This window comes from Burkholderia sp. RF2-non_BP3 (genome assembly GCF_001522185.1).
In the GTDB taxonomy this organism is placed as follows: domain Bacteria; phylum Pseudomonadota; class Gammaproteobacteria; order Burkholderiales; family Burkholderiaceae; genus Burkholderia; species Burkholderia diffusa.
Genome location: NZ_LOSU01000036.1, coordinates 172,321 through 227,921, shown reverse-complemented (window position 1 = coordinate 227,921; position 55,601 = coordinate 172,321). Strand labels below are relative to the sequence as shown.

56 protein-coding genes, 4 tRNA genes and 1 pseudogene (2 of these 61 only partly in view) are annotated in these 55,601 nt (G+C 65.3%); 40 read left to right on the top strand and 21 right to left on the bottom strand.

Features of this window, described 5'->3' with window-relative positions; genetic code table 11:
• From WS45_RS20180 to WS45_RS20160, 5 genes are all read left to right on the top strand, one after another.
• On the top strand, positions 1-2,003 hold the 3' portion of the coding sequence (locus WS45_RS20180; RefSeq protein WP_156437242.1) for a hypothetical protein. It extends 73 nt beyond the left edge of the window; the window shows 2,003 of its 2,076 coding nt (coding positions 74-2,076); its start codon lies off the left edge, out of view; the stop codon is at positions 2,001-2,003.
• Between the two features lie 64 nt (positions 2,004-2,067).
• Positions 2,068-2,250, top strand: coding sequence for a hypothetical protein (locus WS45_RS20175; protein WP_006495243.1), 183 nt, complete (start codon positions 2,068-2,070; stop codon positions 2,248-2,250).
• Positions 2,243-2,740 (top strand): lysozyme, encoded by a 498-nt coding sequence (locus WS45_RS20170; protein WP_059701292.1) that lies wholly within the window; start codon positions 2,243-2,245, stop codon positions 2,738-2,740. Before WS45_RS20175 ends, WS45_RS20170 begins: the two co-directional genes overlap by 8 nt.
• Complete coding sequence (locus WS45_RS20165) at positions 2,737-3,285, top strand: hypothetical protein (protein WP_059701290.1); 549 nt, start codon at positions 2,737-2,739, stop codon at positions 3,283-3,285. The genes WS45_RS20170 and WS45_RS20165 overlap by 4 nt, the downstream gene beginning before the upstream one ends.
• On the top strand, positions 3,282-3,830 hold the full coding sequence (locus tag WS45_RS20160) for a lysis system i-spanin subunit Rz (protein WP_059701288.1): 549 nt from the start codon (positions 3,282-3,284) through the stop codon (positions 3,828-3,830). Before WS45_RS20165 ends, WS45_RS20160 begins: the two co-directional genes overlap by 4 nt.
• A 58-nt stretch (positions 3,831-3,888) precedes the next feature.
• On the opposite strand, the gene WS45_RS20155 is transcribed toward WS45_RS20160, so the two are convergent.
• The 4 genes from WS45_RS20155 to WS45_RS20140 all read right to left on the bottom strand — a co-directional run bounded on the left by WS45_RS20155 (position 3,889) and on the right by WS45_RS20140 (position 4,213).
• Positions 3,889-3,979: transfer RNA gene (locus tag WS45_RS20155), tRNA-Leu, on the bottom strand.
• A gap of 2 nt (positions 3,980-3,981) precedes the next feature.
• A tRNA-Ile gene (locus tag WS45_RS20150) sits at positions 3,982-4,057 on the bottom strand.
• Positions 4,058-4,060: 3 nt separating this feature from the next.
• Positions 4,061-4,134, bottom strand: a tRNA-Gly gene (locus WS45_RS20145).
• A gap of 2 nt (positions 4,135-4,136) precedes the next feature.
• Positions 4,137-4,213 (bottom strand) — tRNA-Pro (locus WS45_RS20140).
• Positions 4,214-4,278: 65 nt separating this feature from the next.
• Here WS45_RS20140 and WS45_RS20135 point away from each other — a divergent pair.
• Positions 4,279-4,479 (top strand): hypothetical protein, encoded by a 201-nt coding sequence (locus WS45_RS20135; RefSeq protein ID WP_059701511.1) that lies wholly within the window; start codon positions 4,279-4,281, stop codon positions 4,477-4,479.
• A gap of 18 nt (positions 4,480-4,497) precedes the next feature.
• Here the strand turns inward: WS45_RS20135 and WS45_RS20130 are convergent, their stop codons facing one another.
• Positions 4,498-4,839, bottom strand: coding sequence for a hypothetical protein (locus tag WS45_RS20130; protein WP_257140550.1), 342 nt, complete (start codon positions 4,837-4,839; stop codon positions 4,498-4,500).
• Positions 4,840-5,042: 203 nt separating this feature from the next.
• On the opposite strand from WS45_RS20130, the pseudogene WS45_RS20125 reads away from it, so the two are divergent.
• Positions 5,043-5,713 (top strand): annotated as a pseudogene (locus WS45_RS20125) (SOS response-associated peptidase).
• Here the strand turns inward: WS45_RS20125 and WS45_RS35155 are convergent.
• Both WS45_RS35155 and WS45_RS20115 read right to left on the bottom strand, forming a co-directional pair.
• A complete protein-coding gene (locus WS45_RS35155; protein WP_156437241.1) occupies positions 5,704-6,093 on the bottom strand; it encodes a hypothetical protein in 390 nt (129 codons plus the stop codon). The pseudogene WS45_RS20125 and the gene WS45_RS35155 sit on opposite strands and share 10 nt — an antisense overlap.
• Before the next feature lie 1,178 nt (positions 6,094-7,271).
• Positions 7,272-8,363: an FkbM family methyltransferase gene (locus tag WS45_RS20115; RefSeq protein ID WP_059701282.1), complete on the bottom strand. Its 1,092-nt coding sequence runs from the start codon at positions 8,361-8,363 to the stop codon at positions 7,272-7,274.
• 111 nt (positions 8,364-8,474) lie between these two features.
• On the opposite strand from WS45_RS20115, the gene WS45_RS20110 reads away from it, so the two are divergent.
• Positions 8,475-8,687 carry a hypothetical protein gene (locus tag WS45_RS20110; RefSeq protein WP_059701280.1) on the top strand — a complete coding sequence of 71 codons (213 nt, stop codon included), beginning with the start codon at positions 8,475-8,477 and terminating at the stop codon, positions 8,685-8,687.
• Between the two features lie 378 nt (positions 8,688-9,065).
• Here WS45_RS20110 and WS45_RS20105 read toward each other — a convergent pair whose 3' ends face one another.
• Positions 9,066-9,530 (bottom strand): plasmid fertility inhibition factor family protein, encoded by a 465-nt coding sequence (locus tag WS45_RS20105; protein WP_059524518.1) that lies wholly within the window; start codon positions 9,528-9,530, stop codon positions 9,066-9,068.
• A 222-nt stretch (positions 9,531-9,752) separates the two neighbouring features.
• Between WS45_RS20105 and WS45_RS33780 the strand changes: the two genes are divergently transcribed.
• Positions 9,753-10,004 carry a hypothetical protein gene (locus tag WS45_RS33780; protein ID WP_257140549.1) on the top strand — a complete coding sequence of 84 codons (252 nt, stop codon included), beginning with the start codon at positions 9,753-9,755 and terminating at the stop codon, positions 10,002-10,004.
• Positions 10,005-10,457: 453 nt separating this feature from the next.
• Here the strand turns inward: WS45_RS33780 and WS45_RS20095 are convergent, their stop codons facing one another.
• Positions 10,458-11,201 (bottom strand): DUF695 domain-containing protein, encoded by a 744-nt coding sequence (locus WS45_RS20095; protein ID WP_059691771.1) that lies wholly within the window; start codon positions 11,199-11,201, stop codon positions 10,458-10,460.
• 203 nt (positions 11,202-11,404) lie between these two features.
• Here WS45_RS20095 and WS45_RS20090 point away from each other — a divergent pair, with 203 nt between their 5' ends.
• Together WS45_RS20090 and WS45_RS20085 are read left to right on the top strand one after the other, a co-directional pair.
• Positions 11,405-11,713 carry a hypothetical protein gene (locus tag WS45_RS20090; protein WP_059701277.1) on the top strand — a complete coding sequence of 103 codons (309 nt, stop codon included), beginning with the start codon at positions 11,405-11,407 and terminating at the stop codon, positions 11,711-11,713.
• Positions 11,714-11,834: 121 nt separating this feature from the next.
• Positions 11,835-12,308 (top strand): VOC family protein, encoded by a 474-nt coding sequence (locus WS45_RS20085; protein WP_059701275.1) that lies wholly within the window; start codon positions 11,835-11,837, stop codon positions 12,306-12,308.
• Positions 12,309-12,384: 76 nt separating this feature from the next.
• On the opposite strand, the gene WS45_RS20080 is transcribed toward WS45_RS20085, so the two are convergent.
• Positions 12,385-13,356: a GGDEF domain-containing protein gene (locus WS45_RS20080; protein WP_059701273.1), complete on the bottom strand. Its 972-nt coding sequence runs from the start codon at positions 13,354-13,356 to the stop codon at positions 12,385-12,387.
• Positions 13,357-13,405: 49 nt separating this feature from the next.
• On the opposite strand from WS45_RS20080, the gene WS45_RS20075 reads away from it, so the two are divergent.
• Positions 13,406-13,615, top strand: a complete 210-nt coding sequence (locus tag WS45_RS20075; RefSeq protein ID WP_059691768.1) for a hypothetical protein — start codon at positions 13,406-13,408, stop codon at positions 13,613-13,615.
• A 33-nt stretch (positions 13,616-13,648) separates the two neighbouring features.
• On the top strand, positions 13,649-13,867 hold the full coding sequence (locus WS45_RS20070) for a hypothetical protein (protein ID WP_059524507.1): 219 nt from the start codon (positions 13,649-13,651) through the stop codon (positions 13,865-13,867).
• Positions 13,868-14,047: 180 nt separating this feature from the next.
• Here WS45_RS20070 and WS45_RS20065 read toward each other — a convergent pair whose 3' ends face one another.
• Both WS45_RS20065 and WS45_RS20060 read right to left on the bottom strand, forming a co-directional pair.
• Positions 14,048-14,671 (bottom strand): phospholipase D family nuclease, encoded by a 624-nt coding sequence (locus WS45_RS20065; protein ID WP_059691767.1) that lies wholly within the window; start codon positions 14,669-14,671, stop codon positions 14,048-14,050.
• Between the two features lie 176 nt (positions 14,672-14,847).
• Positions 14,848-15,318: a winged helix-turn-helix transcriptional regulator gene (locus WS45_RS20060; RefSeq protein ID WP_059701272.1), complete on the bottom strand. Its 471-nt coding sequence runs from the start codon at positions 15,316-15,318 to the stop codon at positions 14,848-14,850.
• 169 nt (positions 15,319-15,487) lie between these two features.
• Between WS45_RS20060 and WS45_RS20055 the strand changes: the two genes are divergently transcribed.
• The gene (locus WS45_RS20055) at positions 15,488-15,925 is read left to right on the top strand and encodes a PaaI family thioesterase (RefSeq protein WP_059606628.1); all 438 of its coding nucleotides are present in this window, start codon (positions 15,488-15,490) and stop codon (positions 15,923-15,925) included.
• Positions 15,926-16,120: 195 nt separating this feature from the next.
• Entirely contained in the window at positions 16,121-17,173 is a 1,053-nt protein-coding gene (locus WS45_RS20050) for an NADP(H)-dependent aldo-keto reductase (RefSeq protein ID WP_059701270.1), read from the top strand.
• 64 nt (positions 17,174-17,237) lie between these two features.
• Here the strand turns inward: WS45_RS20050 and WS45_RS20045 are convergent, their stop codons facing one another.
• Positions 17,238-18,524 (bottom strand): MFS transporter, encoded by a 1,287-nt coding sequence (locus tag WS45_RS20045; protein WP_059524497.1) that lies wholly within the window; start codon positions 18,522-18,524, stop codon positions 17,238-17,240.
• Positions 18,525-18,559: 35 nt separating this feature from the next.
• On the bottom strand, positions 18,560-19,981 hold the full coding sequence (locus tag WS45_RS20040) for a M20 family metallopeptidase (RefSeq protein ID WP_059701268.1): 1,422 nt from the start codon (positions 19,979-19,981) through the stop codon (positions 18,560-18,562).
• A gap of 165 nt (positions 19,982-20,146) precedes the next feature.
• Between WS45_RS20040 and WS45_RS20035 the strand changes: the two genes are divergently transcribed.
• The 4 genes from WS45_RS20035 (at position 20,147) to WS45_RS20020 (ending at position 23,993) form a co-directional block, all read left to right on the top strand.
• Complete coding sequence (locus WS45_RS20035; protein ID WP_059701266.1) at positions 20,147-21,100, top strand: LysR family transcriptional regulator; 954 nt, start codon at positions 20,147-20,149, stop codon at positions 21,098-21,100.
• Positions 21,101-21,164: 64 nt separating this feature from the next.
• The gene (mnmH, locus tag WS45_RS20030; RefSeq protein ID WP_059701264.1) at positions 21,165-22,292 is read left to right on the top strand and encodes a tRNA 2-selenouridine(34) synthase MnmH; all 1,128 of its coding nucleotides are present in this window, start codon (positions 21,165-21,167) and stop codon (positions 22,290-22,292) included.
• Positions 22,289-23,347, top strand: a complete 1,059-nt coding sequence (locus tag WS45_RS20025) for a permease (RefSeq protein ID WP_059701262.1) — start codon at positions 22,289-22,291, stop codon at positions 23,345-23,347. Before mnmH ends, WS45_RS20025 begins: the two co-directional genes overlap by 4 nt.
• Positions 23,348-23,570: 223 nt before the next feature.
• Positions 23,571-23,993: a hypothetical protein gene (locus tag WS45_RS20020; RefSeq protein WP_059691758.1), complete on the top strand. Its 423-nt coding sequence runs from the start codon at positions 23,571-23,573 to the stop codon at positions 23,991-23,993.
• Positions 23,994-24,044: 51 nt separating this feature from the next.
• On the opposite strand, the gene WS45_RS20015 is transcribed toward WS45_RS20020, so the two are convergent.
• Complete coding sequence (locus WS45_RS20015) at positions 24,045-24,878, bottom strand: ABC transporter permease (protein ID WP_059524486.1); 834 nt, start codon at positions 24,876-24,878, stop codon at positions 24,045-24,047.
• Between the two features lie 6 nt (positions 24,879-24,884).
• Positions 24,885-25,799 carry a nodulation factor ABC transporter ATP-binding protein NodI gene (nodI, locus tag WS45_RS20010; RefSeq protein ID WP_059524484.1) on the bottom strand — a complete coding sequence of 305 codons (915 nt, stop codon included), beginning with the start codon at positions 25,797-25,799 and terminating at the stop codon, positions 24,885-24,887.
• A 330-nt stretch (positions 25,800-26,129) separates the two neighbouring features.
• Between nodI and WS45_RS20005 the strand changes: the two genes are divergently transcribed.
• On the top strand, positions 26,130-26,627 hold the full coding sequence (locus WS45_RS20005) for a universal stress protein (protein WP_044843612.1): 498 nt from the start codon (positions 26,130-26,132) through the stop codon (positions 26,625-26,627).
• Positions 26,628-26,717: 90 nt separating this feature from the next.
• Here WS45_RS20005 and WS45_RS20000 read toward each other — a convergent pair whose 3' ends face one another.
• From WS45_RS20000 to lexA, 3 genes are read right to left on the bottom strand one after another with little or no spacing between them, the layout of a single operon-like run.
• Positions 26,718-27,416, bottom strand: coding sequence for a DUF2939 domain-containing protein (locus tag WS45_RS20000; RefSeq protein WP_059701260.1), 699 nt, complete (start codon positions 27,414-27,416; stop codon positions 26,718-26,720).
• Between the two features lie 29 nt (positions 27,417-27,445).
• Positions 27,446-27,784 (bottom strand): hypothetical protein, encoded by a 339-nt coding sequence (locus tag WS45_RS19995; RefSeq protein ID WP_040144136.1) that lies wholly within the window; start codon positions 27,782-27,784, stop codon positions 27,446-27,448.
• 26 nt (positions 27,785-27,810) lie between these two features.
• Positions 27,811-28,458 carry a transcriptional repressor LexA gene (gene lexA, locus WS45_RS19990; protein WP_006754655.1) on the bottom strand — a complete coding sequence of 216 codons (648 nt, stop codon included), beginning with the start codon at positions 28,456-28,458 and terminating at the stop codon, positions 27,811-27,813.
• 264 nt (positions 28,459-28,722) lie between these two features.
• Here lexA and WS45_RS19985 point away from each other — a divergent pair, with 264 nt between their 5' ends.
• The 18 genes from WS45_RS19985 to WS45_RS19900 all read left to right on the top strand — a co-directional run bounded on the left by WS45_RS19985 (position 28,723) and on the right by WS45_RS19900 (position 51,825).
• Positions 28,723-29,760 (top strand): sulfate ABC transporter substrate-binding protein, encoded by a 1,038-nt coding sequence (locus WS45_RS19985; RefSeq protein ID WP_059524480.1) that lies wholly within the window; start codon positions 28,723-28,725, stop codon positions 29,758-29,760.
• A gap of 137 nt (positions 29,761-29,897) precedes the next feature.
• Positions 29,898-30,794 carry a sulfate ABC transporter permease subunit CysT gene (gene cysT, locus WS45_RS19980; RefSeq protein ID WP_059524478.1) on the top strand — a complete coding sequence of 299 codons (897 nt, stop codon included), beginning with the start codon at positions 29,898-29,900 and terminating at the stop codon, positions 30,792-30,794.
• A complete protein-coding gene (gene cysW, locus WS45_RS19975; RefSeq protein ID WP_059691754.1) occupies positions 30,791-31,738 on the top strand; it encodes a sulfate ABC transporter permease subunit CysW in 948 nt (315 codons plus the stop codon). The genes cysT and cysW overlap by 4 nt, the downstream gene beginning before the upstream one ends.
• A gap of 13 nt (positions 31,739-31,751) precedes the next feature.
• A complete protein-coding gene (locus WS45_RS19970) occupies positions 31,752-32,810 on the top strand; it encodes a sulfate/molybdate ABC transporter ATP-binding protein (RefSeq protein ID WP_059524474.1) in 1,059 nt (352 codons plus the stop codon).
• Between the two features lie 80 nt (positions 32,811-32,890).
• Entirely contained in the window at positions 32,891-33,817 is a 927-nt protein-coding gene (locus tag WS45_RS19965; RefSeq protein ID WP_059524472.1) for a CysB family HTH-type transcriptional regulator, read from the top strand.
• Positions 33,818-34,192: 375 nt separating this feature from the next.
• Positions 34,193-35,143 (top strand): sugar ABC transporter substrate-binding protein, encoded by a 951-nt coding sequence (locus WS45_RS19960; protein ID WP_059524470.1) that lies wholly within the window; start codon positions 34,193-34,195, stop codon positions 35,141-35,143.
• Positions 35,144-35,282: 139 nt separating this feature from the next.
• Positions 35,283-36,896, top strand: a complete 1,614-nt coding sequence (locus tag WS45_RS19955) for a sugar ABC transporter ATP-binding protein (protein ID WP_059524468.1) — start codon at positions 35,283-35,285, stop codon at positions 36,894-36,896.
• A complete protein-coding gene (locus tag WS45_RS19950; RefSeq protein WP_059524466.1) occupies positions 36,893-37,912 on the top strand; it encodes an ABC transporter permease in 1,020 nt (339 codons plus the stop codon). The genes WS45_RS19955 and WS45_RS19950 overlap by 4 nt, the downstream gene beginning before the upstream one ends.
• 38 nt (positions 37,913-37,950) lie before the next feature.
• On the top strand, positions 37,951-38,982 hold the full coding sequence (locus WS45_RS19945; RefSeq protein WP_059524464.1) for a LacI family DNA-binding transcriptional regulator: 1,032 nt from the start codon (positions 37,951-37,953) through the stop codon (positions 38,980-38,982).
• Positions 38,979-39,908, top strand: coding sequence for a ribokinase (gene rbsK / locus WS45_RS19940; protein ID WP_059701258.1), 930 nt, complete (start codon positions 38,979-38,981; stop codon positions 39,906-39,908). The genes WS45_RS19945 and rbsK overlap by 4 nt, the downstream gene beginning before the upstream one ends.
• Positions 39,909-40,185: 277 nt before the next feature.
• Positions 40,186-41,952: a methyl-accepting chemotaxis protein gene (locus tag WS45_RS19935; protein WP_059701509.1), complete on the top strand. Its 1,767-nt coding sequence runs from the start codon at positions 40,186-40,188 to the stop codon at positions 41,950-41,952.
• 508 nt (positions 41,953-42,460) lie between these two features.
• A complete protein-coding gene (locus WS45_RS19930; RefSeq protein WP_059524460.1) occupies positions 42,461-44,383 on the top strand; it encodes a PrkA family serine protein kinase in 1,923 nt (640 codons plus the stop codon).
• A 125-nt stretch (positions 44,384-44,508) separates the two neighbouring features.
• The gene (locus WS45_RS19925; RefSeq protein ID WP_059524458.1) at positions 44,509-45,777 is read left to right on the top strand and encodes a YeaH/YhbH family protein; all 1,269 of its coding nucleotides are present in this window, start codon (positions 44,509-44,511) and stop codon (positions 45,775-45,777) included.
• Positions 45,774-47,453 (top strand): SpoVR family protein, encoded by a 1,680-nt coding sequence (locus tag WS45_RS19920; protein ID WP_059691750.1) that lies wholly within the window; start codon positions 45,774-45,776, stop codon positions 47,451-47,453. The genes WS45_RS19925 and WS45_RS19920 overlap by 4 nt, the downstream gene beginning before the upstream one ends.
• Positions 47,454-47,689: 236 nt before the next feature.
• Complete coding sequence (locus WS45_RS19915; protein WP_059701257.1) at positions 47,690-48,994, top strand: MFS family transporter; 1,305 nt, start codon at positions 47,690-47,692, stop codon at positions 48,992-48,994.
• A 463-nt stretch (positions 48,995-49,457) separates the two neighbouring features.
• Positions 49,458-50,273: an ABC transporter substrate-binding protein gene (locus WS45_RS19910; RefSeq protein WP_059701255.1), complete on the top strand. Its 816-nt coding sequence runs from the start codon at positions 49,458-49,460 to the stop codon at positions 50,271-50,273.
• Between the two features lie 104 nt (positions 50,274-50,377).
• Entirely contained in the window at positions 50,378-51,100 is a 723-nt protein-coding gene (locus WS45_RS19905) for an amino acid ABC transporter permease (RefSeq protein ID WP_059701253.1), read from the top strand.
• 2 nt (positions 51,101-51,102) lie between these two features.
• Entirely contained in the window at positions 51,103-51,825 is a 723-nt protein-coding gene (locus tag WS45_RS19900; RefSeq protein ID WP_059701251.1) for an amino acid ABC transporter permease, read from the top strand.
• Between the two features lie 63 nt (positions 51,826-51,888).
• Here the strand turns inward: WS45_RS19900 and WS45_RS19895 are convergent, their stop codons facing one another.
• A complete protein-coding gene (locus WS45_RS19895; protein WP_059524447.1) occupies positions 51,889-53,169 on the bottom strand; it encodes a M23 family metallopeptidase in 1,281 nt (426 codons plus the stop codon).
• A 311-nt stretch (positions 53,170-53,480) separates the two neighbouring features.
• Positions 53,481-54,146, bottom strand: coding sequence for a TetR family transcriptional regulator (locus tag WS45_RS19890; RefSeq protein ID WP_059524445.1), 666 nt, complete (start codon positions 54,144-54,146; stop codon positions 53,481-53,483).
• Positions 54,147-54,296: 150 nt separating this feature from the next.
• Here WS45_RS19890 and WS45_RS19885 point away from each other — a divergent pair, with 150 nt between their 5' ends.
• Positions 54,297-55,484 (top strand): MexX/AxyX family multidrug efflux RND transporter periplasmic adaptor subunit, encoded by a 1,188-nt coding sequence (locus WS45_RS19885; protein WP_059524443.1) that lies wholly within the window; start codon positions 54,297-54,299, stop codon positions 55,482-55,484.
• A 19-nt stretch (positions 55,485-55,503) separates the two neighbouring features.
• On the top strand, positions 55,504-55,601 hold the beginning of the coding sequence (locus WS45_RS19880) for a multidrug efflux RND transporter permease subunit (RefSeq protein ID WP_059701249.1). It continues 3,040 nt past the right edge of the window; only the first 98 of its 3,138 coding nucleotides appear in the window; it begins with the start codon at positions 55,504-55,506; the stop codon falls past the right edge of the window.

The window sequence follows — 55,601 nt, the reverse complement described above, 5'->3', positions numbered from 1 at the left end:
CAGATGAGTCAGCCTCCCGGCTCCACTTCGCCTTTTTGGGCTTTGCAATCGCAGCGGGGGCCATAGCTTGGCTCGTGGCATCGTTGTATCGGTCGCATGCCGGGGTTCATGCAGTCGATGCTTCCATTCTGTTACCCGTCTATCGAGCGGACCTGGCACCCAAGCCTGTCGAGCGATTCACGTTCTTATTGCTGGCATCTACAATTCCGGTCTTCGCGTTTCTTTTCGTGCTGCTGGGATGTGGATGCCGGTTCCGGCGGTCGTCGGTTGCGCTATCGACGACAGTTGTCGCAGTCGTTGCGGCAGCGTTCTTTGTGCCATTTGCTTGGTTCGGATTCGACGGTTCCCTGTTGACAGGAGTGGTTCCAACTGGCGAGCACCCGCTTCTTCTGCTGTTTGGTGCAGTTGTGGTTGCTGCGCTGGTATGTTCTATTCCAGTTGATATGCGAGCGGGCTACACGAGGCGACCAGCATCATTGATCGCATTGGTGCTGTTTGTCACAAGCGTCGGGCTCCAACTAGTCGCATGGCGTATCCTAAATGTGAACTCGATCACCGAAAACCCAACGTGGTCGACGAGCGTGGACGCAGTCATTTATTCCGTGAGCCAAGTGGTTGGCGGTCGCACGCTTCTCGCTGATCTGCCATCTCAATATGGGCTCTTTCCCGAGTTCGTCGCCCCCATCTTTCGGATCGTAGGACTGTCGGTATTTACCTTCTCTGTATTATTTTCAGCGATGCAGGTCGCATCTTTAGCCGCCGTGTACTCAGTTGCGCAGCGATTGCTTCGCCATCCGTTGTTCAAAATCGGATTCGGCATTGCACTTGTGATGGTCACGTATGAGACGTGCCTGTTCATGGTTGGCATTCGGGAACAGTATTTTCAATATTGGCCTATTCGTTTTTTTTGGCCAGCGCTTTCCCTGCTCGCATTTTACAGCTACGCACAAACGCGGACTCTGCGACTTGCAGTCTTAATGTCCCTGATCGGCGCTGTTGCTAGTCTATGGAATGCCGATTCAGGGCTGATGGTGGAGGCGGCCTTCGGAGTATTCCTGGTTGCGAAGTGGGCAGCCTTGTTTTCGCGCGATAAGGAAGGCTCGCGTGTTGAGCGCCGTGCGATCGTACTAAAGGTGTTGCTGCATCTTGCGATCTTTGCGATAGCGATCGCTTTCATGGCGTTGTACCTGTGGACAAAGGCAGATCGGCCGCTGCAGTTGACGTGGCTCGTCGGCTACCAGAAGTTGTTCTACGGGCTTGGTTTCATGATGCTGCCCTTGCCGCTCAGCGCAAGTCCGTGGATGGCCGTGTTGGGCGTCTACTTGTTGGGCATTCTTTCTGCTGCTTCGAGTTGGCGGAAATCACCGCGGAACCGATCGGCCGATGTGTTGCTCTACACATGCATGCTTGGGACAGGACTCTTCGTTTACTACGAGGGGAGGTCTCACATTCTCAATCTCATCACGGTATCGTGGCCTGCGTTATTGGCGGCGTCGCTGATGTCGGATCGGGCAATTCGCGCGACGGCCGCCGGAATATTGAATCGCTCTTTTCTGGCGCCTGCGGCTATATCGGGCGGCGTGATAATACTTTGTTGCGTGGCCTTCATTCGAGGTATACCGATGCTCGCAGATTCGGCGAGGTCTGCAATTGTTGAATGGTCTGTGCCTGCGTCGCCAGTTGTTCATGACGAAATCGAATTTATCTCCTTGCACACACGAGAGGGTGAGGCGTGCGCCATCCTTTCCAAGCGTCAAGGACTTTACTATGCCTCGCTTCATTTGGTTTCACCGCTGATCGGCCCCGGAAACTCGGAGACGCTGACAGTCCGTGATCGAGATTCGATGATCACTCAGTTGAGGGACAACAAATTCGATTGTGTGTTTGTGGGAAAGGGGGGCAGCGCACCAGATCTAGGTATAGACATTTCAAGCGATCTGCCGTCGTACCGCGTTGTGAGGTCGAACGCACTTCAAACGATGGTTCAACTGGCGCCGAAATAGCCCGGCGATCCATTGGAAGACAGAAGCCGCCTTCGGGCGGTTTTTTTTCGTTTACGGGGAATCGATGAAGAACGATCTCGCGGTAAGTGCGGCGAAAGCTGCGCCCGCAGTGGGCAGCAATTTCTGGCTGTGGCTGACCGGCCACGACATCAATTGGTGGGTAGCCGTCGCGACGATCGCGTACATCGGGCTGCAGGCGTACTACCTGGTCAAGAACAAAGGAAAGAGGGCATTGCTCGATGGCTAACTTACCGAAGAAGACACTCGCTGGTGTTGTGGGGGCTGCTGCGGCAGCCCTTCTTTTTTCCATGGTCCCGAAGTTCGAGGGACTCGAGCTCGTCGCGCGGCCGGACCCGATCGGAATCATCACGGCGTGCAACGGCGACACGAAGGATGTTCGAGCGGGCCAACGCTTCACCCCCGACGAGTGCCGTGCGCGGCTCGAGCAGCGTCTCATCGAGCATGCCGAGCCGGTGCTGAAGTGCACGCCGAATCTGAAGGGGCATACGTACCAGCTCGCCGCGGCGGTGAGTTTTGCCTACAACGTTGGCACCGGCGCGTACTGCGGTAGCACGACGGCGAAACGGTTCAACTCCGGCGACTGGAGGGGGGCTTGCCGGGCAATGAACGAGTCTGACAACGGCCGGCAACAGTGGGTGACGGCCGGCGGCCGAGTGCTGCCGGGTTTGGTGAAGCGGCGCGCGATCGAGCGCGCAACGTGCGTGCGAGACCTATGACGAACCAGAAAACTCACGAGACGCGGCGGACGCTCTCCGAAGACGTCTTCTATCCCGACCACGAGCCGCGCACAGAGTCGTCGACGTTCCGCGCGAGCAAGCGTTCGATGAAGGCGGCCGGCGGCTACGTCTGCGCCGTGTGCGGCGACGACCAGGCGGTCGAGTCGCACCACCGGTTCTTCGAGTGGGCGTTCTCGCACGCGATCGACTGGAAGTGGATCCGCGAGGTCGCGATCAACAAGTGCGACACGATGTTCAGCCACAAGCTGCGGCGCATCGTGCCGATCCCGCTCCAGCATCCGATCTGGGACGTGATCAAGCTGACGCAGGGATTCGACTGGGAGGCGTTCGATCCAGCGCGGCCGGAGGCGTTCGTCGACTCGACCTACAACCAGTTGCTGCTGTGTGCGCTTCATCACCGGGGTAAGGATCACGGCCGGCACGAGGAAAGCGACCCGGTCTGGAGCGTGCAGGCGTTCCTGCTGCCGGGCTTCGTCTACTCGCCGGACGAGCTCAAGCAGCTTCACGCGAAGGAGCCGAAATGATCTTCCTGAAATTTGCATGGCCGTACCTGCTGGCCGCGCTGCTCGGTGCGGCGGCCGGCGCCGGCGTCGAGCACCTGATCAGCGCGCGCCAGCTCGCCCACGAGCAGTCCGCGCGCGCGACGGATGCGCAGCGGCATACCGACGACCTGGAGGCGATCTCTCGGGCAGCGCTCACCGCGGAACAGCGCGCGATCGCCGCGCATGACGCGGCCGCCTCGCAGGTGGCGGCCGTCGACGCACAACTCACGAAGGAGCGAACCGATCATGAAACCGAAAATCGCAGCCTGCGCGCTGCTCTTGCCGCTGGCACTGACCGGCTGCGCGTCACCGTCCGGAACTGCACCGCAGCTGGTTCCGACGGTCTGCCCGGAGCTACCAGCGCCGCCGGCGTGGGCAATGGTGCCACCGCCTACGCAGACCTCGACCCAGCGGTTGCGGAACGCGTTTTCGGTGTCGCCGGCGACGACCAGCGCGAAATCGACAAACTGAGAGCGGTGCAGGGCTATGTGTGTGCGGTGCGGCCGGCGACGCCTGGCTGTCAGTGAAGCCTACCGCACGCGATCGTGACGCGACTACGACGCCATGGCGACAGTAGTGGCTTGATGGTGCCCGGAACCGGACTCGAACCGGTACGCGCCGAGTAAGGCGCAGCAGATTTTAAGTCTGCGGTGTCTACCTATTCCACCATCCGGGCAGTGGTGGGCCTGGCTGGACTTGAACCAGCGGCCAATCGATTATGAGTCGACTGCTCTAACCACTGAGCTACAGGCCCGTATGGAGCGGGTGAAGGGAATCGAACCCTCGTCATAAGCTTGGAAGGCTTCTGCTCTACCATTGAGCTACACCCGCGGTGGTCGGAGCGAAAGGATTCGAACCTTCGACCCTCTGGTCCCAAACCAGATGCGCTACCAGACTGCGCTACGCTCCGAGCGGTCGGCCATTGTACGCGAATCCCCGAGTGCCTAGACTTCCTTCGTCACAATGGAGGTCGAAATGGACAAACCCGAGATCGACTGGAAGAAGGCTCCGAAGACAGCGCGCTGGTGGGCGATGGATGCCAACGGCGAGGCGAATTGGTTTCTCGCACCGAATGTCGCCGCGTATACCGATTTCTGGTTTTCAGAGCCTATCTGTGCGCCGAGATTCGGCTTTGTGGGGGACTGGCGAACGAGCTTGGTCGAGCGTCCGGCGTGATTCATGCCCGAGAGCGAGTTACCGCATCCCAGCACGTCGCATCTCGTCTCGCAAGAGGTGCATGAGTCGATACAACTGCCCCTGTGCACCGGCAAGGTCGCCCTTGTTGGTGACGTTCTTGTCGGTGAACGTGTACCAGTCCTCGATACGCTCAAGCGATTTACGTAGCGCACGGATCTCAAGGATGAGCCACCGCACCTGAAGGTCGGTGTACTCGCGCCACAACGCGCGAAGCTCGGCGTCGGTTGGGGCATCGAACTCTGGCATCGCCGCCTTCATCTTGAAGCGCGGATCCGTGAGCGGCACCCGATTGCGATCGATCCTGGTCGCCTCGATGGGGTGGCAAGGGGCCAGGAACACCGACCTCTCGTCGTTCTCGATCCAACACTCAAATTCACGTTTCGTGAGCTCGATAGGTGTCCTCAGGCGGTTCTTGTCGCCTTGGAACCCGTACTCCCAGATGTAGGCCCACTGCGGCTTTATCACGTTACTACCACTGTATAAAAACACAGTGTATCCCGGGGTAAGATGGGGCCGTCAAGAACGAAAATAGGGGACGGCCGATGTGTACGAACTACCGGGCGCCGCACGAGGACTATGAGCTACGCGAGCTGCGGATCGAGCCGTTCAGCGACCTGTATCGTCGCTTCCCATGGAAGCCTGAAATTTTTCCGGACTACCTCGCGCCGATCGTGCGCGCGGGCGCCGACGGCGCGGAAGCTGTGACTGCCAACTTCGGGATGATGCGAAGGCGTTCCAGCCGGCCGGCAAGCATTTCATGACCGTCAACGCCAGATCCGAAACCGTAGCCGAGAAACCGGCGTACCGAACGGCATGGCGCGCCGGCCAGCGCTGCCTGATTCCGGTGAGGTGGATCTATGAACCGAACTGGGAAACCGGCATGCATATACATTACCGGATTGGCGTAGGCGACTGGCAGCCGTATTGCGTCGCCGGGATTTGGCGCGCGTGGCGCGGGCCGGACGGCGCGGAGACGCTCGCGATGGTGATGCTGACCGTGAACGCTGACGAGCACCCGGTGATGAAGCACATGCACAAGCTGGCGGACGAGAAGAGATCGGTTGTGATCCTGCGATCGACCGACTATGACGAGTGGCTACACACGGCGAACGTCGACGGGGCGCGTGCGATGCTCCAACTGTATCCAGCAGATGAAATGGTCGCAGAGCCAGCAGTACCTGCTTCGACCAACAGCAATACAAATCAGGCGTAGTAATGATCCGGACGCAAGCGAACACCTGGTTCAGGCTTGAATCCGTCAGGCACCGAATAAATGCCTTCGCGGAGCATGACGGCCTCGAGAATGTCGCCTTGAAACTTCTGATCAATAGACCACACTTGCTTCTGGTCGAGTGCCTCCAACACCGTCAGCGTTCCATCGATCAGGTGTTGAATTGTTTTGCCGGTTGTAGGTACCGCCAGAAATCGAACCAATTCATCAGACAAGTCAAAGGTCGACTCGTAGACGAGAAATACAAGATTGTTTACAACAGACACGAAGAGCTTCGGGCCATCGGCCTCATACAGTACGTCGGATACCGGTAAATCCCCAAACCGACCTAGATCATCTCGCTTTCCTATCGCAGTCCACATAGCGCTCTCCCCACGTTCAAGTGAACAGGGATTCTCGACTTATACCACCTGCCGGCCACCAAGTGTGATGGGAATTCGGTAGGCGTAGAGGGGCCGGATGTGCCGGAGTATGCGCTATAAATCCGTCGGCCTGCGCAAGATCCGCCTTGGCAATGTAATTTCCGCCGCCGTTTGGCTGCAAGCTCAAATAGTGCTGAGCGTCTGCGATGCTAGTAAAAACACTCAGGCCATGACTTTTGCAAACGGATGTGGGGTTGTTGTAAGTCAGTCGGCGACCCAGTTCCGCATATGTCTTCATGTCTGCATCAGTTGGCGGATTGCTCTGTGTAACCCGAAAGACCGTGTCGTTTTGACATGACCGTACACCTCGCATGGTGTGCGGACACCCTGACGGCAGTGTGGAATTATTAGTCATTACTGAAAGTATGACCGACGTTTACCTTGAGCGAGTATAGCAAGTCAATTCTGCTTGTGAGGCCGCGTATACCCGGAAACTCTGGATATAGGCCGCCGCCAAAAACTGCAATGGGTGTCCGCGAGGAACGCCGCCGAAATTTGTGGAAGATGGCTCTTGTACCCTAGGAGCACAAAGGTGTTGCCTGATTGGCATATTCCAAAATTTCTGCGTAAGTAATTGATTCGTCGGAGTAATATCCTAGGATTGTGATTCCTGTTGTCGTGGGTTCGAGTCCCATCAGCCACCCCACCGAATGCATTAACAAAACAGGCGCTTAGGCGCCTGTTTTGCTTTGCGGGGAAACTCGGGGACAATAGCGTCGATTCGAGCCTCGCGCTCTCTAGAGCGTTCTGCTCGCCATCCATCCATTTCGCGTACGTTGTCAGGAACATCCCGATGCTGTGCCCGAGCTGTTTCGCGCAAAAGGCTGAAGTCGTTCCTGCCATCAGCATTGCCGTCGCGTAGCGATGCCGCATGTTGTAGGCCGGCGGCAGCGCATTCCGAGCCGTTTCAGAATCGGTGTCCAGAAACTTCGCCGGAATGCGCGCTCGTCTTCCCAACGGATGTTGTACCGCGGATCATGAAAGATTGCGGCGCCGGCGATCTGAGTGAATCAGTGCTGGCGGGTCAATACGGCCAAGGCCCGACTGTTTAGGCGAACCGTGGTCGTCGCGACGATCGCGTACATCGGGCTGCAGGCGTACTATCGCCGCCGACGCAATCACGTGGATGAACCCGACTCCGTAGAGGCAGAGCTTTTTGTCGCAAAGAACCGTTTTATCGAGCGCAACGGTTGCGTGACTCGCCAACTTGATGACGTGAGAAGTGCGTTCCTCTCGCGCTCGAGTTCAGCGATTCGCTGTGAGTCTGCGACAACTTGCCTGCTGAGACAATCCCGTTCAGCTGCGAGCGAAGAGAGTTGCTGTCGAAGCTGATTCGAGTTGACATCTACCGCCGCGGCGCGTGCCTCGGAATCAGCTGCAATGCGATGCGCCTCAGCGAGCACGTGTGCAGCGCGATCGAGAGTTGAAAGTCGCGCGATAAGATCGGACCGGTCGAATCCCGCAACGAGATTCGGGAATCGGAATTGCAGGGTGTGCTCGTAGCCCACAACGTACGCGTCGTTTTCCGAGGTCAGATCTAGATAACGCGTACCGTCGACGGCATATACGTAGGGGAAGATGCGCAGAAGTCGCTCACGAAACTCCGGATAGGTGATGCGCCGGAACATATTGAGGCAGAAATGGTTCATTTCTAGCACAACACGTGGCTTGAAGCGCTGCAGCGTCTCGCGACCACCTTCGAATACGTCGAGTTCGAATCCTTCCACGTCGATCTTAATAAAATCAATGCGGTCAAGTCCGAGCGAGGGGAATGCTTCGTCGAGTGTGCGCACGGGGACTTCAACTTGGAAATACCCGGCATTGGCGATTTGAAATTGATTGGCGACGAACGCGCCAGCTGAATCTCCTTCGGAGCCTTGCATGGGCACTGTTCCAGCCTGACTGCCGAGAGCGAAATTGTGTATTGCCACGTTGGAAAGCATGCCAACGTTCTTGGACAGATTCGCGAATGTGCGCGGCACCGGCTCGAAAGCGACTACTTTACCTTCACCGACTATCTGCGAAAGTGCGAGCGCAGTACAGCCGATATTGGCACCTATATCAAGCACCTGTGCGCCGTTGTCACACAGGACCGCGAGCATTGACACAAGCTGCGGTTCGAACGGGTCTGTCAGCTTTGCGATATAGCTGTCGTTCTCGTTGCCTTGGACGGGCCATCGCCGTCCGCCAATGCCAACACTGCGTTCCATAGATATCTCTCGAAAGAAATCGTTTGTGGACTGCCGTTGAAGCCGCTCGAAAGTATAACCTCAACACTGCCTCAAGCCGCCTCAAGGCGGCTTTTTCATTGAAGGCAATCGATGACGAGCGATCTCGCGGCGAGCGCTGCGAAGGTGGCGCACACAGTAGGCTGCAATTTCTGGCTGTGGCTGATCATCCACAGCGTCAATCGGTGGGTAGCCGTCGCGACGATCGCGTACGTCGGGCTGCAGGCGTACTACGTGGTCAAGAACAGTGGGAAGAGGGCATTGCTCGACGAGACAACTGGACCGACCTGCAGATTGGCGGAATAGGCCAGAGTCTTGGCGCTAACCGCCAAAGTCTTACAGTCTTACATTCATGTAATATTTCATTTCCTCGTGCCCTCAGCTTTGCAGGGCCGTTCGGTCCCGACAACCCGGAAGGCGTCGGGACATTTTTTTGCCTGCATGGCCGTCGTGCGACATCGCTCGCGACGCATGATTGCCGCACTTTCCCGGCCTCCATTACGCAATGGTGAGCGACCTGCGCATGCCGGCAACCCGAACCATCACGCCGCGCAGCGCGACGTCACATGACGCGGAGCACATCGCTCGCATGTGTACGTTGAACTGACAGAGCGCACATGGCCGTATCCTTCCGGCGGCATATTTGTCATGAACCGTTCCGCACAGGGTCGGGCGTCGCGTCCGTTATTCGCCGCAATACCGCACGAGCAAATCCGCCTCCGTTTCATGCACCTCGACCGGCAGGCTCGTCGCCCCGGCATACGCCAGATAGCGCGCGCGATGCTGACCGTTCCGGAACGACGCGACGCCGACTTTCGACAGGCCCGGAATGCCGAGCAGCGTCCGCGTTCTCGTCTCGCGAAAGGTGATGAAGGGCATCTCGGGAATACGGGGTCCGGCCGGGTCGAGGAAAGCGCGGATGCCGGCGGCTTTGCCGGGCGCCCAGTATTCAACCGAAGGCAGTACATAGTCGGTCGTGTCGCGATCGGCGCAGGCGAGCAGCTTCGTCAGGTCGACCGTCACGACGCGATGGCGCGAGTCGTCGGAGGCGAATACCCGCTTGAGATGCGTGGAGGCATAGGCGGCATGTCCCGAAAGCGGGATGATCCAGACATCGACACCATCATGTTGTGCCCGGGCGAGTGACATTGTTTCCTTGGGTGTGGCAAGCGATTATTGTGGCCGGAGTGTAGCAGCGCGACCGGACGGCCATGTATTTTCAGTCGAGGTCAAAAGCTCGCGAGAAGATCGCGATACTGCCTGCCGGAATGGCTTGCAGCCCCGAATTCACACAAGATTCACGCAGCGCGTGACGCCGGCCTGGCGCGGCGCATCATAAGAACCGAGAGGGCGGATTGGCCGGAGAAAATCATGTCACCGGAACTTGAGATCGAATATCTCGATTACCGCTTCACGTCGACACCCGAAACGCGGGAAACGGGGCGGGTCGCCGTGGTCGACTGGCAACTGGATTCCATTTCGCGAGGCAAGACGTTCGCGTGGGTCGTGCTCGACCGTTTCCTGAAACGCAACGATTTTGCCGACGAGGACGACGCACGCGCCAATATCGTCGACTGGCGGAGCAGTTGGTCAGCCGGAAGGGCGCGTCGCTCGTCGTCGTGATCGCCGCACCGGCCGCCGGCGTCGCGCTCGGACCGTGCCGTGACGTGCCGCAAGCAGCACCAGGCACGCGAGCTTTCCGCTTGAAAGGGTGAGTTGCCGCACAGACGGTCGCACGGGCCACGATCACAATCTGGCCGGTTGACCGTTCTACCCCGGCCCGGTCAACCATTTCCCCGCTCGCTCGCGCAGGAGCGGGGCTTTTTCCCCGCACGACGCATGCAAGCCGCGTCGGCGGAAACGGACAGGCGTTCGGCAGGCAGCGTCTCGCGCCACGGCATCCGTTCGCCTGATCCGCATGAATCGCTTTCCTCGTGCCTGGGCGGTTGCCTGGGCCCATCGCCGGTTACGGCCGGCGATGCCTTGGTCCCGGCGGCGCGCCGTCGCGCTGCCGGGATGCTTTTTGTACCGAACCCGTCAAGGTCCGACACGCGCGCAACGCGCGTGCCGGCGGGGTCAGCCCGCCTGCTCGACGCTGGTTTCCCAGCCGTCGTATTCGCCACCGAGCGAGCGCACCTCGCGATTGATCTCGAGCGTATGGCGCGTGATGTCGGCCAGCGCCATCGTGCCTTCGTGCGCAAACCGCACGGCCGATTTGCCGTCTTCGGTCGGCGCGACCGATTCGACCAGATAGCCTTTCGACTCGGCCCAGTCGGCGAACTGATGCGCGTCGCTCGGTTCAGGGAAGTAAGCCCAGTGCATCACGCGCCGGCTCACGTCGCTCACGTCGCCTTTCTGCCGCAGCGCCTCGAGCACGCGCATGTCGCGCATCAGCTGCCAGTCGTCGTCGGTCGGGTAGAGCGTGCGCCAGTACGTTTCCTTGTCCGGATCGTCCTGGAATGCGTACTGAAGCGCGTAGGTCGTGCGCTCGGCGAGCGAGTCGACGATCTCGCCCGCGGTTTCCTCGTCGAACGGCACGTAGAACAGGAAATCCTGATTGCCGTCGACCGTGATGCGGCCGACCTGCACGCCGTTTTTCGCGGTCACTGCGGCGTCCAGCAGATCTTCGATGTTCGTGAGACCGGCGAACTCGTCGCTGCTCGGCAGGCCGTCGGGTGTCGGATGCTCGAGCGCGACACGCACGCTGAGCAGCGACGTGCGCGGATCGCTTTCGGCGATTTCCGCAAAGCCGTGATTGAAGCTGATGAAGGCCTGATGGTCGCCCATTCTGGCAGGGAAGGTTCCCCAGGCGTCGGTCATGTGTTTCTCCCGTGCACGATTGTCTGTTGACGGTTGCAAAGCGTCCCAATGTATCATCGAAAATCGCGTTGGCCGAAGCCGCGTGCGGGGATGATCGTGCGTCAGGCTGGCCTGGTGACTGTTGAACCCGCGGGCTGTCGCGCCATCGTCGGCTTCCGTCGTCCGGCGTTCGTCCGGCCGCAACCGTTTCGAAGGAGATCCCGATGTCGATGTTCGCGGTGAATGGTGTCCGAATCGACGTGCGCAGCGCACGTGTGACGCACGTGCGATGGGCGGCCGTCAATCCGGCGGACCGGTCGTGGGCGGCGACGCCGAGCGAGGCGTCGGTGGGGGAAGTTGCGCGCGCGCTTGCGGCCGGCGACGACGTTCGCGCCGTATTCGACGAAGCGGACGGGACGGCAGTGGGGCCGAGACTGAAGCGCGTGCTTTATCGCGACGCGTCGGAAGGGATCGAACTCGACATCGATGCGACGAGCGAGTCGCGTACGCTGCGTGACCTTCCGCAGATCTGAGAAAAAAATATCCGCAGGCGTGTCGATTTCCGTCGAGTCCGTCCGTCGTAGCATCGGAGGCGTGCGCATCGTGCGTCCGTCCCGATTTCCGATTCGATAACCGACTGAAGGAGCGACACCCATGGCCACGTCCGTCAACCCGATCCCGGAAGGGATGCGCACGCTGACCCCGCATCTGATCTGCGCCGGCGCAGCCGCCGCCATCGCCTTCTACAAGCGTGCGTTCAACGCGACCGAACGGTTTCGCCTGCCGACCCCGGACGGCCGGCTCGCGCACGCGTGCCTCGCAATCGGCGATTCGACGCTGATGCTCGTCGATGAAATGCCGGAGCACGGCGCACTCGGGCCGAAGACGCTGAACGGCACGCCGGTCTGCCTCCACCTGTTCGTGCCGGACACCGATGCGGCGATCGCGCAGGCCGTCGCGGCCGGCGCGACCGTCAGAATGCCGGCCACCGATATGTTCTGGGGCGATCGCTACGGCCAGGTAGAGGATCCGTTCGGCCATCGCTGGTCGATTGCGACCCACCAGCGCGACTTGACGCCCGAGCAGATCGCGGAAGCGATGGCGAGTGCGCCGCCGTGCGGAAGCTGACCCAACGGCGCATATCGGACCCAGCGCGGCTGGCGGCAGCGGCGGAGGCGCGTATCGGCGAGCGGTTGATCCGCGCTCAGGCGCCGGCGGCTTTGCCGCGCTGCTTGTCCTCGTACATGCGGCGATCGGCCGATTCGAGCAGGTCGGCTACCGCACGATGTTGCGCGGGATCGTATGCGACGTAGCCGACACTGAACCGGATCGCATAGCCGCGTGCGTCGGCCGCGTTGCGCAGCGCGAGCGCCTGCGTGACGCGCTCGATCGGCCCGCCGACGTCGGCCGGACCGCTGGCGCTCAACAGCACGACGAATTCGTCGCCGCCGAGTCGGGCGATCACGTCGCTGTCGCGCAGCGCACCGGTCAACGTGTCCGCGAAGGCCATGAGCGCGCGGTCGCCTTCGGCATGGCCGAAGCGGTCGTTGATCGCCTTGAAGTCGTTCAGGTCGAAGAACAGCAGTACCGCGTGCCGCCCCATGCGTTCGCACAGGCTCAGCACGTGGCGCGCGAGAATCTCGAAGCCGCGGCGGTTCGTCAGTTGGGTCAGTTCGTCGGTCGTCGCGAGATGCAGCGCCGCGATTTCGCGTTCGGTCATGTGCGCGAGATCACCGAGCAGCGCGAGTTCGTCGACGGAGAGGTCGCGCGGCCGCGTGTCGATCAGGCACAGCGTGCCGACGGGTGCGCCGTTCGGCGCGGCAAGCGGCCGGCCCGCATAGAAGCGGATGCCGGGCTGGCCGGTGACGAGCGGATTGTCGTGGAAGCGATCGTCGTTGCGCGCGTCCTGGATCACCATCGTTTCGTCCGCGAGCAGCGCATGTGCGCAGAACGAGACGTCGCGCGAGGTCTGCGTGGCGTCGAGGCCCGAATGACTCTTGAACCACTGGCGATTCTCGTCGACGAGGCTGACGAGTGCGATCGGAACGTCGAACAGCCGGCGCGCGAGGCGCGTGAAGCGGTCGAACCGTTCTTCCGGTGGCGTGTCGAGGATCGACAACGAATGAAGCGTCTCGAGCCGGGCCGCCTCGTCGACCGGTTTGGAAGCAATCTGCATTGGCCTTTGTCTCTGGTCCCGGCTGCGGAGCCGGTCATCGATCGTCTGGATGTCGCTCGGCGCGTGCGAAAGCCGTCGGCGCATGCTTGCCGAACTCGCCGCGCACGCCGAACAGTATCGCGCATTCGCCATCGCGCTGCACGCCGTGTTGTGCGGCGTTGCCATGGCGATGCGACGCGAACGCTTCGCATGTCATGCGTCGCTGCGGGACAAGCAATTCGATGCCCGGCGGCTCAAGCTCTCCGGTGCGATGCCGTAAACAGGGCAAGATCAATCGCTCATCCACCGCACCATGGTTCGAATTCTCTACGCGGGGTATCTCGCGTTGGCGCTGTATCTGCTCTATCCGATGATTCAGAACCCGCTGACCTTCAGTACGGACTGCGTACTCGGTGCGCTGCCGGGCGGGACTCGCGATCGACCGAAGCCTTCGGCCAGCGATGCGCATGCGCATGCGAGCCGGTGTGCCGCGACCACGCAGATCGCGGAGCGGGCGGCCGACATCCACTGATTTCATCCACCGATTTCACCGATCGCGGCGCCGTCGCGCCCGGTGTGCAGGCCATTCGGCCAGGTTGACCGGCATGCACTACGCACCGATCATCGACGACATGACGGCGCGAATGCACGCAACGATGCGCGTCGGCCGCGCCGCACGCGAACGGCGCGTGGCGATCGCATGCGCGAAGAGTCAGTACGACGAGCGGTACGGCGTACCCTGGTCGAAGCGGCTTTGCCAATGCGCAAGGTAGCGCGACGCGAGTTGCGGATTGTTCCAGACCACGACGACGTTTTCGGAATTGCGGCTGGCTGCCGAGGCACTGTAGTTGAACGAGCCCGTCTCGACGTGCTCGGCATCGACCACGACATACTTGTCGTGGTGGATCGCATAGGCGTCGATCGTGCGTGTCGGAATGCCCGCGTTGACGAGCAGGTTCAGTGCCTGCTTGCTGCTCTTCGCGCGATTGCCCTTGTCGTCCACGACGACCGCGACATTCACGCCGCGCCGCTTCGCGGCGAGCAGCGCGCGGGTGACAGGCGGCGACGTGAACGAGTAGGCGGCCACGCGAATCGAGGTGCGCGCGGCGCCGATTGCCTTCAGGACGAGCGCCTCGGCACCGCCATCGGGCGAGAACGCAGATTCGACGACCTGCGTGGCGGGCGCCTCATGGGTCGGGGCCGGCAGAAGTTGCGCGATGAAGTCGATCGCTTGCTGCAGCAGCGATTCGGTTTGCGTCTTGCCGAAGGCGGCGAAGGGCGTGGCGAGCAGGGAAGCGGCGAGGCAGGCAGCAGCGAGGCGTTGGCGCGACAACATCTTGGACAGCGAATGGTTTTGAGACAGCGGGCCGTGAGTGTAACGCAGACACGGCGGCGCGGTCACGCCCGGAAGCGAATGCGCGACATCGTGTGATGGTCCGGCGCGGTCGACGTGATGACGTTCATCGTGTGCGGCACTGCCATGCGCGCACGCCCCTCGCTACGCGCCATGCGTCAGTCGGCCGCCTCGCGTGCGATCCATCCGGGACCGGGCTCCGGCTGCACGTCGTGCGCATCGAGCGGCTCGCCGCATGCCGAGCACACCGCGACCGCATGCATCAACTGACCGCAGGTTCGATGACGCAATTGCACCGGCGGCCCCTGGCCGTCGTCCTTCCAGCGATCGCCCCATGTCATCAGCGCGAGCAGGGCCGGGTAGAGGTCGAGGCCTTTTTCCGTCAACCGGTATTCGAAACGCGGCGGGCGCTCCTGATACGCGCGCTTGACCAGCACGCCTTCGTCGACGAGACGCGCGAGCCGCTCGGCCAGAACGTGGCGCGTGAGGCCCAGTTGCGTCTGGAACGCATCGAAGCGGCGGCAGCCGAGAAACGCGTTGCGCAGGATCAGCATGGTCCACCGATCGCCGAGCACGGCGAGCGTGCGCGCGACCGAACAGTTCAGCGTGCCGATGTCATCCCATTTCATGATCGAGTCTCGTGCGACGGTGCAGTGAAAGAGCGGGTTCGATTATAGAACTTACCTTCGGTTGCAACGGGCGGTGGCTGCGTTGACAAGCCCGGCGCGGTTGTTAATAATCAGTTCCAATTTAGAACTTACTCGCGCGGCGACGCGCTTTCAATCAGGAGACAACCCGATGAATCCGCTTTCCCTGTCCGGTCTGGAACTGCTGCGCGCGGCGGCGGCGGGCGATTTGCCGCTCGCGTCGATCTCGGAAACGATCCCGATGCGGCCGCTGGGCGTCGAGCTCGGCTACGTGAAGATGTCCGCGCGTGCGGACGGCCGGCACCTGAATCCGCTCGGCGGCGTGCACGGCGGGTTCGCCGCGACGGTGCTCGACTCCGTCACGGGCTGCGCGGTGCATTCGATGCTCGACGCGGGCGTCGGTTACGGCACGGTCGACCTCCACGTGAAAATGCTGCGTCCCGTGCCGCGCGACGTCGACCTGATCGCGGAGGGGCGCGTGATTCACCTGTCGCGTTCGCTCGGCGTGGCGGAAGGCACGCTGAAGACGCCGGACGACAAGATCGTCGCGCACGCATCGGCAACCTGCTTCATTCAGCGGCCGCAGTGACGCAGCGGGCGGCGTCGTTACGCCGGCCCGGTTCGTCCGGCATGATCCGGACCGCGCACGCGAACGCCGCCGTACCCCGAATGAGCGAGCTCGAGCGCACATCGCAGGCGGCCTGTAAGCGAACGCACCGGCCATCTGAAGCGTTCGTTTCAATGTGATAGCGTTCCTGCTTTCCACTGACGCGACAGGAACAGCATGGAATACCGCACACTCGGCAATTTGGGCATCGAGGTCAGCCTGATCGGTCTCGGCACGATGACGTGGGGCGAGCAGAATTCTGAACGCGACGCCCACGAGCAGATCGATTACGCGCTCGGGCAGGGCGTCACGCTGATCGATGCCGCGGAAATGTACCCGGTGCCGCCGAAGCCCGATACGCAGGGACGCACGGAGCAGTACATCGGCACCTGGCTCGCGCAGCATCGGGCGCAGCGAGACCGAATCGTGCTCGCGACGAAGATCGCGGGCCCGGCGCGGCAGCCGCACAATCCGCGCCATATTCGCGGCGAAGGCAACCAGTTCGACCGCAAGAACCTGACCGAGGCGCTCGACGGCAGCCTCAAGCGTTTGCAGACCGACTATGTCGACCTGTATCAGCTGCACTGGCCCGATCGCAGCACGACGACGTTCGGCCGCCCCGCGTATCCGTGGGTCGACGACGCGTACACGGTGCCGATCGAGGAAACGCTGGGCGTGCTCGCGGAATTCGTGAAGGCCGGCAAGGTCCGCGCGATCGGCGTGTCGAACGAAACGCCGTGGGGCGTCGCGCAATTCCTGCGCGCGGCCGAGAAGCTCGGCTTGCCACGCATCGCCAGCATCCAGAATCCGTACAGCCTGCTGAACCGCACGTTCGAGAACGGCCTGTCCGAGTTCACGCATCGCGATGGCATCGGCTTGCTCGCGTATTCGCCGCTCGCGTTCGGCTGGCTGTCCGGCAAGTACGAGAACGGCGCGCGTCCGGCCGGCGCGCGCATCACGTTGTTCGAGCGCTTCCAGCGGTATAGCAAGCCGCAGGCCGTCGAGGCGACGTCGCGCTACGTCGCGCTCGCGAAACGGCACGGGCTGTCGCCCGCGCAGCTCGCGCTCGCGTTCGTCAACAGCCGGCCGTTCGTGCGCAGCAACCTGGTCGGCGCGACGTCGCTCGCGCAACTGAAGGAGAACATCGGCAGCATCGACGTGACGCTGTCCGACGAGATCCTCGCCGAGATCGACGCGCTGCACGAACGGCAGCCGAACCCGGCGCCGTAAACGGCGAGCGGCCCGCGCGGCACGGTGCCGCGACGGGCCACGTCCGACGCGCATTGCCGCAGGGTCAGCGCATCCCGAGCCGCGTGCGCGCGACCAGCAGTGCGACGAGACTCAGCACCGCGCAACCCATCAGGTACAGCGCCGGCGACAGCCGGTTGCCGGTCGCGCTGATCAGCCATGTGATCACGAACGGCGCGAAGCCGCCGAACAGCGTGACGCCCGTGTTGTAGCTGACGGCGAGGCCGGTCGCGCGGGTCTGCGACGGAAACAGTTCGGCCATCAGCGCCGGCAGCGCGCCGCAGTACGTCGCCTTCAGCAGCCCGATCCAGATCAGCGCCGCGAGCATCGTCGCGAACGACGCGTGATGCGTGAGCCACACGAAGGTCGGCCATACGGTGGCGAGCATCAGCACGGCCGCTGCCGCCATCACGCGGATCCGCCCGGTGCGGTCGGATAGATGGCCGACGAGCGGCGTGACGAGCGTCAGCACGAAGCCGGTCGCGAGCGTCGCCGCGAAGCCCGTCGATGCCGGCAGCCCGAGCTGCTTGATCGCATACGTCGGCATGTACAGCACCATGTAGTTGATCGCGGTCGAGATCACGAGCACCCCGATCGCCAGCAGCACGCGCATCTTCTGGTCCGCGAACAGCTCGCGCACGGGTGCTTCGGAGCGCGCCTGCGTCTTGAACTCGACCCCCTCGTCGACGTAGCGGCGGATGTAGAGCCCCACCGGGCCGATCGCGAGGCCGAACAGGAACGGCACGCGCCACCCCCAGCTTTCGAGTTGCGCGACGCTCAGCGTCGACGTCAGCAGCGCACCGAAACCCGATGCGAGCAGCGTCGCGAGGCCCTGGCTCGCGAACTGCCAGCTCGACATGAAGCCGCGCCGCTGCGGCGCGTGTTCGACGAGGAACGCGGTCGAGCTCGCGAATTCGCCGCCGGCGGAAAAGCCCTGCATCAGCCGCGACAGCATGATCCCGAGCGGCGCGAGGATGCCGATCGATGCATAGGTCGGCATCAGCGCGATCAGCAGGGTGCCGACCATCATCATCCCGATCGACAGCAGCAGCGACGCCTTGCGGCCCGCGCGGTCCGCGTACGCGCCGAGCACGAAGCCGCCGATCGGCCGGATCAGGTAGGAGAGCCCGAACGTGCCGAGCGTGAGCAGCAGCGACGTCGCCTCGCTCGTCGTGGGGAAGAACAGCTTGGCGATCGTCACCGCGAAAAAGCCGTAGACGATCAGGTCGAACCATTCGAGCGCATTGCCGATCGATGCGGCGAGGATGATGCGCCGGATCTTCGCGGCGCTGGGCCGCGCGGCGTCCTGCGAGGTCAGGGTGGTCGTATTCATCGTGTGAGCAGGTCCCGAGAAAGGGGCGAAGCGCGTTACAGGGCGGCGCCGGCCGCGGCGGGTGCCGCGCGGCGAACGGGCGGCGCGGCCTCGCCGAGATCCCAGAAGAGGCCGGCCATCATTTGCAGTCCCTCGCGCACGACGCTCGCGAGCAGGTGCTCGTCGGGCGCGTGCTGCGAGCACGCCGGATACGAGTGCGGCACCCACAGCGTCGGCAGCCCCAGCGTATCGGCGAAGACTTCGTTCGGCAGCGTGCCGCCGAGGTTCGGCAGGATCGCGGGCTTCTTGCCGGTCGTGCGCGCGAGCGACGCGACGGCCCAGCGGACCCACGGATCGTCCGGCGGCAGGCGCGTCGCCGGCGCGCCGCGTTCGACGTCGATCTCGATGTCGGCGAAGCCGTGCGCATCGAGATGCGCGCGCAGATGCGCATGCAGCGCTTGCCAGTCCGTGCCGACCACGAAACGCAACTGGCAGTGCGCGTATGCGACGGGCGGAATCGCATTGACCGGGTGGTCGGGATTGCCGGCCTTGAACGCGAGAATCTCGAACGTATTCCAGCCGAACACGCGCTCGGCGGCGGAGAGGCCCGGCTCGCCCCAGTCGGCGTCGAGCGCCGGATCGCCGGGGCCGCCGCCGACGGACAGGTCGGCGAGCGCGGCGCGCACGGCGGCCGGGATCGGCGGCGGGCGCAGCCCGGCGACGCGGATCGCGCCGCGCGCGTCGACGAGGCTCGCGAGCGCGTTCGCGAGCACGGTCGCCGGGTTGCGCAGCAGGCCGCCCCAGTTGCCCGAGTGATGGCCGCCATCGCGTGCGCGCAGGTTCAGCTTGAAGTTGACCGAGCCGCGCGAGCCGAGGAACACGGTCGGACGTTCGGCGGTGACGCGCGGCCCGTCGGAGGCGATCAGAACGTCGGCCGCGAGCGCGTCGCGCTCCTGGCGGCACAGTGCGTCGAGGCCCGGCGACCCCGTTTCCTCGCCCATCTCGATCAGCAGTTTCGCGTTGAAGCCGAGCCGGCCGCCGCGCGCGGCGAGCACGCTCGCCAGCGCGGCCAGGTTGATCGTGTGCTGGCCCTTGTTGTCGGCACTGCCGCGGCCGTACCAGCGATCGCCGTCGACGGTCAGCGTCCACGGCGACAGCGGCGCGCACCATTGCGCGTCGTAGCCGCGCACGACGTCGCCGTGACCGTAGACGAGCACGGTCGGCAGCGCGTCGTCCTCGTGGCGCGACGCCAGCAGGAACGGGCCGCCGCCGTCGACCGGATTCTCGACGATGCGCGACGTGAAACCCAGACGCGCGGCCTCCGGCGTGATCTCGTCGGTCAGGTAGGCGCGCAGCGCGGCGCTCGAGCCGCTGTCCTGGCTTTCGGTGCGCAGGCCGACGCGGCGGCTCAGGGTCGTGAAGAACGCGCCGGATTCGAACTGGTTCAGCGCGTGCTGGATGGCGGCGGTACGGCTCAAGACGTGTCTCCTGTATCGGTTTTCCGGCGGGTGCGGGCGCGCATGGCCGAGAGTGCGATCGATTCTAGAAAGCCGTTTTTTTTGTCACAATGATCGAATTTCGAACATTTCCTTGCCGAAAAGGCAAAGCGGAGCGGCCTAGGTGACGGGCCCGGGGACAGAACGATGGCGGCTTTCCTGCATGGTCTTGCGTTGCGGTATTTCGTCGAGGTGGCGCGCACCGGGTCGATCAGCGACGCATCCGCGAGGCTGCACGTGGCCGTCTCGGCGATCAGCCGGCAGATCGCGAAACTCGAGAGCGAACTCGGCGCGCCGCTGTTCGAGCGCCGGCCGCGCGGGATGGCGTTGTCGGAGGCCGGCGAACGGCTGCTGGGCTTCGCGCAGCGCAGCCTGCTGGAGGCCGAGCATGTGATGAAGGAAATCGGCGGATTGGAGGCGCTGCACGGCAGCCTGTTGAAGATCGCCTGCTCGGAAGGGTTCGCGATCGATTTCCTGCCGGGCGCGCTCGCAGGCTTCAAGGCGCGCCACCCGGGCGTCGATTTCTCGGTGTGGGTCGTGTCGCCGGCGGAGGCGACACGGCGCGTGCGCGACGGCGACGTCGACATCGGTCTGACGTTCAGCCTGGCGCCGGAGAAGGGCGTGCGTGTCGAACACACGGAGCGAGCGCCGGTTTTCGCGCTCGTGCGGCGCGACCATCCGCTCGCGGCGCGCGACTCGGTGTCGCTCGCCGATGTCGCGCGGCATCCGCACGTGCTGCCCGAGGCCGGCACGACGGTGCGCCAGCTGATCGACATCGCGTGCGTGCTCGACGGGCTCATGCTCGAGCCGGAACTGACCAGCAACAACACCGCGGCGATGTACCGCTACGCGCAGCGTACCGGCGCAGTGATGTTCACGGGGCTGCTGTCGGTGCGGGACCGTTTCGACGCGGACGGCTTCGTCGTCTTGCCCGTCACGAATCCCCAGCTACGCGAGCGCAGCATCCAGGTGCAGACCATGGCGGGGCGCGATCTGCCCGCGTCGGTGCGCGCGTTTCGCGACCATCTGATCGACGTGATGAGCGGCGCGTCGCCCCCGCCGGTTGCCGTGCGCGGCCCGAGACGCCCGGGCATGAGATAATCGCGAATCCGCCTTCCGTGCCCGTGCGGCTCGCCGAGCCGCATCGCCCCTGTTCGACGCCAAATTGAAAAACCTGATTGTCACCCTCGATCGCGCCGGCGAGTTCGACGAGATCATCGACGTGCGCACGCCGCTCGAGTTCGCCGAGGATCATATTCCCGGCGCGCTGAACGCGCCCGTGCTCAGCAACGAGGAGCGCGTGATCGTCGGCACGATGTACCGCCAGGTGTCGCCGTACGAGGCGACGCGCGTCGGCGCGGCGATGGTCGCGCGCAACATCGCGCGCCATCTCGACACCACGTTCGCCGATCGGCCGCGCAACTGGCGGCCGTTGATCTACTGCTGGCGCGGCGGCAAGCGTTCGGGTTCGATGACGACCTGGTTCAATCTGATCGGCTGGCAGGCGCGCCAGCTCGAGGGCGGGTACAAGTCGTACCGCCGCTCGGTATGCGCGACGCTCGATACGCTGCCGACGCGGTTCCGCTACATCGCACTCGTCGGTCACACGGGCTGCGGCAAGACGCGGCTCCTGAACGCGCTGCGCGACGAAGGCGCACAGACGCTCGATCTCGAGGCGCTCGCATGCCACCGCGGCTCGCTGCTCGGTGCGTTGCCGGGGGTGCCGCAGCCGACGCAGAAGTCCTTTGATTCGGGGCTCGTCGGCACGCTCGAGCGTTTCGACCCCGCATGGCCGGTGTTCGTCGAATCGGAAAGCCGCAAGATCGGGCTCGTGCAGTTGCCGCTCGCGTTGCTGGACGCGTTTCACGCGGGGCCGTGGGTGCAGGTCGAGGCAGCGCACGACGAACGTATCGCTTTCCTGCTCGAGGATTACGCCCATCTGTTCGACGAGCCGGCAGTATTCAAGGCGCAGCTCGAACGGCTGATCGGCCTGCACAGCCGGGAAGAGGTCGCGCGCTGGAACGCACTGATCGATGCGAACGAGCGCACCGAATTGTTCCGCACGCTGATCGACAAGCATTACGATCCCGCCTATGCGCGCACCTATCGTTCGTCGCACGACAAACCGAATCGCGCACTGACGTTCACTTTCCGGCCGAACGCGGCCGATGGGCGCCACCAGGCGCGCGCGCTGCTCGACGCGCTCGCGCAGGCCGGGCTGCCGGCATCGCCCACGGCTGGCGCGGCGGCGCGAGCCGACATCGACAACAACCCCACGACCACCACACGATGACGACCACACGCACCCAACCCAGTCCGGCGCTCGGCTGGATGACTTTCCTGCTGATCGCGGTCGCGGGACTGTTCTACGTGAAATGGTTCCCGTATTACAACAAGGCGTTCGTCGCCGCGGAGCATCATTCGATCGGCCAGTCGATCCTGATGGGCACGTCGGCGAGCGCGCCCGAGCCGTCGCTGAAGGCGGCGCTCGACTACGCGTGGGCGTACGGCAAGGCGATCTGGCAGGCCATGGTGCTCGGCCTGCTGCTCGGTTCGGCCGTGCAGGCGCTGCTGCCGGCGCACTGGGTCGCGCGCGTGCTCGGCCGCACGGGCTTCGGCAGTGTCGCCGCGGGCGGCCTGCTGTCGCTGCCCGGCATGATGTGCACGTGCTGCGCGGCGCCGGTCGTCGCGGGCCTGCGCGCGCGGCACGCGTCGCCGGGCGGCGCGGTCGCGTTCTGGCTTGGCAACACGGTGCTGAATCCGGCCGCGCTGGTGTTCATGGGCTTCGTGCTCGGCTGGCACTGGAGCGCGCTGCGGCTCGTGCTCGGCGTCGCGATGGTGTTCGGAATCGGCTATCTGCTGAACCGTATCGCGCGTCCCGAGGACCGCAGCATCGACGACGCGCAACTCGCCGCGCTGGTGGCCGAGCAGACCGCCGCGGGCAATCCGTTCGTCCGCTGGATGAAGCTGCTTGCACGCATGGCCGTGCGGCTCGTGCCCGAATACATCGTGCTCGTGCTGCTGCTCGGCGCGGCGCGCGCGTGGCTGTTTCCGCATATCGGCCCGGACATCGGCAATCATCTCGGCTGGATCATCGCGTTCGCGGTCGCGGGCACGTTGTTCGTGATCCCGACGGCCGGCGAGGTGCCGATCATCCAGGCGATGCTGTCGCTCGGCATGGGCGTCGGCCCGGCCGCTGCGCTGTTGATGACGCTGCCGCCGATCAGCGTGCCGTCGCTCGCGATGCTCGCGCGCTCGTTCAAGCCGTACATGCTGGCGATCGTCACGGGCCTCGTCGTCGTGTTCGGGATCGTGAGCGGGCTGCTCGCGATCGCGTTCGGGTTCTGACGGACACGCGGGCGGAACGGCGATCGGGCGCGACGGCCGGACAAGTCCGGCGCGTGTGCCCGGTCGGCGCGCGGGGCGCGACAGGCCCGGCTGCCGGCGACCGGGCCTGTGCGATGGCAGCAGTGCCGCGCGCCGACCGATCCCGCCGCGCGACCGTCGTATTCATCCGGCGCCGCCGCTTCACGCGCGCGGTGCCCTTTACAAGAAGCAAACAGGAAAACGCATGACCCAACCGAAGATTCATCCTCGACTCGAAAAGGCGCTGACGCGCGGCGATCTCGCGATCCGCCAGGCCAATTCCGCGCGGGCGACTGCCGTGCTGAACGCACTCGGCACGATGATCATCGAAGCCTCCGCCACGATCGGCGTCGAGGCCAGCATCGACATTCCGCAGGGCGACCGCATTTACGATCCGGTGAACGGCCTGTGGCCGCAGAAGATGCTGGTGTCGTTCGACGGTCCGGTCGACGAGGCCGACGCGGAAGAGCTGCGCGCGGTCTATCTCGTCGCCGACGATCCGGGTACGCAGTTCCGCGTCGAATGGCATCGCGCGGACGGCAAGCTCGGCCGCCAGGAAGGCGGCCCGCTGGCGACCGTCGCATTCCTGACGGACGTCGAGATTCCGTGGAGCGACGACGACGAGTAACGTCGTCGCCATTTCATCGCAGCATCGCGCGGGCGCCGTGCGCCCCGGCCGTCAGCGCATCATCCGCCGCCGGAACAGCCACGCGGAGACCACGAATCCGCCGACCGCATAGCCGGCGAGCACCGCGAGATGCAGGCCGACGTCCGTCGCCGGCCGGCCGAGCATCGCGGGGCGGATCAGTTCGACCGCGTTCGCGAGCGGCAGCATGTGCGCCGCATGCTGCGCGACCGGCGGCAACTGCGTGATCGGGAAGAACACGCCCGACAGCAGCAGCATCGGCGTCAGCACGAGCGTCTGATAGAACATGAAGAAGTCGTAGGACGGCGCGAGCGCGGTGACGATCATCGCCGTGCTCGCGAACGCGAGGCCGGCAAGTGCGATCACGGGCAGCGCCGCGAGCATCGACGGAAACCGCGCATAACCGAGCAGGCCCGCGACGAGCATGATCGCGACGCCGGACAGCAGCGCCTTGCTCGCCCCCCAGACAATCTCCCCGAGCACGATGTCGCCCAGCGCGAGCGGCGTGTGCATGATCGCTTCCCAGGTGCGCTGCACGTGCATTCGCGAGAAGCCCGAATACATCGATTCGAAGCTCGCGGACATCATCACGCTCGAACCGACCGTGCCGGCCGCGAGGAACGCGATATACGACACGCCGTCGACGTGGCCGAGCATCAGGCCGAGCCCGAACCCCAGCCCGAACAGGTAGATCATCGGATCGGCGAGATTGCCGAACAGCGAGGCGAGCGCGAGCTTGCGCCACACGAGGTAGTTGCGTCGCCACACGGCAATCCAGTTGGTGGCATTCGCGGGCAGCGCGATCGCGAAGCGCGATTCGCGTGGCGGTGCGGACGGCGCGGCGGCGGAATAGTTGCGTACGTCCATGATCGATCAGTCCTGCATTTCGCGGCCCGTGAGCCGCAGGAACACGTCCTCCAGATTGGCCGGACGATGCAGATAACGCAATCCCGTGCGACCCTTGAGTCGCGCACTGAGCGGCTCGGGGTCGGTCACGTAGCAGAACAGCGTCTCACCGCTGATCTCGGTGTGTTTCGCGAATGGCGCCAGTTCGTCGCGTAGCGCGATCGGCTCCGGCCCGTAGATCTCGATCACGTCGCAGCCGATCTCCGATTCGATCAGCGCGTGCGGCGCGCCTTCGGCGATCTTGCGGCCTTCCTCGATCACGCACAGCCGGTCGCACAGGCGCTCGGCTTCCTCCATGAAATGCGTGGTGATCAGGATCGTCTTGCCGCGCGCGAGCAGCGACCGCAACCGCTCCCACATCAGGTGCCGCGCCTGCGGATCGAGGCCCGTCGTCGGCTCGTCGAGCACCAGCACGTCGGGATCGTTGACGAGCGCGCGTGCGAGCGTCAGACGGCGCTTCATGCCGCCCGACAATTCGCCGACCTTCGCATCGGCCTTGTTTTCCAGCTTCGCGAATTCGAGCAGCGGTTGCACGAGCGCGCGTGCGGCGTGTGCCGACATGCCGAAATAGCGGCTGAACACGAGCAGGTTCTCGCGGACCGTGAAATCGGGGTCGAGGTTGTCGAACTGCGGGACGACGCCGACGCGCTGGCGCGCATGGCGCGCGCGTGACGGAACCGGCTCGCCGCAGAGTGAAATGGTGCCGGCGTCGGGATACGCGAGGCCGAGCAGCATCTTCAGCGTGGTGGTCTTGCCGGCGCCGTTCGGTCCGAGCAGGCCATAGCATTCGCCGGCCTGCACGTGGAAGGACAGGTCATTGACGACAAGCTTGTCGCCATAGCGCTTTTCGACGTTCCGGAAATCGATCGGTGCAACGGACATGGGCAGGTTGTCGTTGTAATCAGCGGACGCGGACGCGTTTCGCGGCCGGTCGGTCGGGCACGCCGGCCCGCGAACGGGTCGGATGAATGCGTGTCACATGGGCATGACCGAGGCGAACGCACGTCGACGGCACGAACGGGCCATTCTAGTGCATCGGCTGCGTCTCTTCAGGGCGGCCCCGCGCGGCACGGTGCATGCGCGCACGGATCGTGCACCGCATCATCGCCGACGCGCCCCGCGTGGCGAATCAGCGTTTTCCATCCCTTGCGTCTGGAATTGCGGCGCACCATGATGAGTACATAGGGTACGTAGTCGCGACAGGGAGGTTTCATGGCTAGCTACAACAAGATTCTGCTGTGCTACGACGGCACGCTCGAAGGACGCAAGGCACTGCGGTGCGGCGCCAATCTCGCGCTGGACCTGAAGGCGGAAACGCATTTGTTGTCGGTCGTCGACATGCGCTCGAGCATCGCGCAAAGCGCCGGGCTGCTGACCGACGTCGCGTGCGGCCGCTTCGAGGAAACCGCGCGCGAGATCCTGCAGGAAGGCGTGAACTGGCTGCGCGAGCGCGGCGTTCAGGCGGAAGGCCATTTCGCATTCGGCTATCCGATCGACGAAATCGCGAATCTTGCGACGGAATTGAAGGCTGACCTCGTTGTCGTCGGCCATCGGTGCCGTAGCGGGTTGTCGAGATGGTGGATGGGGTCGGGCAACACGCAACTGCTCGATCGCGTGAACTGCAGCATTCTGGTCGCATGTTCGTCGGCGGAAGAGCAAAAGGCCGAGATCGCACGCGAACGCGAAGCGGCCACCGCGAGCGGCAAGTGATGCAATGATCGTGAGACCGGCCGGGTCGTACTGCGATTCGGGCCGGTCGCGCGCCGTGCCGCTAACGGCAGCTATGCCGAGTGCGACCGCTCAGGCGTGCAGGTCGATCGCCGACAGCTTCCACGAGAACAAGCCGAAGCGGTGGAAGATCGCCGCATAGCGTGTGCCGTCGGCGCTGCGCTGGTAGGTCACGACAAATTCGTCGATATTCCGGTAGCCGGCGCTCGTTTGCTGCGGATGACCCGGCTCCCCGGAGCTGGCGGATGCGGGCGCGATGGCGGGCGTAGCTGCGGCCGACGCGGGGGCATTGCTGCTCGGCGCGGGTGCGTTCGACGGATTGACCGGCGGCGCGGCCGGTGCGTTGCCAGGCGTAGCGCCTGACGGCGGGCCCGACCATTCGGGCGGCCGTTCGCCCGGATTGCCGCGCGGGGGAATGCCGCTCATCAGCGCCGCTACACCTTCCGGTGTCGCATAGGCATCGACCAGCGGGCCGATCAACGCGGAGCCGATCAGCGCGCCAATCACCGCGAACGGGTTGTCCTTCTTCACCGCGTCGATCCGGCGCATCAACTCTTCCGTCACCTGCTGCTTCAGGCTGATGCGCAGCGACGGAAAGTCGACATATTCGCTGACCGCTTGCGCATCGCGCGCGTCGATCGCCGATTTCAGGCGACCGAGCGCGACGTACGGCGATGCGTACGCGTAACCGATCGCCATCAGGACGGCGACGGCCAGCACGACGATCAGCAATGGCTTGAGCCGCCGCGCGCGGCCCGAAGATCCAGTCACGATGCCTCCGGTGCGGACAGGTTCCGCAATCAGAGACCGCCGTGCGTGGCCGATCGTTCCTCGGCGATGCAGCGATCGATCATCCGGCACACGGCGTCGATCGTCCCGACCATGATCAGGCGCGACCGGCCGTGATAGACGCGCACGGGCGCACGGCGCGCCGGCTCCGCGTGATTCAGGCCGGCGTTCAGCGAAACCCGCGCGAACGCGGGAAGCGCTGACGGCAGCAGCGACGCCTGCCGTTCAACTGCGACTTCTTGGCTCACCACGGGCGCCGCGGCGGACAGCGGCGCGCAGGGCGTGCGGCCGCGCAGGTGACGCAGGCGGCCGAATTGACGGAAAGGCAGCAGACGGGAAAGGCGTTCCATGATGTTCTCCTCAGCGAGACCGATTGTCAGAGTTCGCCCGAGCGGATCAGCCCGACGGCGATGCCTTCCAGCGCGAATTCCGCGCTGCCGGCCTTGACGAAGATGTTTTCGTAATCCGGGTTCTCCGCGATCAGCTCGAGGCCGCCGGGCCGGCGCATCAGGCGCTTCACCGTGACGTCGTCGCCGAGGCGCGCGACGATGATCTGGCCGTCCTTCGCTTCCGTGCGCTTCTGCACGGCGAGCAGGTCGCCGTCGAGAATGCCGGCGTCGCGCATCGACAGGCCGCGCACCTTCAGCAGGTAATCGGGCTTGCTGGTGAACAGCGCGGGATCGCACGCGTAATGCTGCGAGATGTGCTCCTGCGCGAGGATCGGGCTGCCGGCCGCCACGCGGCCGACGAGGGGCAGCGACAGTTGCATCAGGCCGGCGTGCGGCAGCGTGAACTGGTGCGGGGCGTCGTCGATGCCGAGCAGGCGGATGCCGCGTGACGCGCCGGCGGCCAGCTCGATCACACCCTTGCGCGCAAGCGCACGGAGGTGCTCCTCGGCCGCGTTCGGCGAGCTGAAACCCAGCTCTGCCGCAATCTCGGCGCGCGTGGGCGGGAAACCGGAGCGCTCGATCGCGCGGCGGATCAAGTCGAACACTTGCTGCTGACGGGCGGTGAGTTTGGTCATGGCTGAACTGTATGGATAGACAGTGAGCTGTATTTTTATACAGTACTTCGCGAATTTCAAGTGTTACTTGAGGTTCGACGCGATCGCGCCGGTTCCGACGCGATTTCGCGACGCCCGGACGCCGGTTTGTCCGCCGCAACCGTCCGTCCCGTCTGCGTTAGCACTTTTGAGTATTAAAAAATGAGGAACGATTATTTTTAATCATGTAACCCGTTCGCTAGACTGGCTCGACATCGCAAGACCGACAACACTGGAGAACCAAGGATGGCGAAGCGCAATACGGGGCTGGTGGGCGGAGTGGGCCGCCTGATCGCAACACTCGCGCTGGGCGCGGCGGCAGCGCTGGGCGTGGCGACGCACGCCCAGGCCGATACGACGTTCCTGAACGTGTCCTACGACCCGACGCGCGAGCTGTATCAGGACTTCAACCAGGCGTTCGGCAAGGCGTGGAAGGCGAAGACGGGCGAGACGGTCAACTTCAAGCAGTCGCACGGCGGCTCGGGCGCGCAGGCGCGCTCGGTGCTCGACGGCCTGCAGGCCGACGTCGTGACGCTGGCGCTCGCCTACGACATCGACGCGATCGCCAACAAGGGGCTCGTCAACAAGGACTGGCAGAAGCGCCTGCCGGACAACGCATCGCCGTACACGTCGACGATCGTGTTCCTGGTGCGCAAGGGCAACCCGAAAGGGATCAAGGACTGGGATGACCTGACCAAGCCGGGCATCTCGATCGTCACGCCGAACCCGAAGACGTCGGGCGGCGCGCGCTGGAACTACCTGGCCGCATGGGCATACGCCGTTCACAAGCCGGGCGGCAACGAGCAGAGCGCGAAGGAATTCGTGACGAAGCTCTACAAGAACGCGGGCGTGCTCGACTCGGGCGCGCGCGGCGCGACGACGAGCTTCGTGCAGCGCGGGATCGGCGACGTGCTGATCGCGTGGGAGAACGAGGCGTTCCTGTCGATCAAGGAATTCGGCACGGACAAGTTCGAGATCGTCGTGCCGTCGGTGAGCATCCTGGCCGAACCGCCCGTCGCGGTGGTCGACAAGGTGGTGGACAAGAAGGGCACGCGCAAGCTGGCCGAGGCCTACCTGAATTTCCTGTACAGCCCGCAGGGCCAGGAAATCGCGGCGCGCAACTACTACCGCCCGCGCTCGAAGAACGTGCCGGCGGAGCTGACGAAGCAGTTCCCGAAGCTGAAGCTGTACACGGTCGACGACACGTTCGGCGGCTGGACGAATGCGCAGAAGACGCATTTTGCGGACGGCGGCGTGTTCGACTCGATCTACAAGCCGCAGTAACGTCACGCAGCAACAAGCCATAACGACAGCGGCGCGCCACGAGAGCGCGCCGCATCCCCGACGGCCCGCCGGCGCGACTCCCCGCGTCGGCGTTTGCGTCGGACCCATGAGCAGCAACGACCCAGCAAGAGCATCCGATGACGACGTACACCTTTCGCAAACCGAGCGCGCTGCCCGGTTTCGGCGTGACGCTCGGCATCACGGTGGCCTATTTGAGCCTCGTGGTGCTGATTCCGCTCGCCGCCACGTTCCTGAAGACCGCGACGCTGTCGTGGGACCAGTTCGTCACCGCCGTCGCGTCGCCGCGCGTGCTCGCGTCGTACCGGCTGACGTTCTCCGCCGCGCTCGGCGGCGCATTGATCAACGCCGTGTTCGGCTTTCTCGTCGCGTGGGTGCTGGTGCGCTACACGTTCCCGTTCAAGCGCCTCGTCGACGCGATCGTCGATCTGCCGTTCGCGCTGCCGACGTCGGTCGCCGGCATCTCGCTCGCGGCCGTCTATGCGACCAACGGCTGGGTCGGCCAGTATCTCGCGCCGTTCGGCATCAAGATCGCGTTCACGCCGGTCGGCGTGCTGGTGGCGCTGACCTTCATCGGGCTGCCGTTCGTCGTGCGTACCGTGCAGCCTGTGCTCGAGGATTTCGAGCGCGAGCAGGAAGAGGCCGCCGCGTGCCTCGGCGCATCGCGCTGGCTGACGTTCCGCCGCGTCGTGCTGCCGGCCGTGCTGCCGGCGCTGCTCACCGGCTTCGCGCTGGCGTTCGCGCGCGCGCTCGGCGAGTACGGCTCGGTCATCTTCATCGCCGGCAACGTGCCGATGAAATCCGAGATCACGTCGCTGCTCATCATCACGAAGCTCGAGCAGTACGACTATGCGGGCGCGACCGCGCTGGCGGTCGTGATGCTGGTCGTGTCGTTCCTGATGCTGCTGTTGATCAACTCGCTGCAGTGGTATCTGCAGCGCCGCACGAGCAAGGGCGCGAGCGGCCCCGCGCCGGCGACCGTCACCGTTGCCGCAGCAGCAGGAGGCCAGCAATGACCCAGGAGTCCAACGCCGTGCTGAACGACCCGTCCGTCGCGCGCGTGCGCGCCGCGAAGCAGCCCGACCCCGTCAGCGAGCCGCGCGCCGTGCGCTGGCTGCTGATCGGCGTCTCGCTGACGTTCCTTGCGTTCTTCCTCGTCGTGCCGCTCGCCGCGGTGTTCTTCGAGGCGCTGCGCAAGGGCGTCGGCTTCTATCTCGAATCGCTCGCCGATCCCGACGCATGGTCGGCAATCAAGCTGACGCTGACCGTCGCCGTGATCGCGGTGCCGTTGAACCTCGTGTTCGGCGTGTGCGCATCGTGGGCGATCGCGAAGTTCGAATTCCGCGGCAAGGCGTTGCTGACCACGCTGATCGACCTGCCGTTCTCCGTGTCGCCGGTGATCTCGGGCCTCGTCTACGTGCTGCTGTTCGGCGCGCAGGGCTGGCTCGGGCCGTGGCTGCAGAACCACGACGTGCAGATCATCTTCGCGGTGCCGGGCATCGTGCTCGCGACGATCTTCGTCACGTTTCCGTTCGTCGCGCGCGAGCTGATTCCGCTGATGCAGGCGCAGGGCACCGACGAGGAAGAGGCCGCGCGCGTGCTCGGCGCATCGGGCTGGCAGATCTTCCGGCGCGTGACGCTGCCGAACGTGAAGTGGGGCCTGCTGTACGGCGTGATCCTGTGCAATGCGCGTGCGATGGGCGAATTCGGTGCGGTGTCGGTCGTGTCCGGCCACATCCGCGGCGTGACCGACACGATGCCGCTGCACGTCGAGATCCTGTACAACGAATACAACTTCGCGGCGGCGTTCGCGGTGGCGTCGGTGCTGGCGCTGCTCGCGCTCGTCACGCTCGCGCTGAAGCTGCTCGCCGAACGTCACCTCGCCGCCGAACTGGCCGGCGCACGCGATGACGTTCCCGCTCATGCCGGCCCCGTCGCCGCCATTTCGTCGAAATCGTAAAGAGGCAACCAGAATGGGTATTACCGTCCGTCACCTTCAGAAGCGCTTCGGCGATTTCACCGCGCTCGACGATGTGTCGCTCGACTTTCCGCCGGGCGAGCTCGTCGCGCTGCTCGGGCCGTCGGGCTGCGGCAAGACCACGCTGCTGCGCGTGATCGCGGGCCTCGAGCACGCGGACGCCGGCCAGGTCGTGCTGCAGGGGCTCGACGTCGCGTCGGTCGGCGCGCGCGATCGCCAGGTCGGCTTCGTGTTCCAGCATTACGCGCTGTTCCGCCACATGACCGTGTTCGAGAACGTCGCGTTCGGGCTGCGCGTGAAGCCGCGCCGCGAACGGCCGTCCGAAGCCGTGATCCGCGAGAAGGTGCACGAGCTGCTGAAGCTCGTGCAGCTCGACTGGCTCGCGCAGCGCTACCCGTCCGAGCTGTCGGGCGGCCAGCGCCAGCGGATCGCGCTGGCCCGCGCGCTCGCGGTCGAGCCGAAGGTGCTGCTGCTCGACGAGCCGTTCGGCGCGCTCGACGCGAAGGTGCGCAAGGAACTGCGCGGCTGGTTGCGGCGCCTGCACGACGACCTGCACATCTCGACGATCTTCGTCACGCACGACCAGGAGGAGGCGCTGGAAGTGGCCGACCGGATCGTCGTGCTGAACCGCGGTCACGTGGAGCAGGTCGGCAGCCCGCAGGACGTCTACGACCATCCGCAAAGCGCGTTCGTCTACGAGTTTCTCGGCGCGGCGAACCGGCTGCCCGGCACGGTCGCCGGGCGCGGCTTCGTCGCCGAGGGGGCGGCTGCGCCGATCGCGGTCGACGCCGATTTCGCGGGCCCCGCGAACGCGTACGTGCGACCGCACGACCTGCAGCTGTGGCCGGCCGGCGACGGCCATCGCGACGGCATCGCGGTCGACGTGCGCCGCGTGATCCCGCTCGGCGGCTCGGTGCGCGTCGAGCTCGAGGCCCGCACGGGCGGCGCACTCGAAGCGGAACTCGATCGCGACGCGTGGCGCGCGCTCGCGCTGCAGGTCGGCGACGGCGCGACGGCCGTGCCGCGCGCGGTCCGCGTATTTCCCGCACACTGACGCCCGAGCCCGGTAAAGAGAAGAGGGCGGATACCGCTCCGGATCGACATTCGAACAACGACAGCCCAAGAGGCATACCCATGAATTTTCAGCAATTGCGTTTCGTGCGCGAAGCCGTGCGCCAGAACATGAACCTGACGGAAGTCGCGAACGTGCTGTACACGTCGCAGTCGGGCGTGTCGAAGCAGATCAAGGATCTCGAGGATGAACTGGGCGTGGACATCTTCATCCGGCGCGGCAAGCGGCTCACGGGGCTCACGGAGCCCGGCAAGGCCGTGCACCAGTTGATCGAGCGGATGCTGCTCGACGCGGAAAACCTGCGCCGGGTCGCGCGCCAGTTCGCCGACCAGGACAGCGGCCACCTCGTCGTCGCGACGACGCACACGCAGGCGCGCTACGCGCTGCCGAAGGTGATCCGCCAGTTCACCGACGTGTTCCCGAAGGTGCATCTCGCGCTGCGACAGGGCAGCCCGCAGCAGATCGCGCAGATGATCCTGAACGGCGAAGCCGATCTCGGCATCTCGACCGAGGCGCTCGACCGCTATCCGGACATCGTCACGTTCCCGTGCTACTCGTGGCACCACACGGTCGTCGTGCCGAAGGGGCATCCGCTCGTCGGCCGCGAGAACCTGACGCTCGACGAAATCGCCGAGTACCCGATCATCACGTACGACCAGGACTTCACGGGCCGCTCGCACATCGACCAGGCATTCGCGCAGGCCGGCGCCGTGCCCGACGTCGTGCTGACCGCGATCGACGCGGACGTGATCAAGACCTACGTCGAGCTCGGGATGGGGATCGGCGTCGTCGCGGCGATGGCCTTCGATCCGCAGCGCGACACCGGGCTCGTCGCGCTCGACACGCAGCACCTGTTCGAGGCGAGCACGACGCGCGTCGGGTTGCGCAAGGGCGCGTTCCTGCGCGCGTATGCATACCGGCTGATCGAGATGTTCGCACCGCACCTGAACGAAGCCGAAATCGCCTCGCAACTGCGCGAAGTGGCCTGATCATCGAGCACATGATGTTTCGGGGGCAAGGCAGGCGCCCGCCGGACGACCGCGACGAAGCGGCGCCGCCGCACCCCGAGTAACGCGCCGCAATCGGAGCGCGCAACCGCGCGCTCCGAATAAACCCTTAAATATTGATCAGACGGGTTGCGCGTCGACCCGAAACGGTACAGCATAGCCTTCACTCCGCCGGCGTCCCCGCCGGCGGTGGCGCGTCGACGACAGCACGCGCCAGGCAGTCGGCCGTCTGCCTCGCTTCCATTCCGTGGTACCGACAAGCAGCATCGATGGCCAATGCCCGGGTAGTGTGGCGCAAACGTTTGCTCACATTAAAACAACAGTCCGGCCCTTTGGGCCAGTCGCCAGGAGATGTGTATGAATGTCCGCTTTCGCCGTCGCTTCCTGACCGCCGCGCTTGCCGCCGTCGCGGTCGTCGCCGCACCGGTCGTCCATGCCCAATCGGCAGGCAAGCCGAAGGTCGCGCTCGTGATGAAGTCGCTCGCCAACGAGTTCTTCCTGACGATGGAAAACGGCGCGAAGGAATACCAGAAGCACAACGCCGGCCAGTTCGACCTGATCACGAACGGGATCAAGGACGAGACCGACACCGCGAACCAGATCCGCATCGTCGAGCAGATGATCGTGTCGAAGGTCGATGCGATCGTGCTCGCGCCGGCCGATTCGAAGGCGCTCGTGCCGGTCGTGAAGAAGGCGGTCGACGCGGGCATCATCGTCGTGAACATCGACAACCGGCTCGATCCCGACGTGCTGAAGTCGAAGAACCTGAACGTGCCGTTCGTCGGCCCCGACAACCGCAAGGGTGCGCGCAAGATCGGCGACTACCTCGCGAAGCGGCTGAAGGCGGGCGATCAGGTCGGCATCATCGAAGGCGTGTCGACGACGACCAATGCGCAGCAGCGCACGGCCGGCTTCCAGGATGCGATGAAGGCGGGCGGGATGAAGGTCGTGTCGGTGCAGTCGGGCGAATGGGAGATCGACAAGGGCAATGCGGTCGCGTCCGCGATGCTGAACGAATACCCGAACCTGCGGGCGCTGCTGTGCGGCAACGACAACATGGCGATCGGCGCCGTGTCGGCCGTGCGGGCGGCGGGCAAGCAGGGCAAGGTGCTCGTGGTCGGCTACGACAACATCAACGCGATCAAGCCGATGCTGAAGGACGGCCGCGTGGTCGCGACCGCCGACCAGTACGCGGCGAAGCAGGCCGTGTTCGGCATCGACACGGCGCTCAAGGCGATCGCCGAGCATCGCAAGCAGGCCGACATGACCGGCGTGGTCGAGACGCCGGTGGATCTCGTGACGAAGTGACGCCACGCCGCCGCGGCCGCCGCGCTCAAGAATCCGGGCCGGCGGCCGTTATCCGGAGTGAGCGCGATCACGGCCACTGCAAGCACTTGTGAGCGTCATACCCGCGCGCCGCGTGTGCGCGGCCGCAACCAGGATCGCGATGGAACCGACCTTCCAACCCTCCCGTTCAGCCGTTCCCGTGCTGTCCGTCTCCGGCGTGGGCAAGACCTACGCCGAACCCGTGCTCGCCGACGTCACGCTGACGCTCGCGCCGGGTGAGGCGCTCGCGCTGACGGGCGAGAACGGCGCAGGAAAGAGCACGCTGTCGAAGATCATCGGCGGGCTCGTCGACCCGACGACCGGCACGATGCAGCTCGGCGGCCAGGCCTATGCGCCGGCGAGCCGCACGCAGGCCGAGGCGCTCGGCGTGCGCATGGTGATGCAGGAGCTGAACCTGCTGCCGACGCTGACGGTCGCCGAAAACCTGTTTCTGAACCGTCTGCCGCGACGCTTCGGCATCATCGATCGCGCGCGGCTGCGCGACGACGCGCGTGCCGCGATGGCGCAGGTCGGGCTCGACGCGGTCGACCCCGATACGCCGGTCGGCGCGCTCGGCATCGGCCACCAGCAGATGGTCGAGATCGCGCGCAACCTGATCGGCGACTGCCGCGTGCTGATCCTCGACGAGCCGACCGCGATGCTGACCGCGCGCGAGGTCGAACTGCTGTTCGAGCAGATCGACCGGCTGAAGGCGCGCGGCGTGGCGATCGTCTACATCTCGCACCGGCTCGAGGAGCTCGCGCGCGTTGCCGAGCGCGTCGCGGTGCTGCGCGACGGCCGGCTCGTGCATGTCGGCGACATGGCCGCGACGACGTCCGACGGGCTCGTCACGCTGATGGTCGGTCGCGAGCTCGGCGAGCACATCGATCTCGGCGTGCGCCATATCGGCGCGCCGCGACTCGTCGTGTCGGGCATGACGCGCGGCACGGCCGTGCAGGACGTGTCGCTCGAAGTGCGCTCGGGCGAGATCTTCGGCATCTCCGGGCTGATCGGCGCGGGGCGCACCGAGCTGCTGCGGCTGATTTACGGCGCGGATACGCCGGACGCCGGGATGATCGCGGTCGGCGATCCGCTGAAACCGGCGCACATCGGCTCGCCCGTCGACGCGGTGAAGCACGGTATCGCACTGATCACCGAGGACCGCAAGGGCGAAGGGCTGCTGCTGTCGCAGTCGGTCACGTCGAACGTCTCGCTCGGCCAGCTCGACCGGCTTGCGCGCGGCGGCATCGTCGATACGACGCGCGAGACGGCGCTCGCCGAGCGGCAGATCGACGCGTTGCGGATCCGCACGCACGGCGCCGCGCAGGCGGTCGGCGAACTGTCGGGCGGCAACCAGCAGAAGGTCGTGATCGGCCGCTGGCTCGCGCGCGACATGGGCGTGCTGCTGTTCGACGAACCGACCCGCGGGATCGACGTCGGCGCCAAGTTCGAGATCTACACGCTGATGGGCGCGCTCGCCCGCGAGGGCCGCGCGCTGGTGGTCGTATCGAGCGACCTGCGCGAGCTGATGCTGATTTGCGACCGGATCGGCGTGATGTCGGCCGGCCGCATGACCGCCGTGTTCGAACGCGGCAACTGGACCCAGGATGCGCTGCTGGCCGCGGCGTTCGCCGGCTTCGGCCGCGAAGCGCTGCCGGACGGCGTGCGGCATCCGGATGCGGAAGGCGCGCCGCGCGCGGCTTCCGGCACTTCGACCACAGGACAACGGCAATGACCCAGCCTCCCGTATCCCCGAGCGACGCAGGCGCGCAGCAGACCGTGACGGGGCGCCGCGCGCGCACGCTGTCCGGCACACGGCTCGGCGTATCGAACTATCTCGGGCTCGCCGGCGCGCTCGCCGCGATGATCGCGTTGTTTTCGGCGCTGAGTTCGCATTTCCTGACCTACGATACGTTCAGTACGATCGCGAACCAGATCCCCGATCTCGTCGTGATGTCGGTCGGGATGACCTTCGTGCTGATCATCGCCGGCATCGACCTGTCGGTCGGCTCGGTGCTCGCGCTGGCCGCGTCGATGGTCAGCGTGGCCGCGCTGAAATGGCAGTGGGGACCGCTGCCGGCCGCGCTGATCGGGATCGCGGTCGCGACCGCGACGGGCTCGCTGACGGGCGCGATCACGGTCGGCTGGCGGATTCCGTCGTTCATCGTGTCGCTCGGCGTGCTCGAAGCCGCGCGCGGCGTCGCATACCAGCTGACGAATTCGCGCACGGCCTACATCGGCGACGCGTTCGATTTCCTGTCGAACCCGATCGCGCTCGGCATCTCGCCGGCGTTCCTGATCGCGGTCGCGGTGATGATCGCGGCACAGTTCGTCCTGACGCGCACCGTATTCGGACGCTATCTCGTCGGGATCGGCACGAACGAAGAGGCGGTACGGCTTGCCGGGGTTAACCCGCGTCCGTATAAAATCGTCGTATTCGCACTGATGGGCGCGCTCGCGGGGCTCGCGTCGCTGTTCCAGATCTCGCGGCTCGAGGCCGCCGATCCGAACGCGGGCGCGGGCGTCGAGCTGCAGGTGATCGCAGCCGTCGTGATCGGCGGCACGAGCCTGATGGGCGGGCGCGGTTCGGTGATCAGCACGTTCTTCGGCGTGTTGATCATCTCCGTGCTGGCCGCGGGGCTGGCGCAAATCGGCGCGAACGAGCCGACCAAACGGATCATCACCGGGGCGGTGATCGTGGTCGCGGTCGTGCTCGACACGTATCGCAGCCGGCGCGCGCGCGCCCGGTAGAACTACTACACGGAAAGCAGACCAGAGAGAAACGGGAAATGGCGACGATCAAGGATGTGGCAGCCATGGCGGGCGTGTCGTTTACGACCGTCTCGCACGTGGTGAACAATTCGCGGCCGGTGTCCGCGGATGTGCGTGCGAAGGTCGAGGGCGCGATCCGCGAGCTGAATTACGTGCCATCGGCCGTGGCGCGCTCGCTGAAGGCGCGCTCGACGGCGACCATTGGCCTCGTCGTGCCGAACAGCACGAATCCGTACTTCGCGGAGCTTGCGCGCGGCATCGAGGACCAGTGCGCGGCCAACGGCTATTGCGTGTTCTTCTGCAACTCGGACGACGATCCCGTGAAGCAGCGCAACTACCTGCGCGTGCTGCAGGAAAAGCGCATCGACGGGCTGATCGTCGCGTCGGCCGGCGAGGACACGGTGCTCGCGCAGACGCTTGCGGATGCGCATGCGCCGCTCGTCGTCGTCGACCGCAACATCGAGGGGCTCGCGGCCGACCTCGTGCAGATCGACCACGAACGCGGCGCCTACCTGGCGACGCGTCACCTGCTCGAACTCGGGCACGCGAAGATCGGCTGCATCACCGGGCCGACCGACACGGCCGTCAGCGCCATGCGCGTGCACGGCTTCATCCGTGCGATGGCCGAGCGCGGCATCGACATCGTGCCGGGCGCGATCGCGGAAAGCGATTTTTCGTGCCTCGGCGGTTACCACGCGGCATCCCGGCTGTTCGAGTCGGTGCATCCCAGCGCGATTTTCGCGGGCAACGACCTGATGGGCGTCGGCGCGCTGCGCGCGGCGGCCGAGCGCGGCATGCGCGTGCCGGACGACTGCTCGATCATCGGCTTCGACGACATCGAATTCTCCCGCTACACGTATCCGGCGCTGTCGACGGTCGGCCAGTCGGTGCGCGCGCTCGGCGAAATGGCCGCGCAAACGCTGATCGAGCGGATCGGCGGCGGTTCGACGGCCGCGCCGAGCCGTCGTCGCGTCGTGTCGCCGCGCCTCGTGCTGCGCGAATCGACGGCGGTTTACCGCGAGCCGGCCGCGCCGGGCGGTCGCCCATGACGGCGCGTGCGGCGGGCGCCGGCCGCGTGACGGTGGTCGGCAGCCTCAACATGGATCTCGTCGTACGGGCGCCGCGGCTGCCGTTGCCGGGCGAAACGCTTGCCGGTCATGCGTACGCGCAGGCCGCGGGCGGCAAGGGCGGCAACCAGGCCGTCGCGGCGGCGCGACTCGGCGCGCAGGTCGCGATGATCGGCTGCGTCGGCGCGGATGCGCACGGTACCGCGCTGCGGGCCGGCCTCGAGGCCGAAGGCATCGACTGCTCGCGGCTCGCGACGAGCGCGACCGCGTCGACCGGTGTCGCGCTGATCGTCGTCGACGACGCGAGCCAGAACGCGATCGTGATCGTCGCGGGCGGCAATGGCGAAGTGACGACCGATACGGTGGCGCGGCACGAGGCCGCGCTCGCCGCGACCGACGTGCTGATCTGCCAGCTCGAGACGCCGCCGGACGCCGTGTTCGCGGCGCTGTCGGCCGGGCGGCGGCTCGGCCGCACCGTCGTGCTCAATCCGGCGCCGGCCGTGGCGCCGCTGCCGGACGGCTGGTTGCCGCTGGTCGATTACCTGGTCCCGAACGAAGTGGAGGCGGCCGCGCTGACCGGGCTGCCGGTGCGCAATCCGGCCGAGGCGGAAGCCGCGGCACGTGCGCTGCACGCGGCCGGCGCACGCAACGTACTGATCACGCTCGGCGCGCGCGGCGTGTTCGCGCTGACGGCCGACGGCGCGGCGCGCCATTATCCGGCACCCGTCGTCAAGGCAGTCGACACGACCGCGGCCGGCGATACCTTCATCGGCGGTTTCGCCGCGCGGCTCGCGGCGGGCGAGGCCATCGACACGGCCATCCGCTTCGCGCAACGTGCGGCGGCGCTGTCGGTCACGCGCGCAGGCGCGCAGCCGTCGATTCCCACCCTCGCCGAACTGGCCGAATAGAGCCGGATCGCGCATCCCGGCCGGCGCGTGCGGAAGCAGGCGCCGGCCGTCTTTCCCCGATTGCCCGATCGCGATGCCTGCCACGCGCTTTCGCGAGGCGGGCCTGCGATGCTTCGACCCCATTGTTCAGAAATCTGTAATTAACTAATGAATTGCTGAAAAAAATGATGTGAATACCATCAAGCTGCGCAACATCCGGTCGTAAATACATCAGGACGAAACGCTGTTTCGAAAAATGGGCCTTGCCCGTTCATGACGACGCAATACAGGAACAATGATGGTGATCGGAAACCTGACGATACGTGCACGCATCGGTTTGACGATGGCGTTTCTCGCGATACTGCTGGGGGTGATCGGCGTGCTGGGCGTGTACGGGATGACGCGTTCGAACGACGCGACGCGCGAGATTTTCACGAACCAGATGCCGAGCGCGGTCGACGTGGCCGTTGCCGAAATGTACGCGGCGCGCGAGCGCCTGGCGCTCGATCGCGCCGCGCTGCTGGTGGGGACGCCCGAATCGGCTGCGGCGGTGGAGCGTAGCCGCGCGATGCGCGCGCAGTCCGATGTGTGGTGGAAAAAGTACCTCGCGCTGCCGCGCGATGCGGACGAGGATCGACTCGCGCAGGACGTCGCCGCGAAGCGGCAGGCGCTGCAGCGCGGTTGCGACGCGTTCGGCGGCCTTGTCGCGACGGGCGACCACGACCGGATCGGCGAAGGCGCCAAGCAACTCCAGACGCTTTACAACGATCTCTCGGTGGCGAGCGAGGCGCTGCGCAATTTCCAGTTCAGCGCCGGGCAGACCAGCTTCGATCATTCGGAAGCGACGTTCGATACGCTGCGCGTGGTGTCGATCGTCCTGCTGGCGGCTGGTCTGGTTGCCGCGGTGCTGTCGTGGTTGACGCTCAGCCGTGCGATCGGCCGTCCGCTCGCGGACGCGCTCGCGCATTTCGACGCGATCGCCGCGGGCGACCTGCGCCGCTCGATCGTGGTGCAGCGGCGCGACGAAATGGGCCAGCTCCTCGAGGGTCTCGCGAAGATGCAGCGCGGGCTGGTCGACACGGTGCGCACCGTGCGCGGCGGCAGCGAGTCGATCGCGACCGCGGCGCGCCAGATCGCCGCCGGCAACATCGACCTGTCGTCGCGCACGGAAGAGCAGGCGTCCGCGCTGCAGGAAACCGCGTCGAGCATGGAGCAGCTGACCGGCACCGTGAAGCAGAACGCCGACAATGCGCGACAGGCAAGCTCGCTGGCCGCGAACGCGTCGGAGATTGCAAACAAGGGGAATACGGTGGTCGGCCAGGTGGTCGGCACGATGGGCGAGATCAACGACAGCTCGGCGAAGATCGCGGACATCATCGCGATCATCGAGGGAATCGCGTTCCAGACCAACATCCTGGCGCTGAACGCGGCGGTCGAAGCCGCGCGCGCCGGCGAGGAAGGCCGCGGCTTCGCGGTCGTCGCGGGCGAGGTGCGCAGCCTCGCGCAGCGTTCGTCGAGCGCGGCCAAGGAGATCAAGGCGCTGATCGACGCGTCGGTGGAGCGCATCCGGACGGGCTCGACGCTGGTCGACGAAGCCGGCCGCACCATGAGCGACGTGATCAGTGCGGTGCAGCGCGTGACGGACATCATGGGCGAGATCGCGGCGGCATCCGAGGAGCAGAGCGGCGGCATCGACCAGGTCGCGCGCGCGGTCGCGCAGATGGACGAGGTCACGCAGCAGAACGCCGCGCTCGTCGAGGAAGCGGCGGCCGCCGCGCAATCGCTCGACGAGCAGGCCGCGCGCCTGCGCGAAACGGCGTCGGTGTTCCGGATCGACGACGATGCGGCGAAGCCGGCAGCCGCCGTTGCGCGTCAGGCGCCGCGCGCGGTGGTCGCGCCGGCAGTCGCGCCGTCCGTCGTGCCTGTTTCGCCGCCCGCACCGGCCGCGGCGCGCAACGATCGCGACGCTGCGCCGAAGCGCCCCGCGCCGGCGCGCAAGCCGGCGGCCGCTGCACCCGCACCGGTGGCTGCATCTGCCGGCGCCGACGACTGGGAAACGTTCTGAGTCGCGCGCACCGCGCATCTATCCCCATTTGGCAGCACACGACGCCCGCGACATGCGGGCGTCGTCGTTTCGGCGGCCGGTGAAATGTGACAGCGCGCGTGAACGTGCGTGCGTCGCCACGCGTGGCATGTGCGCATCCGCGCTACGGGTATCTCCGGACGATGCGAAAAAAATTTGTAACGGTGCGCGCAGCGTGTCGTCGAAAACGTCTGCTCGAACGTCTAGGGATGAAGGGGAGAGTGAAGGTGCGGCGACGACGGCGGAGGCATCCAACGCACGAGACGTTCCGATGCTCGACGAGACGCGGCGGATGCAGTTTCTGCGGCTCGGGAGATCGATTGTAAAGCGTCGAAATGCGTTGTCCAAGCGGTGTTGTCGAGAATGACGAACTTCATACGAAGAGTTCGTGAAAAAAAATAAGAAAGGGTTTAGGATGAATTCGAACGCGCTTGCTTCTGCGCAGTCATAGAAGGCAGGCACGTCTTCAGACTCAGGCGAGGGAGGTAGCATGGATATTTACAGCAGCTTCGCGAACCGCTTCGAAAAAACGCGAGAGGAAGAGTTCTCGCTGGAGGAGTATCTCGCGCTCTGCAAGAACGATCCGTCAGCGTACGCCACGGCCGGCGAACGCATGCTGGCTGCAATCGGGGAACCGGAACAAGTCGATACCCGCAACGACCCGCGCCTGTCGCGGATCTTCGCGAACAAGGTTATCAAGGTCTATCCCGCGTTCCGTGAGTTCTACGGAATGGAGGAAGTGATCGAGCAGGTGGTCGCGTACTTCCGCCACGCTGCGCAAGGGCTCGAAGAAAAGAAGCAGATTCTCTACCTGCTCGGGCCGGTGGGCGGCGGCAAGTCGTCGATCGCCGAGCGCCTGAAGCAACTGATGGAACGCGTGCCGTTCTATGCGCTCAAGGGTTCGCCCGTCAACGAATCGCCGCTCGGGCTGTTCGACTACGACGAGGACGGCCCGATCCTCGAAGAGCAATACGGCATTCCGCGCCGCTACCTGAAGAGCATCCTGAGTCCGTGGGCCGTCAAGCGCCTGCACGAATACAACGGCGACATCCGCCAGTTCCGCGTGGTGCGCCGCTTTCCGTCGATCCTTCGGCAGATCGGCATCGCGAAGACGGAGCCTGGCGACGAAAACAACCAGGACATCTCGTCGCTCGTCGGCAAGGTCGACATCCGCAAGCTCGAGCAATACGCGCAGGACGATGCCGATGCGTACAGCTACTCGGGCGGCCTGTGCCTGGCGAACCAGGGCCTGCTCGAATTCGTCGAAATGTTCAAGGCGCCGATCAAGGTGCTGCATCCGCTCCTGACCGCCACGCAGGAAGGCAACTTCAAGGGCACCGAAGGATTCGGCGCGATTCCGTTCGACGGCGTGATCCTCGCGCACTCGAACGAGTCGGAGTGGAAGGCATTCCGCAACAACCGCAACAACGAGGCACTGCTCGACCGGATCTTCGTCGTGAAGGTGCCGTACTGCCTGCGCGTGTCGGAAGAGACGAAGATCTACGAGAAGCTGATCCGCAATTCGTCGCTGGCCGAAGCCGTGTGCGCGCCGGGCACGCTGAAGATGATGTCGCAGTTCTCGGTGCTGTCGCGCCTGCACGAGCCGGAGAATTCGAGCCTGTTCTCGAAGATGCAGGTGTATGACGGCGAAAACCTGAAGGACACCGATCCGAAGGCGAAGTCGTACCAGGAGTATCGCGATTACGCCGGTGTGGACGAAGGGATGACGGGTGTGTCGACACGCTTCGCGTTCAAGATCCTGTCGCGCGTGTTCAACTTCGATTCGAGCGAGGTCGCGGCGAACCCCGTGCACCTGATGTACGTGCTCGAACAGCAGATCGAACGCGAGCAGTTCCCGCCGGAGACCGAGCAGAAATACCTGTCGTTCGTGAAGGACGTGCTCGCGTCGCGCTATGCGGACTTCATCGGCAAGGAGATCCAGACGGCTTACCTCGAATCGTATTCGGAGTACGGGCAGAACATCTTCGACCGCTACGTCACGTATGCGGACTTCTGGATCCAGGATCAGGAATTCCGCGATCACGACACGGGCGAGAGCTTCGACCGCGCCGCGCTGAATGCGGAACTGGAGAAGATCGAGAAGCCGGCCGGGATCAGCAATCCGAAGGATTACCGCAACGAGATCGTGAACTTCGTGTTGCGCGCGCGGGCGGCGAACGCCGGGAAGAACCCGGTGTGGACGAGCTACGAGAAGTTGCGCGTCGTGATCGAGAAGAAGATGTTCTCGAATACCGAGGAACTGTTGCCGGTCATTTCGTTCAACGCGAAGGGGTCGGCGGAGGAGCAGCGCAAGCATGAGGACTTTGTGAACCGGATGGTCGCGAAGGGCTATACGCCGAAGCAGGTGAGGCTGCTTTGCGACTGGTACCTGCGCGTGCGCAAGTCGTCATGACGCGCGCGGTACCGCGCCCGTACGGCGAGTCCGTACGGGCACCTTCAGAGGCGCCGCCCGCATGACGGCAGACGGCATGCGCGGCGAGTGCCCCGGCAGATCGACTTTCGAGCGGGAGACCGGGAGTGCTTCATCAAATCATCGACCGCAGGCTGGCCGGCAAGAACAAGAGCATCGCCAACCGCGAACGCTTTCTGCGTCGCGTCAAGAACTACATTCGTCGTGCCGTGTCCGACGCGGTGCGCGACCGTAGCATCAAGGATATCCAGAGCACGCAAAGCATCACGATTCCGCGCAAGGACATCGCCGAGCCGAATTTCCGGCACGCGCCTGGCGGACGTCGCGAGTACGTGCACCCGGGCAACGAAGACTACGTGCGCGGCGACAAGATTCCGCGTCCGCAGGGCGGCTCGGGCGGCGGCGGCAGTCAGGCGAGCAACGAGGGCGAAGGGCAGGACGACTTCGTGTTCGAGTTGTCGCGCGACGAATTCATGCAGTATTTCTTCGACGATCTCGAACTGCCGCGCCTCGTGAAGACGCACCTGCTGACGGTGCCGAGCTGGAAGAACGTGCGCGCGGGCTGGTCGGCGGAAGGCACGCCGAACAACATCGACGTCGTGCGCTCGCTGCGCAGCGCGCTCGGCCGGCGCATCGCGCTCGGCTCGCCGCTCGTCAACGAGTTGCGCGAGCTGGAGGCGCAGCTCGAGGCGCTGAAGATCGACCCGGAAGACCGCCGCGCGGAAATCGCGACGCTCGAGGCCGAGATCCATCACCTGAAGGGGCGCATCTGGCGGATTCCGTTCATCGATCCGTTCGACCTGCGCTACATCAACCGCGTCAAGCAGCCGCAACCGTCGAGCCAGGCCGTGATGTTCTGCCTGATGGACGTGTCGGGCTCGATGGACGAGCAGCGCAAGGATCTCGCGAAGCGCTTCTTCATCCTCCTGTATCTGTTCCTGAAGCGCAACTACGAGCGCATCGAGGTCGTGTTCATCCGTCACCACACGCGTGCCGAGGAAGTCGACGAGGACACCTTCTTCCATTCGACCGAAAGCGGCGGCACCGTCGTGTCGAGCGCGCTCGAGCTGATGCGCAAGGTGATGAACGAGCGCTACTCGCCGACGGAATGGAACATCTACGGCGCGCAGGCGTCCGACGGCGACAACTGGACAGACGATTCGCCGAAGTGTCGCAAAATCCTGGAAGAGGATATCCTCACCAAGACGCGCTACTTCGCGTATATCCAGGTCGCGCCCGAAGAGCAGAACCTGTGGCTGGAGTACGCGCAGCTGGCGTTGTCGCAACCGCATCTCGCGATGAAGAAAGTCGAATCGGCTGCGGACATTTACCCGGTGTTTCGCGAATTGTTCGAAAAGCAGGTGGAAATGTCATGACGACCCGCCATCTGCACAACGAGTCGCGCGGCTACGCGCCGCGCCCTTCCGGCGACGACACGGCCGGCCCTGCCGCATCGCAGCAAAGCGGCCGGACCGAACCGGCGGCGCCGGCCGCCGACTTGCCCGCTGCCGGGCAGAAGGAAGCGCGTATGAACGTGGCCGAACGCAAGCCGCTGCCGTGCCCGTCCGACTGGACCTTCGAACTGCTCGAGGAATACGACACGCACATCTCGCAGGTTGCCGAGCAGTACGAGCTCGATATTTACCCGATCCAGCTCGAACTGATCAGCGCCGAGCAGATGATGGATGCATATGCGTCGGTCGGGATGCCGGTCAACTATCGCCACTGGTCGTTCGGCAAGCACTTCCTCGCGACCGAGAAAAGCTATCGTCGCGGCCAGATGGGGCTCGCCTACGAGATCGTCATCAACTCGAATCCGTGCATCGCGTATCTGATGGAAGAGAACACGATGACGATGCAGGCGCTTGTCATCGCGCACGCGGCGTACGGGCACAACTCGTTCTTCAAGGGTAACTACCTGTTCCGGCTGTGGACCGACGCGCACGCGATCATCGATTATCTCGTGTACGCGAAGAACTACGTCGCCGAATGCGAGGAGCGCTACGGCCTCGATCGCGTCGAGGAACTGCTCGATTCGTGCCATGCGCTGATGAACTACGGCGTCGACCGCTACAAGCGGCCGCAGAAGCCGTCGCTGTCGAAGGAGGCCGCACTGCGCCGCGAGCGCGAGGCGTATCTGCAGTCGCAGGTCAACGAGCTGTGGCGCACGCTGCCGGGCAAGAAGCCCGAGCAGATGGAGGAGCAGGAGGAACGCTATCCGCCGGAGCCGCAGGAGAACCTGCTGTATTTCGCGGAGAAGAACGCGCCGCTGCTCGAGCCGTGGGAGCGCGAAGTGATCCGCATCGTGCGCAAGATCGGCCAGTACTTTTATCCGCAGCGGCAGACGCAGGTGATGAACGAAGGCTGGGCGACGTTCTGGCACTACACGCTGCTCAATACGCTGTACAACCAGGGCAAGCTGGAAGACGGCTTCATGATGGAGTTCCTGCATTCGCACAGCAACGTGGTCTATCAGCCGCCCGTCACGAAGCCGTACTACAGCGGGATCAACCCGTATGCGCTCGGCTTCTCGATGATGAGCGACATCCGGCGGATCTGCGAGGCGCCGACGGAAGAGGACTACAAGTGGTTTCCGGAGATCGCGGGCACGCCGTGGCTGCCGGCGATGCACTACGCGATGCGCAACTTCAAGGACGAGAGCTTCATCGCGCAGTACCTGTCGCCGAACCTGATCCGCGAAATGCGGCTGTTCTCGGTGCTCGACGACGACATGCGCGATTCGCTCGAGGTATCGGCGATCCACGACGAGTCCGGCTACCAGTACGTGCGGCAGGCGCTGTCGCGTCAGTACGACATCCATCACCGCGAGCCGAACATCCAGGTATGGGCGGTGAACACGCGCGGCGACCGCAGCCTCACGCTGCGCCACTTCATGACCGACAACCGCCATCTGTCGAACGACAGCGAGGAAGTGCTCAAGCACATGGCGCGGCTCTGGCAGTTCGACGTGTTCCTGGAAAGCGTCGACGAGGCCGGTACCGTGCGCAAGCGCTACGAGTGCCGCTACGTGCCGCCGGAGGTGCGTGTCTGAGCACCGGGACCGGGAATAGTTTGCACCGGACGCCAGCCTCGCGGCTGGCGTTTTCATATGACGAACGGGTGGCGGGAGAAAATTTTTCTACATCCGGACGAACCCGGAAAGCCCGTTACTTTACATTTCGCTAAAATCCCGTAGCGCCGTGCGCCGGAACCGGTGCCACGTGCGACCGCACGCGGCGGCCCCCAAGCCGTCTCGCCCAGAAAGCACTAAAAGGAACAGACCAACCCATGGACGTCCAGACCGACCAAGCTGCGCTGTCCGCGCATGACACCCGGCGGCGCGTGTTCGCCATCGTCGGCGCCTCATCGGGCAACCTCGTCGAGTGGTTCGACTTCTACATCTACTCGTTCTGCGCGCTGTACTTCGCACCGGCGTTCTTCCCGAGCGGCAACACGACGACCCAGCTGCTGAACACGGCCGGCGTGTTCGCGGCCGGCTTCCTGATGCGTCCGATCGGCGGCTGGCTGTTCGGCCGCATCGCCGACCGTCATGGCCGCCGCACGGCGATGATGATCTCGGTGCTGATGATGTGCGGCGGCTCGCTCGTGATCGCGGTGCTGCCGACCTATGCGCAGATCGGCGCGCTCGCACCGGCGCTGCTGCTGGTCGCGCGGCTGTTCCAGGGCCTGTCGGTGGGCGGCGAATACGGGACGAGCGCGACCTACATGAGCGAGGTGGCGCTGAAGGGCCGCCGCGGCTTCTTCGCGTCGTTCCAGTACGTGACGCTGATCGGCGGCCAGCTGTGCGCGCTGCTCGTGCTCGTGATCCTGCAGCAGACGCTGTCGGGCGACGAGCTGAAGGCATGGGGCTGGCGCATTCCGTTCGTGGTCGGCGCGGCGGCCGCGCTGATCTCGCTGTACCTGCGCAAATCGCTCGACGAGACGTCGACGAGCGCATCGCGCGACAAGAAGGATGCGGGCACGATCCGCGGCGTGTGGCAGCACAAGGGCGCGTTCTTCACGGTGGTCGGCTTCACGGCCGGCGGCTCGCTGATCTTCTACACGTTCACCACGTACATGCAGAAGTACCTGGTGAACACGGCCGGCATGCATGCGAAGACCGCCAGCAACGTGATGACCGTCGCGCTGCTCGTCTACATGCTGATCCAGCCGGTGTTCGGCGCGCTGTCCGACAAGATCGGCCGCCGCACGTCGATGATCCTGTTCGGCGCGTTCGCGGTGATCGGCACGGTGCCGCTGATGCACGCGCTGAAGACCGTGACGAGCCCGACGGCCGCGTTCGTGCTGATCACGGTCGCGCTCGCGATCGTCAGCTTCTACACGTCGATCAGCGGCCTCATCAAGGCCGAGATGTTCCCGCCCGAAGTGCGCGCGATGGGCGTCGGCCTGTCGTATGCGGTCGCGAACGCGATCTTCGGCGGCTCGGCCGAGTACGTCGCGCTGTGGTTCAAGTCGATCGGCAGCGAGGAAACCTTCTACTGGTACGTGACGGTGCTGTGCGCGATCTCGCTGATCGTGTCGTGGCGGATGCGCGATCCGAGCAAGGAAGGGTATCTGCGTCACGAACCGTGATCGACGGGGCAGCCTCGCGAGGCTGCCCGCATCGACCGGCAACGTGCAACGGGACGGCGCTCCGCCACACAGGCGGCGCGCCGTTTTTTTCATGCGCGCCGTCTTCGCACGGACACGCGCAAGCGCATCGCGGGACGCGCGATATCGATATCGGAATCGCTTCGTTGTCCGTCGCGTGCGATGCCTTTATTCTGAACCCGTAGTTCGTGTGACACCTCCTTGACTGGGATTCGCGCCCGCTGCTTGCAGCGGGCGTCTTTTTTTCCGAAGCGCGCGATGGCGCACGCCGTCTCGAGCGTCATCACGAAACCCGCAGAGCAAAGCACCAATTGTTGGTTCGGAATTGCCGCACGCGCTGATACGTTAGCGGCTTCGCGACGACACACTCCGTCGCGATGTTCCTCGAACCGGCCGTCGCGCGATCCGCGGCGGCCCTCATGACAAATCAAATCAGGTCGTGCTCATGAAACTCCACATTCTCGCTACGTGGCTCGTCGGGGCCGCGCTCGTCACCGCCGGCACGGTCGCGCACGCGGACCGTCTCGACGACATCAGGAAGGCCGGCGTGCTGCGCGTCGCGACCTTCGACAGCAATCCGCCGTTCGGTTATGTCGACGGCAAGAGCAATCACATCGTCGGCCTCGACGTCGACTATGCGAAGGCGCTGGCCGACAAGCTCGGCGTGAAGCTGCAGTTGCAGCCGACCAATCCCGCGAACCGCATTCCGTTCCTGACTTCCGGCAAGGTCGATCTGGTGCTCGCGAACTTCACGATCACCGACGAGCGCGCGAAGCAGGTCGACTTCAGCATCCCGTATTTCTCGTCGGGCCAGCAGTTTCTCGCGAAGAAGGGCGTGCTGAAATCGGCCGACCAGCTGAACAGCCTGCGCGTCGGCGCGGACAAGGGCACGACGAACGAAATCACGCTGCGCGAGAAATTCCCGAAGGCGACGATCGTCGCATACGACGACACGCCGTTCGCATTCGCCGCGCTGCGCGCCGGCAACGTGCAGGCGATCACGCAGGACGGGCCGAAACTGATCGGCCTGCTCGCGAACGTGCCCGACAAGCAGAACTACGAGATCCCGGCGTTCACGATCTCGAATGACTACATGGGCGTCGGTGTGCCGAAGGGCGAGACGCGCCTGCTCGGCTTCGTCAACGACACGCTGAAGGGCCTCGAGGCAAACGGCCGCGCGACGCAAATCTACGACGCGTGGTTCGGACCGACGACGAAGACCCCGCTCACGCGCATCTTCCGCATCGGCGACAAGACCTGAGTCGCACCAGGTGCGCCGCGTTCCGCCGCCGGCCACGCCGGTGCGCACGGATCGCGGCGCTTTCCGTTTCTTTTCGATCGCGCGCTTCGCGCCCGCACCACGGCATGCTCGGGTTGGCTCCCAAATATCTGTCCTGGCTCTGGCAGGGCTTCCTGCTGACGCTCGGCCTCGCGGCCGCGTCGGCGCTCGCCGCGACCATCGGCGGGCTGCTGCTCGCCGTCATGCGGCATGCGCGCGGCGCGGTGCTGCGCACGCTGGCGGCCGGTTACGTCGTCGCGTTCCGCAACACGCCGCTGCTCGTGCAGTTGTTGTTCTGGTATTTCGGCGTGGCGTCGTTGCTGCCCGATACGTGGGTCGCGTGGCTGAACGCGCGCCATCAACTCAGCGCGGGCCCGCTCACGCTCGCGTGGCCGTCGTTCGAGTTCGTCGCGGGCTGGTTCGGGTTGAGCGCGTACACGGCCGCGTTCGTCGCCGAGGAATGCGAAGCCGGGCTGCGCGGCGTGCGCCGCGCGCAGCATGACGCGGCCGCGGCGCTCGGCCTCACGCCGATGCAGTCGCTGCGCTACGTGGTGCTGCCGCAGGCCGTGCGCATCGCACTGCCGCCGTTGTTCGGCCAATACATGAATCTCGTGAAGAACTCGTCGCTCGCGATGGCGATCGGCGTCGCCGAGCTGTCGTATGCGTCGCGGCAGGTCGAGACGGAGACGTTCAGGACCTTCGCTGCGTTCGGTGTCGCGACCGTGCTGTACATCGTCGCGGTGGCCGCGATCGAGGCCGGCGCCTATGCGGCCACGCAATGGCGTGACCGGCTCGGGGCGGGGCGCTGACGATGGACATCTCGCTGCTGCTCGACAACCTGCCGTACCTGCTCGTCGGCGCGTTCCCGGACGGCCCGCTCGGCGGCGCCGCGCTGTCGCTCGTGCTCGCGATCGCGTCGGCGATGGCGTCGGCGATCCTGGGCGTGGCGCTCGGCGTCGCGATGGCGCTCGCGCGCGGCCCGCTGCGCGTGCTGCTGCTCGCGTTCATCGGCTTCTTCCGCGCGATTCCGGTGCTGATGCTGATCTTCTGGACGTATTTCCTGATGCCGATGCTGCTGCACATGGACGTGCCGGGGCTCGCGACGGTCGTGTGCGCGCTGGCGCTGATCGGCGGTGCCTATCTCGCGCATGCGGTGCATGCGGGCATCGTCGCGGCCGGCGACGGGCAGTGGCAGGCGGGGCTGTCGCTCGGGCTCACGCGCTGGCAGACCGTGCGCTACGTGCTGCTGCCGCAGGCGATCCGGATCATGACGCCGTCGTTCGTCAACCAGTGGGTCGCGCTCGTGAAGGACACGTCGCTCGCGTATATCGTCGGCGTGCCGGAATTGTCGTTCGTCGCGACGCAGGTGAACAACCGGCTGATGGTGTATCCGGCGCCGATCTTCCTGTTCGTCGCGGCGATCTATCTCGTGTTGTGCACGTCGCTCGACGGCGCGGCGCGCTGGCTGCTGTCGCGTCGTCCGCGTGCGGAGCGCCTCGCGCGGGCGGCGGAGCGCACGGAACCGGCGCGGTGAAGGCCGCCCGCGTCGCCGCCGCTCGAACGGCGACGGGCGAGATGGTGCTTCGGCGCGTCTGCGTCAGGACGCGCTGTAGTGCGTATCGAAGACCGCGCGCAGCGTCGACGGACCGGTCGCGAAGTCGCCCCACAGCGGGCCGTCGGTCTGCGCGAATGCGAACGGCGTCGTACTGATCGACGCGAGGCGGAAGCGCCATTGCGCCGCTTCCTGGCGGAACGCGGTGAGCTGCATGTCGGACAGCCCCGTCTGCGCGCTCGCGAGCGTGACGAGCGGATCGACCGGATCGTTCGCGACGCGCACCTCGAAGTGCAGGTGCGGCCCGGTGGCGGCGCCGGTCATCCCGACCGAGCCGAGGCGCTGGCCCTGCTTCACGGTTTCGCCGGTCTTCAGCCCGCGCGCGAACGCGGACAAATGCGCGTAGTAGGTCGAATAACCGTCCGCGTGATCGACGATCACGTAGTGGCCGTAGCCGCCCGGATCGGTGCCGACGAACGACACGACGCCATCGGCCGCCGCATTGACGGGCGTGCCGGACGGCGCGGCGAGGTCGACGCCGGTATGGAACGCCATCGCCTGCGACAGCGGGTGGACGCGTTCGCCGAAGAACGAACTGATGCGCGTCCATTTGACGGGCATCGTGAACGCGGCTGCTTCGAGCGGTGCGCCATCGAGCGTGTAGTACGCGCCGTGGTCGGCGCCCGGCGCGCGGAACCAGATCGCGCCGAACGTGCGGCCCGCGACGCGCAGTTCGAGCGCGGTGAGGTGCGGCGTGCCGTTGTTGGTGTCGTACGCGACGCGGTAGTAGTCGCCGCGCTGGGCGCTGGCGCGCATCGCGACCTTGCCGGTGACGAGATCGCCGAGCTGGATGCGCACCTCGGGCGGCACGTCGAGACGGTTCAGCGTATCGGACAGCGTGAGTTCGATGTCGCCCGCGCGCATCCCGTGTTGCTGTTCGGGCGCCGCGAACTGGAACAGGTTCGTATAGCCGAGCATGTCGTTGCGGTGCGCGCTGAGCGGCGCGAACAGGCCCGGCTGCAGGCTGCGCTCGCCGCCGCGTTCATCGAGTTCGTTGCGCTCGCCGATCGTGCGCGCGAGTTCGCTCGTCACGAAATGCTGAGCGGTGGGAAACGGCGTGTCGGACAGCACGCGCTGCGGCAGCGCGGCCGTGCCCGAATCGACGGCGCCCGGCAGTTGCGAGACGGCCGGCAGCGCGGCGGCGAGACCGAAGGCGGCGAGGGCGCCGAGCACGGCGGCCGGCACGAGCGCGCGCACGAGGCGCTGCGCGCGGCCGGGCGCGAAAGCATCAGGGGTTGCGGCAGGCTTGACCAAGGGTGTCCACATCCAGGAAAGCGGTTCAAAGAGGTGTGGGCGGGAGCCATCGGCGGCATATCCGTCGGGTGGCGACGGGGCGGGCGACGGGCGTGCAACAAAACAGGCCCCGCCAGGGGCCTGTGTCGTTTCCGTTCGACCCAACTCGCGGGCAGGCCCGCTTCGAACGGCGGCGTGAACTTTCCGGGTCGCACCCGGATTATCACGAAGACGCTAAAGAAAGATGACAGCGTCAGTCTACCGATGTTCCGCGAAACGTTAAAAATTTTAAAGAGGGTCAGCGCATTCGTTTCGCACTGCGGTAAATCGGGTTAAATCAGCATTTATTGCGCGGCTTTGGGTTCGGCTGGCAATTTTTGCGCGCGCACGCGCAGCGCGGCAGATGTCCGGACGGCGTCGAAGCCCGCGTCCAGCATCGCTTCCGCGTCGGTCCACAGATTGCCGCGCAACCGGTTGGTCCAGATCATTGATGCGAACACGCCTTCGAGCAGCGACACGAGATAGACGGCCGCCAGATGCACGTCGAGATCGGCCGCGAGTTCGCCGGACGCGATCGCGCGGCGCAGCAGCGCCTTGGTGATGCGCAGCATCTGCAGCTCGAGCAGCATGCGGCGCCGCTGCAGCGCGCCGTTTTCCTCGCTTTGTTCGCACTTCGTATAGAGGATCACGAGCACGCGCTGCATCGCGCCCGGCTCGCCGCATTGCTGCAGGTAGTGCGATGCCGCACGGCGCAGCGTGGCGAACGCGGGCAGGTTGTCGACCGCGTCGAAGCCTTCCGACGTGCGCGCGAACGCGCGGTCGCACATCGCGAGACACACTTCCATCTTGTTGCGGTAGTGGCCGTACACGGCGCCCCGCGACATTCCGGCGGCCTCGGCGAGGTCCGCCATCGCGGTTTGCGCGACGCCTTTTTCGAGCAGGACGAGCTCGGCGGCGTCGAGGATCCGGTGCTTGATGGCGAGCGATTCTTCCCGGGTCTTGCGGGCCATGTCGTGAATTTCCTTACAGTTCGCTGTCGTTTTATTGAGACAGTAAGGCGGCCCGATTGCAACCGCCTGTATTTAATCAGTCGTGACTGATTATAATCGGCCACCCTGAGCCGCCGCATTGTATCGGCGGCGAACGATCCGAGGTCATACATGAATAACAAACGCTCCCTGGGGCGCCGCCTCCGGCTGGCGCCGTTCGCGCTCGCGGCCATGCTGCTCGTGACCGGATGCGGAAAGGGCGAACAGGACAAGGCGCCGGAGGCCATTCAGCACGCGACGGTCGTCACGGTGCGTCCGACGGCCGTGCCGATGACCGTCGAATTGCCCGGCCGGCTCGACGCGTATCGGCAAGCGGAAGTGCGCGCGCGGGTCGCGGGCATCGTCACCGCGCGAACTTACGAAGAAGGCCAGGAAGTGAAACAGGGCGCGGTGCTGTTCCGCATCGACCCCGCGCCGCTGAAGGCCGCGCGCGACGCCGCACAGGGCGCGCTCGCGAAGGCGCAGGCCGCCGCGCTCGCGGCGAGCGACAAGCGTCGCCGTTACGACGACCTGGTGCGCGACCGCGCGGTCAGCGAGCGCGATCACACGGAGGCCGTTGCCGACGACACGCAGGCGAAGGCCGGCGTCGCTTCGGCGAAGGCCGAGCTCGCCCGCGCGCAATTGCAGCTCGACTACGCGACCGTCACCGCGCCGATTTCGGGCCGCGCGCGACGCGCGCTCGTCACCGAAGGCGCGCTCGTCGGCCAGGACCAGGCAACGCCGCTCACGACCGTCGAGCAGCTCGATCCGATCTACGTGAATTTCTCGCAGCCGGCGGCCGACGTCGATGCGTTGCGCCGCGCGGTGAAGAGCGGGCGCGCGACGGGCATCGCGCAGCACGACGTCACGGTGACGCTGCTGCGCGCCGACGGCACCGCGTATCCGCTGAAGGGCAAGCTGCTGTTCAGCGATCTCGCGGTCGACCCGACCACCGATACCGTCGCGATGCGCGCGCTGTTCCCGAATCCCGAACGCGAACTGCTGCCGGGCGCGTACGTGCGGATCGCGCTCGACGCGGCCGTCGATCAGCGCGCGATCCTCGTGCCGCGCGATGCGCTGCTGCGCACGGCCGACCGCACGTCGGTGCGCGTGGTCGGCGCGAACGGCAAGGTGCAGGACGTCGAGGTCGTCGCCGACCGGATGAGCGGACGCGATTGGCGCATCACGCGCGGCCTCGCCGGCGGCGAGCGCGTGATCGTCGACAACGCCGCGCAGTTCGCGCCCGATACCGCCGTCAAGCCCGTCGAGCAGGCAACGCCGACGAAGGCCGCGTCACAGGCGGCCGCCCGTCAAACCTGACCGGTTCACCGAGACCAACATGGCACGTTTCTTCATCGATCGCCCCGTCTTCGCGTGGGTGATCGCACTCTTCATCATGCTCGGCGGCGCGTTCGCGATACGCGCGCTGCCCGTCGC

Coding starts and splice junctions, on each gene's coding strand:
- WS45_RS20170 (WP_059701292.1), top strand. CDS start 2,243: ATGGCTAACTTACCGAAGAAGACACTCGCTGGTGTTGTGGGGGCTGCT.
- WS45_RS19915 (WP_059701257.1), top strand. CDS start 47,690: ATGGACGTCCAGACCGACCAAGCTGCGCTGTCCGCGCATGACACCCGG.
- WS45_RS20015 (WP_059524486.1), bottom strand. CDS start 24,878: ATGGACGTACGCAACTATTCCGCCGCCGCGCCGTCCGCACCGCCACGC.
- WS45_RS19930 (WP_059524460.1), top strand. CDS start 42,461: ATGGATATTTACAGCAGCTTCGCGAACCGCTTCGAAAAAACGCGAGAG.
- WS45_RS19920 (WP_059691750.1), top strand. CDS start 45,774: ATGACGACCCGCCATCTGCACAACGAGTCGCGCGGCTACGCGCCGCGC.
- WS45_RS19960 (WP_059524470.1), top strand. CDS start 34,193: ATGAATGTCCGCTTTCGCCGTCGCTTCCTGACCGCCGCGCTTGCCGCC.
- WS45_RS19895 (WP_059524447.1), bottom strand. CDS start 53,169: ATGTGGACACCCTTGGTCAAGCCTGCCGCAACCCCTGATGCTTTCGCG.
- WS45_RS35155 (WP_156437241.1), bottom strand. CDS start 6,093: ATGTGGACTGCGATAGGAAAGCGAGATGATCTAGGTCGGTTTGGGGAT.
- WS45_RS19890 (WP_059524445.1), bottom strand. CDS start 54,146: ATGGCCCGCAAGACCCGGGAAGAATCGCTCGCCATCAAGCACCGGATC.
- WS45_RS20085 (WP_059701275.1), top strand. CDS start 11,835: ATGGCCACGTCCGTCAACCCGATCCCGGAAGGGATGCGCACGCTGACC.
- WS45_RS19985 (WP_059524480.1), top strand. CDS start 28,723: ATGGCGAAGCGCAATACGGGGCTGGTGGGCGGAGTGGGCCGCCTGATC.
- WS45_RS20060 (WP_059701272.1), bottom strand. CDS start 15,318: ATGAAATGGGATGACATCGGCACGCTGAACTGTTCGGTCGCGCGCACG.
- nodI (WP_059524484.1), bottom strand. CDS start 25,799: ATGTCCGTTGCACCGATCGATTTCCGGAACGTCGAAAAGCGCTATGGC.
- WS45_RS33780 (WP_257140549.1), top strand. CDS start 9,753: ATGTCACCGGAACTTGAGATCGAATATCTCGATTACCGCTTCACGTCG.
- WS45_RS20020 (WP_059691758.1), top strand. CDS start 23,571: ATGACCCAACCGAAGATTCATCCTCGACTCGAAAAGGCGCTGACGCGC.
- lexA (WP_006754655.1), bottom strand. CDS start 28,458: ATGACCAAACTCACCGCCCGTCAGCAGCAAGTGTTCGACTTGATCCGC.
- WS45_RS20095 (WP_059691771.1), bottom strand. CDS start 11,201: ATGACCGACGCCTGGGGAACCTTCCCTGCCAGAATGGGCGACCATCAG.
- WS45_RS20135 (WP_059701511.1), top strand. CDS start 4,279: ATGGACAAACCCGAGATCGACTGGAAGAAGGCTCCGAAGACAGCGCGC.
- WS45_RS20050 (WP_059701270.1), top strand. CDS start 16,121: ATGGAATACCGCACACTCGGCAATTTGGGCATCGAGGTCAGCCTGATC.
- WS45_RS19910 (WP_059701255.1), top strand. CDS start 49,458: ATGAAACTCCACATTCTCGCTACGTGGCTCGTCGGGGCCGCGCTCGTC.
- WS45_RS19885 (WP_059524443.1), top strand. CDS start 54,297: ATGAATAACAAACGCTCCCTGGGGCGCCGCCTCCGGCTGGCGCCGTTC.
- WS45_RS20105 (WP_059524518.1), bottom strand. CDS start 9,530: ATGTCACTCGCCCGGGCACAACATGATGGTGTCGATGTCTGGATCATC.
- WS45_RS20055 (WP_059606628.1), top strand. CDS start 15,488: ATGAATCCGCTTTCCCTGTCCGGTCTGGAACTGCTGCGCGCGGCGGCG.
- WS45_RS20035 (WP_059701266.1), top strand. CDS start 20,147: ATGGCGGCTTTCCTGCATGGTCTTGCGTTGCGGTATTTCGTCGAGGTG.
- WS45_RS20025 (WP_059701262.1), top strand. CDS start 22,289: ATGACGACCACACGCACCCAACCCAGTCCGGCGCTCGGCTGGATGACT.
- WS45_RS19955 (WP_059524468.1), top strand. CDS start 35,283: ATGGAACCGACCTTCCAACCCTCCCGTTCAGCCGTTCCCGTGCTGTCC.
- WS45_RS19900 (WP_059701251.1), top strand. CDS start 51,103: ATGGACATCTCGCTGCTGCTCGACAACCTGCCGTACCTGCTCGTCGGC.
- WS45_RS20075 (WP_059691768.1), top strand. CDS start 13,406: ATGTCGCTCGGCGCGTGCGAAAGCCGTCGGCGCATGCTTGCCGAACTC.
- cysW (WP_059691754.1), top strand. CDS start 30,791: ATGACCCAGGAGTCCAACGCCGTGCTGAACGACCCGTCCGTCGCGCGC.
- WS45_RS19965 (WP_059524472.1), top strand. CDS start 32,891: ATGAATTTTCAGCAATTGCGTTTCGTGCGCGAAGCCGTGCGCCAGAAC.
- WS45_RS20175 (WP_006495243.1), top strand. CDS start 2,068: ATGAAGAACGATCTCGCGGTAAGTGCGGCGAAAGCTGCGCCCGCAGTG.
- WS45_RS19945 (WP_059524464.1), top strand. CDS start 37,951: ATGGCGACGATCAAGGATGTGGCAGCCATGGCGGGCGTGTCGTTTACG.
- WS45_RS20070 (WP_059524507.1), top strand. CDS start 13,649: ATGGTTCGAATTCTCTACGCGGGGTATCTCGCGTTGGCGCTGTATCTG.
- WS45_RS19970 (WP_059524474.1), top strand. CDS start 31,752: ATGGGTATTACCGTCCGTCACCTTCAGAAGCGCTTCGGCGATTTCACC.
- WS45_RS19995 (WP_040144136.1), bottom strand. CDS start 27,784: ATGGAACGCCTTTCCCGTCTGCTGCCTTTCCGTCAATTCGGCCGCCTG.
- WS45_RS20110 (WP_059701280.1), top strand. CDS start 8,475: ATGACGAGCGATCTCGCGGCGAGCGCTGCGAAGGTGGCGCACACAGTA.
- WS45_RS20160 (WP_059701288.1), top strand. CDS start 3,282: ATGATCTTCCTGAAATTTGCATGGCCGTACCTGCTGGCCGCGCTGCTC.
- WS45_RS19905 (WP_059701253.1), top strand. CDS start 50,378: ATGCTCGGGTTGGCTCCCAAATATCTGTCCTGGCTCTGGCAGGGCTTC.
- cysT (WP_059524478.1), top strand. CDS start 29,898: ATGACGACGTACACCTTTCGCAAACCGAGCGCGCTGCCCGGTTTCGGC.
- WS45_RS20065 (WP_059691767.1), bottom strand. CDS start 14,671: ATGTTGTCGCGCCAACGCCTCGCTGCTGCCTGCCTCGCCGCTTCCCTG.
- WS45_RS20165 (WP_059701290.1), top strand. CDS start 2,737: ATGACGAACCAGAAAACTCACGAGACGCGGCGGACGCTCTCCGAAGAC.
- rbsK (WP_059701258.1), top strand. CDS start 38,979: ATGACGGCGCGTGCGGCGGGCGCCGGCCGCGTGACGGTGGTCGGCAGC.
- WS45_RS20090 (WP_059701277.1), top strand. CDS start 11,405: ATGTCGATGTTCGCGGTGAATGGTGTCCGAATCGACGTGCGCAGCGCA.
- WS45_RS19950 (WP_059524466.1), top strand. CDS start 36,893: ATGACCCAGCCTCCCGTATCCCCGAGCGACGCAGGCGCGCAGCAGACC.
- WS45_RS20115 (WP_059701282.1), bottom strand. CDS start 8,363: ATGGAACGCAGTGTTGGCATTGGCGGACGGCGATGGCCCGTCCAAGGC.
- WS45_RS20005 (WP_044843612.1), top strand. CDS start 26,130: ATGGCTAGCTACAACAAGATTCTGCTGTGCTACGACGGCACGCTCGAA.
- WS45_RS20045 (WP_059524497.1), bottom strand. CDS start 18,524: ATGAATACGACCACCCTGACCTCGCAGGACGCCGCGCGGCCCAGCGCC.
- WS45_RS19935 (WP_059701509.1), top strand. CDS start 40,186: ATGGTGATCGGAAACCTGACGATACGTGCACGCATCGGTTTGACGATG.
- WS45_RS20080 (WP_059701273.1), bottom strand. CDS start 13,356: ATGCAGATTGCTTCCAAACCGGTCGACGAGGCGGCCCGGCTCGAGACG.